55 protein-coding genes, 2 tRNA genes and 2 pseudogenes (2 of these 59 cut by a window edge) are annotated in these 55,558 nt (G+C 71.2%); 35 read left to right on the forward strand and 24 right to left on the reverse strand.

Translation table 11 applies throughout. From position 1 onward, the window contains the following. The 3 genes in view from LL946_RS14970 to LL946_RS14980 are tightly spaced (at most 18 nt apart) and all read right to left on the reverse strand, a layout consistent with a single transcriptional unit that may run on beyond the window. Window positions 1-260, reverse strand: the 5' portion of a protein-coding gene (locus LL946_RS14970; protein WP_404382009.1) for an NUDIX hydrolase. The gene continues 304 nt to the left of window position 1, outside the view; only the first 260 of its 564 coding nucleotides appear in the window; the start codon lies at window positions 258-260; the stop codon falls past the left edge of the window. Then, entirely contained in the window at window positions 257-1,057 is an 801-nt protein-coding gene (locus tag LL946_RS14975) for a tyrosine-protein phosphatase (protein ID WP_404382011.1), read from the reverse strand. The genes LL946_RS14970 and LL946_RS14975 overlap by 4 nt, the downstream gene beginning before the upstream one ends. Before the next feature lie 18 nt (window positions 1,058-1,075). Next, complete coding sequence (locus LL946_RS14980; protein WP_404382013.1) at window positions 1,076-2,014, reverse strand: ornithine cyclodeaminase family protein; 939 nt, start codon at window positions 2,012-2,014, stop codon at window positions 1,076-1,078. 318 nt (window positions 2,015-2,332) lie between these two features. Here LL946_RS14980 and hemW point away from each other — a divergent pair, with 318 nt between their 5' ends. Continuing rightward, on the forward strand, window positions 2,333-3,550 hold the full coding sequence (gene hemW, locus LL946_RS14985; RefSeq protein WP_404382015.1) for a radical SAM family heme chaperone HemW: 1,218 nt from the start codon (window positions 2,333-2,335) through the stop codon (window positions 3,548-3,550). A 30-nt stretch (window positions 3,551-3,580) separates the two neighbouring features. Next, a complete protein-coding gene (locus LL946_RS14990; RefSeq protein ID WP_404382017.1) occupies window positions 3,581-4,348 on the forward strand; it encodes an SDR family oxidoreductase in 768 nt (255 codons plus the stop codon). Window positions 4,349-4,428: 80 nt separating this feature from the next. Here the strand turns inward: LL946_RS14990 and LL946_RS14995 are convergent, their stop codons facing one another. After that, window positions 4,429-5,016, reverse strand: coding sequence for a DUF4870 domain-containing protein (locus LL946_RS14995; RefSeq protein WP_404382019.1), 588 nt, complete (start codon window positions 5,014-5,016; stop codon window positions 4,429-4,431). 184 nt (window positions 5,017-5,200) lie between these two features. Further along, complete coding sequence (locus LL946_RS15000) at window positions 5,201-6,076, reverse strand: DUF3097 domain-containing protein (protein WP_404382021.1); 876 nt, start codon at window positions 6,074-6,076, stop codon at window positions 5,201-5,203. Between the two features lie 69 nt (window positions 6,077-6,145). Between LL946_RS15000 and hrcA the strand changes: the two genes are divergently transcribed. The 3 genes from hrcA (at window position 6,146) to LL946_RS15015 (ending at window position 9,255) form a co-directional block, all read left to right on the forward strand. Continuing rightward, window positions 6,146-7,177, forward strand: coding sequence for a heat-inducible transcriptional repressor HrcA (hrcA, locus tag LL946_RS15005; RefSeq protein ID WP_404382023.1), 1,032 nt, complete (start codon window positions 6,146-6,148; stop codon window positions 7,175-7,177). An 89-nt stretch (window positions 7,178-7,266) separates the two neighbouring features. After that, complete coding sequence (gene dnaJ, locus LL946_RS15010; RefSeq protein ID WP_404382024.1) at window positions 7,267-8,400, forward strand: molecular chaperone DnaJ; 1,134 nt, start codon at window positions 7,267-7,269, stop codon at window positions 8,398-8,400. A gap of 111 nt (window positions 8,401-8,511) precedes the next feature. After that, window positions 8,512-9,255 carry a 16S rRNA (uracil(1498)-N(3))-methyltransferase gene (locus LL946_RS15015; protein WP_404382026.1) on the forward strand — a complete coding sequence of 248 codons (744 nt, stop codon included), beginning with the start codon at window positions 8,512-8,514 and terminating at the stop codon, window positions 9,253-9,255. Here LL946_RS15015 and LL946_RS15020 read toward each other — a convergent pair whose 3' ends face one another. Both LL946_RS15020 and LL946_RS15025 read right to left on the reverse strand, forming a co-directional pair. After that, window positions 9,256-10,341: a Gmad2 immunoglobulin-like domain-containing protein gene (locus LL946_RS15020; protein ID WP_404382028.1), complete on the reverse strand. Its 1,086-nt coding sequence runs from the start codon at window positions 10,339-10,341 to the stop codon at window positions 9,256-9,258. Next, window positions 10,338-10,871 carry a SigE family RNA polymerase sigma factor gene (locus LL946_RS15025; RefSeq protein ID WP_404382030.1) on the reverse strand — a complete coding sequence of 178 codons (534 nt, stop codon included), beginning with the start codon at window positions 10,869-10,871 and terminating at the stop codon, window positions 10,338-10,340. Before LL946_RS15025 ends, LL946_RS15020 begins: the two co-directional genes overlap by 4 nt. 59 nt (window positions 10,872-10,930) lie before the next feature. Here LL946_RS15025 and LL946_RS15030 point away from each other — a divergent pair, with 59 nt between their 5' ends. The 8 genes from LL946_RS15030 (at window position 10,931) to LL946_RS15065 (ending at window position 19,097) form a co-directional block, all read left to right on the forward strand. Further along, on the forward strand, window positions 10,931-11,290 hold the full coding sequence (locus LL946_RS15030; RefSeq protein ID WP_404382032.1) for a histidine triad nucleotide-binding protein: 360 nt from the start codon (window positions 10,931-10,933) through the stop codon (window positions 11,288-11,290). 24 nt (window positions 11,291-11,314) lie between these two features. Continuing rightward, on the forward strand, window positions 11,315-12,433 hold the full coding sequence (locus LL946_RS15035) for a PhoH family protein (RefSeq protein WP_404382034.1): 1,119 nt from the start codon (window positions 11,315-11,317) through the stop codon (window positions 12,431-12,433). Further along, window positions 12,430-12,897, forward strand: coding sequence for an rRNA maturation RNase YbeY (gene ybeY, locus LL946_RS15040; RefSeq protein ID WP_404382036.1), 468 nt, complete (start codon window positions 12,430-12,432; stop codon window positions 12,895-12,897). Before LL946_RS15035 ends, ybeY begins: the two co-directional genes overlap by 4 nt. Window positions 12,898-12,948: 51 nt before the next feature. Continuing rightward, a complete protein-coding gene (locus tag LL946_RS15045) occupies window positions 12,949-14,250 on the forward strand; it encodes a hemolysin family protein (RefSeq protein WP_404382038.1) in 1,302 nt (433 codons plus the stop codon). After that, window positions 14,243-15,196 carry a GTPase Era gene (gene era / locus LL946_RS15050; RefSeq protein WP_404382040.1) on the forward strand — a complete coding sequence of 318 codons (954 nt, stop codon included), beginning with the start codon at window positions 14,243-14,245 and terminating at the stop codon, window positions 15,194-15,196. Before LL946_RS15045 ends, era begins: the two co-directional genes overlap by 8 nt. 172 nt (window positions 15,197-15,368) lie before the next feature. Continuing rightward, the gene (locus LL946_RS15055; RefSeq protein WP_404386921.1) at window positions 15,369-17,198 is read left to right on the forward strand and encodes a BCCT family transporter; all 1,830 of its coding nucleotides are present in this window, start codon (window positions 15,369-15,371) and stop codon (window positions 17,196-17,198) included. A gap of 43 nt (window positions 17,199-17,241) precedes the next feature. Beyond that, on the forward strand, window positions 17,242-18,276 hold the full coding sequence (locus tag LL946_RS15060; RefSeq protein ID WP_404382042.1) for an aspartate-semialdehyde dehydrogenase: 1,035 nt from the start codon (window positions 17,242-17,244) through the stop codon (window positions 18,274-18,276). Continuing rightward, window positions 18,273-19,097: a hypothetical protein gene (locus LL946_RS15065; protein ID WP_404382044.1), complete on the forward strand. Its 825-nt coding sequence runs from the start codon at window positions 18,273-18,275 to the stop codon at window positions 19,095-19,097. Before LL946_RS15060 ends, LL946_RS15065 begins: the two co-directional genes overlap by 4 nt. Before the next feature lie 13 nt (window positions 19,098-19,110). Here the strand turns inward: LL946_RS15065 and LL946_RS15070 are convergent, their stop codons facing one another. Beyond that, window positions 19,111-20,007 (reverse strand): GNAT family N-acetyltransferase, encoded by an 897-nt coding sequence (locus LL946_RS15070; RefSeq protein ID WP_404382046.1) that lies wholly within the window; start codon window positions 20,005-20,007, stop codon window positions 19,111-19,113. A gap of 159 nt (window positions 20,008-20,166) precedes the next feature. Here LL946_RS15070 and LL946_RS15075 point away from each other — a divergent pair, with 159 nt between their 5' ends. The 4 genes from LL946_RS15075 to leuA all read left to right on the forward strand — a co-directional run bounded on the left by LL946_RS15075 (window position 20,167) and on the right by leuA (window position 24,817). Then, window positions 20,167-20,763, forward strand: a complete 597-nt coding sequence (locus LL946_RS15075) for an ArsR/SmtB family transcription factor (protein ID WP_404382048.1) — start codon at window positions 20,167-20,169, stop codon at window positions 20,761-20,763. Then, entirely contained in the window at window positions 20,760-22,037 is a 1,278-nt protein-coding gene (locus LL946_RS15080; protein WP_404382050.1) for an MFS transporter, read from the forward strand. The genes LL946_RS15075 and LL946_RS15080 overlap by 4 nt, the downstream gene beginning before the upstream one ends. Before the next feature lie 19 nt (window positions 22,038-22,056). Further along, complete coding sequence (ddaH, locus tag LL946_RS15085) at window positions 22,057-22,824, forward strand: dimethylargininase (RefSeq protein ID WP_404382052.1); 768 nt, start codon at window positions 22,057-22,059, stop codon at window positions 22,822-22,824. Window positions 22,825-23,074: 250 nt separating this feature from the next. Next, window positions 23,075-24,817, forward strand: a complete 1,743-nt coding sequence (leuA, locus tag LL946_RS15090) for a 2-isopropylmalate synthase (RefSeq protein WP_404382054.1) — start codon at window positions 23,075-23,077, stop codon at window positions 24,815-24,817. A gap of 91 nt (window positions 24,818-24,908) precedes the next feature. Here leuA and LL946_RS15095 read toward each other — a convergent pair whose 3' ends face one another. From LL946_RS15095 to LL946_RS15105, 3 genes are all read right to left on the reverse strand, one after another. Then, the gene (locus tag LL946_RS15095; RefSeq protein ID WP_404382056.1) at window positions 24,909-28,358 is read right to left on the reverse strand and encodes a phosphodiester glycosidase family protein; all 3,450 of its coding nucleotides are present in this window, start codon (window positions 28,356-28,358) and stop codon (window positions 24,909-24,911) included. A gap of 123 nt (window positions 28,359-28,481) precedes the next feature. Then, window positions 28,482-29,105, reverse strand: a complete 624-nt coding sequence (locus LL946_RS15100; protein WP_404382058.1) for an alpha-ketoglutarate-dependent dioxygenase AlkB — start codon at window positions 29,103-29,105, stop codon at window positions 28,482-28,484. Window positions 29,106-29,218: 113 nt separating this feature from the next. Beyond that, window positions 29,219-29,947 carry a hypothetical protein gene (locus tag LL946_RS15105; RefSeq protein ID WP_404382060.1) on the reverse strand — a complete coding sequence of 243 codons (729 nt, stop codon included), beginning with the start codon at window positions 29,945-29,947 and terminating at the stop codon, window positions 29,219-29,221. A gap of 111 nt (window positions 29,948-30,058) precedes the next feature. Here LL946_RS15105 and recO point away from each other — a divergent pair, with 111 nt between their 5' ends. Together recO and LL946_RS15115 are read left to right on the forward strand one after the other, a co-directional pair. Beyond that, window positions 30,059-30,784 carry a DNA repair protein RecO gene (recO, locus tag LL946_RS15110; RefSeq protein WP_404382062.1) on the forward strand — a complete coding sequence of 242 codons (726 nt, stop codon included), beginning with the start codon at window positions 30,059-30,061 and terminating at the stop codon, window positions 30,782-30,784. Further along, window positions 30,781-31,575, forward strand: coding sequence for an isoprenyl transferase (locus LL946_RS15115; protein WP_404382064.1), 795 nt, complete (start codon window positions 30,781-30,783; stop codon window positions 31,573-31,575). The genes recO and LL946_RS15115 overlap by 4 nt, the downstream gene beginning before the upstream one ends. Window positions 31,576-31,682: 107 nt before the next feature. Here LL946_RS15115 and LL946_RS15120 read toward each other — a convergent pair whose 3' ends face one another. From LL946_RS15120 to LL946_RS15140, 5 genes are all read right to left on the reverse strand, one after another. Next, window positions 31,683-32,108 carry a Fur family transcriptional regulator gene (locus LL946_RS15120; RefSeq protein WP_404382066.1) on the reverse strand — a complete coding sequence of 142 codons (426 nt, stop codon included), beginning with the start codon at window positions 32,106-32,108 and terminating at the stop codon, window positions 31,683-31,685. Next, window positions 32,105-33,136 carry a metal ABC transporter permease gene (locus tag LL946_RS15125; RefSeq protein WP_404382068.1) on the reverse strand — a complete coding sequence of 344 codons (1,032 nt, stop codon included), beginning with the start codon at window positions 33,134-33,136 and terminating at the stop codon, window positions 32,105-32,107. The genes LL946_RS15120 and LL946_RS15125 overlap by 4 nt, the downstream gene beginning before the upstream one ends. After that, the gene (locus LL946_RS15130; protein WP_404382070.1) at window positions 33,129-33,944 is read right to left on the reverse strand and encodes a metal ABC transporter ATP-binding protein; all 816 of its coding nucleotides are present in this window, start codon (window positions 33,942-33,944) and stop codon (window positions 33,129-33,131) included. The genes LL946_RS15125 and LL946_RS15130 overlap by 8 nt, the downstream gene beginning before the upstream one ends. Further along, window positions 33,941-34,882, reverse strand: a complete 942-nt coding sequence (locus LL946_RS15135; protein ID WP_404382072.1) for a metal ABC transporter substrate-binding protein — start codon at window positions 34,880-34,882, stop codon at window positions 33,941-33,943. The genes LL946_RS15130 and LL946_RS15135 overlap by 4 nt, the downstream gene beginning before the upstream one ends. A gap of 73 nt (window positions 34,883-34,955) precedes the next feature. Continuing rightward, window positions 34,956-35,237 carry a DUF6703 family protein gene (locus tag LL946_RS15140; RefSeq protein WP_404382074.1) on the reverse strand — a complete coding sequence of 94 codons (282 nt, stop codon included), beginning with the start codon at window positions 35,235-35,237 and terminating at the stop codon, window positions 34,956-34,958. A 109-nt stretch (window positions 35,238-35,346) separates the two neighbouring features. On the opposite strand from LL946_RS15140, the gene LL946_RS15145 reads away from it, so the two are divergent. From LL946_RS15145 to LL946_RS15175, 7 genes are all read left to right on the forward strand, one after another. After that, complete coding sequence (locus tag LL946_RS15145; RefSeq protein WP_404382076.1) at window positions 35,347-36,762, forward strand: glycine--tRNA ligase; 1,416 nt, start codon at window positions 35,347-35,349, stop codon at window positions 36,760-36,762. An 18-nt stretch (window positions 36,763-36,780) separates the two neighbouring features. Further along, window positions 36,781-37,698: a hypothetical protein gene (locus tag LL946_RS15150; RefSeq protein WP_404382078.1), complete on the forward strand. Its 918-nt coding sequence runs from the start codon at window positions 36,781-36,783 to the stop codon at window positions 37,696-37,698. A 102-nt stretch (window positions 37,699-37,800) separates the two neighbouring features. After that, window positions 37,801-39,243, forward strand: coding sequence for a hemolysin family protein (locus tag LL946_RS15155; RefSeq protein WP_404382080.1), 1,443 nt, complete (start codon window positions 37,801-37,803; stop codon window positions 39,241-39,243). Window positions 39,244-39,329: 86 nt separating this feature from the next. Continuing rightward, window positions 39,330-40,427 carry an LLM class flavin-dependent oxidoreductase gene (locus tag LL946_RS15160; RefSeq protein WP_404382082.1) on the forward strand — a complete coding sequence of 366 codons (1,098 nt, stop codon included), beginning with the start codon at window positions 39,330-39,332 and terminating at the stop codon, window positions 40,425-40,427. 1 nt (window position 40,428) lies between these two features. After that, window positions 40,429-41,088 carry an FMN reductase gene (locus LL946_RS15165; RefSeq protein WP_404382084.1) on the forward strand — a complete coding sequence of 220 codons (660 nt, stop codon included), beginning with the start codon at window positions 40,429-40,431 and terminating at the stop codon, window positions 41,086-41,088. A gap of 253 nt (window positions 41,089-41,341) precedes the next feature. After that, window positions 41,342-41,545: a cold-shock protein gene (locus LL946_RS15170; protein WP_035910714.1), complete on the forward strand. Its 204-nt coding sequence runs from the start codon at window positions 41,342-41,344 to the stop codon at window positions 41,543-41,545. A gap of 123 nt (window positions 41,546-41,668) precedes the next feature. Further along, window positions 41,669-43,366: a hypothetical protein gene (locus tag LL946_RS15175; RefSeq protein WP_404382086.1), complete on the forward strand. Its 1,698-nt coding sequence runs from the start codon at window positions 41,669-41,671 to the stop codon at window positions 43,364-43,366. Here the strand turns inward: LL946_RS15175 and LL946_RS15180 are convergent. Beyond that, complete coding sequence (locus LL946_RS15180; RefSeq protein WP_404382088.1) at window positions 43,346-44,191, reverse strand: sulfurtransferase; 846 nt, start codon at window positions 44,189-44,191, stop codon at window positions 43,346-43,348. The two genes, LL946_RS15175 and LL946_RS15180, sit on opposite strands and share 21 nt — an antisense overlap. A gap of 34 nt (window positions 44,192-44,225) precedes the next feature. Between LL946_RS15180 and dusB the strand changes: the two genes are divergently transcribed. Continuing rightward, window positions 44,226-45,440, forward strand: a complete 1,215-nt coding sequence (dusB, locus tag LL946_RS15185) for a tRNA dihydrouridine synthase DusB (RefSeq protein WP_404382090.1) — start codon at window positions 44,226-44,228, stop codon at window positions 45,438-45,440. Between the two features lie 13 nt (window positions 45,441-45,453). Beyond that, a complete protein-coding gene (locus LL946_RS15190; protein WP_404382092.1) occupies window positions 45,454-46,107 on the forward strand; it encodes a YdeI family protein in 654 nt (217 codons plus the stop codon). Here the strand turns inward: LL946_RS15190 and LL946_RS15195 are convergent. Then, window positions 46,104-46,799 (reverse strand): hypothetical protein, encoded by a 696-nt coding sequence (locus tag LL946_RS15195; RefSeq protein WP_404382094.1) that lies wholly within the window; start codon window positions 46,797-46,799, stop codon window positions 46,104-46,106. The two genes, LL946_RS15190 and LL946_RS15195, sit on opposite strands and share 4 nt — an antisense overlap. A gap of 125 nt (window positions 46,800-46,924) precedes the next feature. Here LL946_RS15195 and LL946_RS15200 point away from each other — a divergent pair, with 125 nt between their 5' ends. Then, complete coding sequence (locus tag LL946_RS15200; protein ID WP_404382096.1) at window positions 46,925-48,151, forward strand: deoxyguanosinetriphosphate triphosphohydrolase; 1,227 nt, start codon at window positions 46,925-46,927, stop codon at window positions 48,149-48,151. Window positions 48,152-48,172: 21 nt separating this feature from the next. On the opposite strand, the gene LL946_RS15205 is transcribed toward LL946_RS15200, so the two are convergent. Then, window positions 48,173-48,730, reverse strand: coding sequence for a dihydrofolate reductase family protein (locus LL946_RS15205; RefSeq protein ID WP_404382098.1), 558 nt, complete (start codon window positions 48,728-48,730; stop codon window positions 48,173-48,175). A 337-nt stretch (window positions 48,731-49,067) separates the two neighbouring features. Between LL946_RS15205 and dnaG the strand changes: the two are divergent. Further along, window positions 49,068-50,243: pseudogene (dnaG, locus tag LL946_RS15210) on the forward strand (DNA primase); the annotation flags it as partial. Here the strand turns inward: dnaG and LL946_RS15215 are convergent. Further along, window positions 50,227-50,289: pseudogene (locus LL946_RS15215) on the reverse strand (hypothetical protein); the annotation flags it as partial. The pseudogenes dnaG and LL946_RS15215 sit on opposite strands and share 17 nt — an antisense overlap. Window positions 50,290-50,477: 188 nt before the next feature. Here LL946_RS15215 and LL946_RS15220 point away from each other — a divergent pair. From LL946_RS15220 to LL946_RS15230, 3 genes are all read left to right on the forward strand, one after another. Beyond that, on the forward strand, window positions 50,478-50,951 hold the full coding sequence (locus tag LL946_RS15220; RefSeq protein ID WP_404386923.1) for a hypothetical protein: 474 nt from the start codon (window positions 50,478-50,480) through the stop codon (window positions 50,949-50,951). After that, window positions 50,948-51,466 (forward strand): hypothetical protein, encoded by a 519-nt coding sequence (locus LL946_RS15225; RefSeq protein WP_404382100.1) that lies wholly within the window; start codon window positions 50,948-50,950, stop codon window positions 51,464-51,466. Before LL946_RS15220 ends, LL946_RS15225 begins: the two co-directional genes overlap by 4 nt. A gap of 132 nt (window positions 51,467-51,598) precedes the next feature. Continuing rightward, window positions 51,599-51,674: transfer RNA gene (locus tag LL946_RS15230), tRNA-Asn, on the forward strand. A gap of 65 nt (window positions 51,675-51,739) precedes the next feature. Here LL946_RS15230 and LL946_RS15235 read toward each other — a convergent pair. The 4 genes from LL946_RS15235 to LL946_RS15250 form a co-directional block, all read right to left on the reverse strand. Next, a complete protein-coding gene (locus LL946_RS15235) occupies window positions 51,740-52,642 on the reverse strand; it encodes an amino acid ABC transporter permease (protein ID WP_404382102.1) in 903 nt (300 codons plus the stop codon). After that, window positions 52,639-53,304, reverse strand: coding sequence for an amino acid ABC transporter permease (locus tag LL946_RS15240; RefSeq protein ID WP_404382104.1), 666 nt, complete (start codon window positions 53,302-53,304; stop codon window positions 52,639-52,641). Before LL946_RS15240 ends, LL946_RS15235 begins: the two co-directional genes overlap by 4 nt. A 90-nt stretch (window positions 53,305-53,394) precedes the next feature. Further along, window positions 53,395-54,246, reverse strand: a complete 852-nt coding sequence (locus LL946_RS15245) for a glutamate ABC transporter substrate-binding protein (RefSeq protein WP_404382106.1) — start codon at window positions 54,244-54,246, stop codon at window positions 53,395-53,397. 24 nt (window positions 54,247-54,270) lie between these two features. Continuing rightward, window positions 54,271-55,011, reverse strand: coding sequence for an amino acid ABC transporter ATP-binding protein (locus LL946_RS15250; RefSeq protein ID WP_404382108.1), 741 nt, complete (start codon window positions 55,009-55,011; stop codon window positions 54,271-54,273). 139 nt (window positions 55,012-55,150) lie between these two features. Here LL946_RS15250 and LL946_RS15255 point away from each other — a divergent pair. Continuing rightward, window positions 55,151-55,227: transfer RNA gene (locus tag LL946_RS15255), tRNA-Ile, on the forward strand. Window positions 55,228-55,355: 128 nt separating this feature from the next. Continuing rightward, a protein-coding gene (locus LL946_RS15260) for a hypothetical protein (RefSeq protein ID WP_404382110.1) crosses the window boundary here: on the forward strand, window positions 55,356-55,558 show its beginning. 685 nt of this gene lie beyond the right edge of the window; only the first 203 of its 888 coding nucleotides appear in the window; its start codon is at window positions 55,356-55,358; the stop codon falls past the right edge of the window.

Genomic DNA, 55,558 nt, shown 5'->3' on the forward strand with positions numbered 1-55,558 from the left:
ACGAGCGTGTCCGGGGCGACCTGCAACCCGGTCTCCTCCTCGACCTCTCGCACCGCGGCCTCGAGGTCGGTCTCGCCGGGGTCGACGCCGCCACCGGGCGTGATCCAGAAGACGGGGACGGGGGTGAGCCCCGGGTCGCTGTCGCGGAAGAGCAGGAGGCGGTCCTCGGTGTCGACGAGGAGGACGCGCATCGCCCGACGCCGGTTGCGCGGACGGGTGTCCGGCTGAGGTGCTGCCAGGACCGGCAGGGAGGTCCTCACGTGGTGAGCCGCCCGCGCAGCCGGTCGATGTCGGCGTCCGTCCATCCCTGCCGGGCCAGCCACCCCGTCGCGCCACCGAACTCGCTCTGCACGGTCTCGAGGATCGTCTGCATCGTCTCGGGTCGCGGGCGCTGGTCGTCCACGCTCTGCTGGCGCAGCGCGGTGCCGTAGAGGTCGCGCGGCATGAGCCGGGCGATGATCCGCTCGATGCGCTCGCCGGTGAGGGCGTAGTCCTCGACGATGACGTCGTGGGGGACGCCGGCGGCGTCGAGGGCGAGGGCGACGACGGTTCCGGTGCGGTCCTTGCCCGCGGCGCAGTGGACCACCGTCGCCCCGTGGCTGCGGGAGACGACGTCCAGCGCAGCCGAGATCGAGTCGGGACGCTTCGACAGGTAGCCGAGGTAGTGCTCGGACCAGAACGCCGCGTCACGGACCGGACGCGTGGAGTGCTGCGGCACGGCAAGGGCCTGCTCGGCGGTGACGCCCCGGCCGTCCCCGAAGAGCGAGTGGTGGTGGTGGGTCAGGGACTCGACGTGCCAGAGCGGGCCGGGGCCCTCGGTGCTCACCTCGGTGTCGCTGCGCAGGTCGACGATGTCGCTCACGCCGAGGACCTCGACGACGTGGCGGACGTCGGACGTGCTGAGGTCCTGGAGGTTGTCGGAGCGCAGCAGACGACGAGGCTGGATGGAGCCGCCGTCGCGGGTGGGCAGCCCGCCCGAGTCACGCATGTTGACGACGCCCTCGAGCTCGATCCAGCGCTCGGCGGCGGACACGTCAGGCCTCGGGTCGTCGCTCACGACGCCATCGTAGGTCCCTCAGATGTCGACGACCTGTCCGGTGGCGGTCGCCTCGGCGTTCGCCGCGACCGCGCTCGCGACGACGAGGTCGGTGATGCCGGTGCCGAGGTTCGAGACGACGAGGCGGCCCTCGGGACGCGGCGCGTGGAGTAGGTGGCCCGTCCACGCCGTCGCCGAGGGGTAGCCGTCGAGCTTGCCCCTGACCGAGCGCATCGCCGCGAACTGCACCGGGTCGTCCGAGGCGAGCACGGCGGTCTCGGCCAGCGCGGCGTCGACCGAGCTCGCGTAGTCGATGGGTAGGAGGAGGGCGTCGTCGGCGGGCCACGTCAGCGGGATGGCCATGTCCGTGAGGCCGATCGAGAGCCCGGTGATGACGACGTCCTTGTCGCGGACCGCGGCCTCGCGTGACGGGGAGGGGATGACCCGTATGCCGGGTGCCGCCCTCTCGGTCTGGCGCACCAGGGCGTCGACGGCCTCGCGACGGCGGGCCCAGACATGGACCTCGGGGTGGCCCAGGGCCTCGAGGACCCGCAGGTGCGAGGCGGCTTGGACCCCGGCGCCGAGGTACGAGATCGAGGCGTCCGGCTCGGCGAGGGCGCGGATGCACGCGCCGGTGACGGCGGCGGTGCGCACCGCGGTGAGCTCGGCCGCGGGCATGAGGGCGGACGGCACACCGGTCGTCCCGTCGTTGACCACCATGAGGCCCGTGGCGGTCGGCAGGTCGCGGACCGGGTTGTCGGGGACGACGCTGATCCACTTGCAGCCCAACAGGTTGCGCTCCGGATAGGCCGCTGGCATGGCGTTGGCGAACATGCCGGGTGAGGTGCGCACCGTCGGCTTGGGTGGGACGTCGGCGCGACCCTCGGCCAGCGCCGTGAGTGCGTCGGCGACGAGGTCGACCACCTCGACCAGAGGTGGGAGGCAGGCCTGGACGTCGGCGTCGGTGAGTATGCGCACGGGCGCCAACCTAGCGGGGGCGACGCCCTGCCACCGGGTGCACAGGTGAGGGCCTCGGAAAGTATGAGTTTCCGAGGCCCTCGACGAATCAAGAACCGAAGTTCCTGTTTCGACGCTCTCACCGAAGTGAGTGCGTACTGGTATTTCTAGTCCTGCGGCCCCCGGGTGCGCAAGACCTTGCGCCGAAATCGACCGAACTTTCTCGGGCCTCGCGGCGTGTCACGCTGGACACGCCGACTCGCATGCGGCGCCCCGACAGGGGGGCGTCTCGGGCGCCCGCGGGGAGGGGGTGGCGGCCGGGGTGGGAGGATGCCCCTCATGCCCCGACTGCCCGACGGCGACCCCGCTCCAGCCTCCGGCGAGCTGCCTCCCGGGTGCCTCACGGGCATGGGGAGCCGGCCGTTCGGGATCTATCTGCACGTGCCCTTCTGCCGGGTGCGGTGCGGCTACTGCGACTTCAACACCTACACGCTGACCGAGCTCGGTCCGGGTGCCAGCACGTCCAGCTTCGCCGACACCGCTCTGGCCGAGCTCGACCTCGCACATGAGGTTCTGGGCTCCGCGGCGCCCCGGGTGGACACCGTCTTCGTCGGTGGTGGCACACCCACGATGCTCCCGGCGGCCGACCTCGTGAAGGTCGTGGACGGCATACGGGAGCGGTTCGGGTTCGCCGACGACGTCGAGGTGACGACCGAGGCCAACCCCGACTCGGTGACACCGCAGTCGCTGCGCGAGCTCGCGGACGGTGGTTTCACACGCATCTCTCTCGGCATGCAGTCGGCGGTGCCGCACGTCCTCGCGACCCTCGACCGGACCCACGACCCCGCAGGCGTCGGTCGGGCCGTCGCAGCCGCCCGCGATGCGGGACTGGTGACGAGCGTCGACCTCATCTACGGCACGCCGGGGGAGTCGCTCGACGACTGGCGCCGAAGCCTCGATGCTGCGGTTTCCCTTGAGCCGGAACACATCTCGGCGTACGCCCTCGTCGTCGAGGAGGGCACCAAGCTGGCTGCCCAGGTGCGACGCGGAGAGGTGGAGCGCCCGGACGACGATGACGAGGCGACGAAGTACGAGCTCGCCGAGGAGGTGCTGTCCGCTGCCGGCTTCGGCTGGTACGAGGTGAGCAACTGGACGCACACCCCTGCCGGACGGTGCCGCCACAACGACGGCTACTGGACCGGCGCGGACTGGTGGGGTGTCGGCCCCGGTGCGCACAGCCACGTGGGCGGCGTGCGCTGGTGGAACGTCAAGCACCCGAGGGCGTATGCCGGCCGGCTGGCCGAGCGCGTCTCTCCCGCCGCAGGGCGCGAGACCCTGACGGCCGAGCAGGTGCGCGACGAGCAGGTGTTGCTCGGGGTGCGGGTGCGCGACGGGCTCGCGATCGACGACCTCGACGAGGTGGGGAGGCGGGCGGTCGCCGGTCTCGTCGCCGACGGGCTCGTGGACGGGGTGGCGGCGGTCCGCGACCGACGAGTGGTCCTCACGCTGCGCGGACGGCTCCTCGCCGACACCGTCGTCCGCCGTCTCCTCGGCTGAGCATCGGCCGGCGCCCCTAGTGTGGCGCGCATGACTGCCACGCACAGCCGACGGCTCGAGGGCCGCACCGCCATCGTCACCGGGTCGAGCAGGGGGATCGGTCTTGCGATCGCCGAGCGCCTTGTCTCCGAGGGCGCCCGCGTCTGCCTCACCGCGCGCAAGCAGGACGCCCTCGACGCCGCCGTCGAGTCACTCGGCGGCCCGGACGTCGCCATGGCCGTCGCCGGCCGCGCCGACGACCCGGCACACCAGGACGAGGTGCTGGCCACGGTGGCCGAGAGGTTCGGGCCGGTCGACCTGCTCGTCAACAACACCGGGATCAACCCTGCATACGGGAGGCTGGTCGACCTCGACCTCGACGCCGCGCGCAAGATCGTCGAGGTCAACTGCATCGCGGCACTGTCGTGGATCCAGAAGGCGGTGGCCGCCGGACTCGAGGAGCGGGGCGGTGCGATCGTCAACGTCTCGTCGGTGGCGGGTGTCCGCCCGGCGCCGGGCATCGGCTTCTACGGCGCGAGCAAGGCGATGCTCACGCACCTCACCGAGGAGCTCGCCGTCGAGCTCGGGCCCACCGTGCGCGTCAACGCCGTTGCACCGGCCGTGGTCAAGACCCAGTTCGCAACGGCCCTCTACGAGGGGCGCGAGGAGAAGGTCGCGGCGGGCTACCCGCTCGGGCGGCTCGGTGTGCCCGAGGACATCGCCGGGGTCGTGGCGTTCCTGCTCTCCGAGGACGCCGCGTGGATGACCGGCCAGCTCGTGGTCGTCGACGGCGGACTGCTCCTCAAGGGCGGCGTCTGACCGACCCCTCCCCCAACTGATTGCCCCACGGCGCGCGCCGTGGAGCAATCAGTCGGTGATGGGGTCTCAGCGAGCGTGGCTCACTTGACGAAGGAGGGCGTCAGCGGCGGGTTCCACTGCTGGCCCTCGTTGGCGCGCAGGGCGCCGATGATGTGCAGGACGAACGCGATCGCCAGGGCGATGAAGTACGTCACGAAGCCCACGAGGACAAGCATGAGCGGGAACGAGATGAGCAGCACGATGCCCGTCATGATCTGGATGTTGAGCGAGTTGGCGGCGTGCTGCCGGACGAAGGCACCGCGGTCCTTGTACATCACGTAGATGATGAGCGACCCGACGAAGCCGAGCAGCCCTGCGCTCAGCACCATAGCGATGAGCGGGATGAGGTGGGAGAGCATGCCCCACTGGCGCTGCTGGGCCGGGTCGAGAACCTGCTGCCCGTATGCCGTGGCCTGGGCCGGGTACGCCGGTCCCGGCTGCTGGTAGGACGGCTGCTGGTACCCGGCCTGCTGGTACGCCGGCTGCTCGGAGGCGGGCGGCGGCGGGGGCACCTGCTCGTGCGACTGCGGGGCAGCGGAAGGCTCGTGCGGGGCGGCCAGCGGGTCGGGCCGGTCCACCGGGTCCTGCGGGGTCTGTCCCTGGAACTCCGGCTGCGGAGTGGTGGTCATGGTGTCCTCCTTCAGGGGACGGGGTGCTGTCACCCAGTCAAACCCATCCGGAGGGTGTTTCATCCCCGCTTCGGGGTGAGATCAGGGTGCAGTCAGGGCCGACACTGCCGCGGAAGGTGGGCGCGGGTCCCACGCTCTGCGTGGGCCGGCATACCGGCCTCGTCTCGGCGCGCGAGGAGTGCCGTCAGGGGGCCGCCGTGACGAAGTCGATGAGCTCCTCGACCCGGCCGAGCAGCGACGGCTCGAGGTCGGCGTAGGTGCGCACGGTGCCGAGGATCTGCTTCCAGGCGCGGGCGATGTCGGCCTGGTCGTCGTGGGCCCAGCCGAGGTGCGCGCAGATGCCGTGCTTCCACGACGTGCCGCGGGGGATGACCGGCCACTGGTCCATCCCCAGCCGTGAGGGGCGGACCGACTGCCAGACGTCGACGTAGGGGTGGCCGACGATGAGGACGTGCGGGGCGTAGGGCTGGAGGCGGGATGCCGCCTCGACCACGCGGGTCTCCTTGGTGCCGGGCACGAGGTGGTCCACGAGCACGCCCATCCGCTTGCCCGGACCGGGTCGGAAGTCTCGGATCGCGCCCTCGAGGTCGTCGACGCCGTCGAGCATCTCGACGACGACGCCCTCGACCCGCAGGTCGTGGCCCCAGACCTTCTCGACGAGCTCGGCGTCGTGGCGGCCCTCGACGAAGATTCGCGAGGCGCTCGCGACCTTGGCCGGCGCGCCCGCGACGGCGCGGGAGCCGCTCGCGGTGCGCGACGCAGCCTGGCGGGCCGCGGCGAGCTGGGCCGAGCTCGCTGCAGTGGGCTTGGTGAGCGTGACCGGACGGCCGTCGACGTGGAAGCCGGGACCGAGCGGGAACGCCTTGGTCCGGCCGCGCCGGTCCTCGAGGTGGACGACGTGGATGCCCCCGGCCTTCTCGACCCGGACGACGGCTCCGACCCAGCCGGTCTCCACGTCCTCGACGACGACACCGAGCTCGGCCGGGAGGGGGGTGGAGCGGCCGCCACGGGGCGCCTTCCAGTCACCCGAGAGCACGTCCTGGCCGTAGCGATCCGTCACCTGCGTGAGGGTAGACGTAGAATTGGCACTCACCAAGCATGAGTGCCAGCACGGAGGGAGGTGTCGCACATGAGTGAGGATCGTCGGCTCGCAGTGTTGCGGGCGATCGTCCAGGACTACGTCGAGACGTCCGAGCCGGTGGGTTCCAAGGCCCTGCTGGAGCGGCACTCGCTCGGCGTCTCCGCGGCGACGGTGCGCAACGACATGGCCGTCCTCGAGGAGGAGGGCCTCATCGCCGCGCCGCACACGAGCGCCGGCCGCATCCCCACGGACGCCGGCTACCGGCTGTTCGTCGACCGGCTCAGCACCGTCAAGCCGCTGAGCGGCGCGGAGAAGCGGGCGATCAGCCAGCTGCTCGACGGCGCCATGGACCTCGACGACGTCGTCGACCGCACGGTGCGCCTGCTGGCGTCGTTGACCCGGCAGGTCGCCGTCGTCCAGTACCCCTCGCTCACCCGGTCCTCGGTCCGCCACATCGAGCTCGTGCCGCTCGGCGGCTCGCGCCTCCTCGTCGTGCTCATCACGACGACGGGCCGGGTCGAGCAGCGGGTCCTCGAGACCGGCATGGACCTCGCCGACCCCGCGAACGAGCGGATGCTCGCCTCGCTGCGGTCCGACGTCAACGGCGCCACCGTGGGCAAGACGCTCGCCGACGCGGCCGGCGGGCTCGGCGAGCTGCCGACCCAGGTCGACCCCGGCGCCCGCGGACTGCTCGCGGCCATCGCCGCCGAGCTCACCGAGGTGCTCGTCGAGCAGCGTGAGGAGCGGGTCGTCATGGCCGGAACCTCCAACCTCGTGCGCTCGGGCGAGGACTTCCCGAGCTCGATCGGGCCCGTCCTCGAGGCCCTCGAGGAGCACGTGGTGCTGCTCAAGCTCCTCGGGACCGTGACCGAGCAGGGCTCTGCCGTCGCCGTCCGGATCGGCTCCGAGAACCCGTATGCCGGCCTGCGGACGACGTCGCTCGTCACCTCCGGCTACGGCACCGGCTCCGACCTCGTGGCCGGCCTCGGTGTCGTCGGCCCGACCCGCATGGACTACCCGACGACGATGGCCGCGGTGCGTGCCGTCGCGACCTACGTCAGCCGGATCCTCGCGGAATGACCGGGTGACTCCCGGCCTTTGCACTTCCAGCCGCTCTCCCTCAACCGAACCCTGAACCGAACAGCCCCCAGCGAAGGACGTCCACCGAAGTGAACGACTACTACGCCGACCTCGGCGTGGCCCGTGACGCGACTGCCGACGACATCAAGAAGGCCTATCGCCGCGCGGCCCGCAAGCTCCACCCAGACGTGAACTCCGGCCCGGAGGCGGAGGAGCAGTTCAAGAAGGTCTCCCAGGCCTACGACGTGCTCTCGGACCCCGAGAAGAAGCGCAGCTACGACATGGGCGCCGACCCCTACGCCGGCGCCGGTGCGTCCGGCTTCGGGCAGGGCTTCTCGTTCAGCGACGTCATGGACGCGTTCTTCGGAGCCGGGGCAGGGCAGGCCCAGGGCCGCGGTCCGCGCTCGCGCCAGTCGCGCGGCCAGGACGCGCTCGTTCGCCTCGACCTCGACCTCGTCGACGCCGTCTTCGGGGCCGAGAACGAGCTGACGATCGACACCGCCGAGGGGTGCTCGACCTGTCACGGCGCCGGCACCCAGCCGGGCACGGGCACCCGCACCTGTGACGTGTGCCAGGGGCAGGGCCAGGTCCAGCAGATCCAGCGCAGCTTCCTCGGCCAGGTCATGACCTCGCGCCCCTGCGTCAACTGCCAGGCGACCGGCCAGGTCATCGAGGCACCCTGCTACGAGTGCTCCGGCGACGGCCGGGTCCGCACCCGTCGCACCCTGACCATCCGGGTTCCCGCCGGCGTCGACACGGGCACCCGCATCCAGCTCGCCGGCGAGGGTGAGGTCGGCCCGGGCGCGGGTCCGGCCGGCGACCTCTACGTGGAGGTGGCCGTCCGGCGCGACCAGCGCTTCCAGCGCCAGGGCGACGACCTGCACGCCACCCTCGAGCTGCCCATGACGGCGGCCGCCCTCGGCGCGTCGGTGCCGTTCGACACCTTCGACGGCGAGCAGGAGCTCGACATCCGGGCGGGCATCCAGTCCGGCGAGCAGATCCTGCTGCGCGGGCTCGGCGTGACGCACCTGCGCGGATCCGGCCGCGGCGACATCATCGTCCACGCGATGGTGGCGACCCCGACCAAGCTGAGCAACGAGCAGGAGGAGCTGCTCCGGCGCCTCGCCACCCTGCGCGGCGAGGAGAAGCCGACGGGGCGGGTGGCCAACCCCGCCGACGGCTCGATCTTCGGCAAGCTGCGCGACGCCTTCAAGACCCGCTGATCCCATGCCCGACAGCGCGACGAGTGGCAGCTGGCAGAGCTCGCTCAGCTGCTCCTTCGTCGCACACGCGTGCCGTGCCACGTGCCACTCGTCGGTCGATGGGGTGACGATGTGAGCCTCGCCCTGTACCTCGTTGCTCCCGGGGCGCTCGACTCGTCGGGCCCCGGTGACGTCGTCGTCCTCGACGGGCCGGAGGGGCGGCACGCCGCCACGGTGCGCAGGACCGGGGTGGGTGAGCAGCTGCGGCTCGCCGACGGTCGCGGGCGGGTCGTCACCGGAGTGGTGGAGTCGGTGGGGCGGGCCGAGCTGACGCTGCGGGTCGAGTCGGTCCTCGACGAGCCCGTGCCGTCACCGAGGTTCGTCCTCGTCCAGGCCCTGGCCAAGGGTGACCGCGACGACCAGGCCATCGAGGCGGCGACCGAGCTCGGTGTCGACGAGGTCGTCCCGTGGCAGGCCGGCCGAAGCATCGTGCAGTGGCGCGGCGAGCGGGGCGAGAAGGCGTGGCGCAAGTGGGACGCCGTCCTCGTCGCGGCCACCAAGCAGTCGCGGCGGGCCCGCCGCCCCGACCTCTCTCCGGTCGTGACCACCGCGGCGCTGGCCGCGCGGATCGCGACGGCCGGTGCGGCATACGTCCTCCACGAGGACGCCGACGTGCCCCTCGCGAGCCTGGACGTCCCGGCCGACGGGGACGTGCTGCTCGTCGTCGGGCCGGAGGGCGGGATCTCACCCGAGGAGCTCGAGGCGTTCCGGGACGCCGGCGCCCACGTCGTGCGGCTCGGTGACACGGTGCTGCGGTCGTCCAGCGCCGGGCCGGCCGCCCTGGCCGTCCTCAGCGCCGCGGCGCGCTGGCGCTGATCAGCGCACCGAGAACGTCACGACGCGCTCTGCCACCGTGGAGCCGTCCTCGGCCGACGACGTGAACGCCCGGAACGTCCAGGTCCCGGCCTCGAGCCGTCCGAGGTCGACGGTGAAGGTGCCACGGCTCGGCGCGCCGACCGAGGCCGTCGTGAACCCGTCGCGCACCACGGTCGCGCCCTGACGGAGCTCCCACTCGACGTTCGCCTCGAACGCCACCGCCTGTCCGCGCGCCACCACCGGTCGGGAGGCGCTGACCGAGGCACCCGGTGCCGGGGCGTCGAGCCAGATGTCGCAGAGGGCGTCGGGCGGGGTGCTCGCGCGCGTGAAGGTGCGTGACGGCTCGAGGTGGCCGAGGAGCAGGCCGGGCGTGGCGCTCCGGACCTCGACCGGGAGGTCCCCGCGACCCACGGCGGCCTGGGCCGTCCACACGAGGGACGCCACGCCGAGGGTGGCCTGCTCCGCGTCCGGTGCCTCCCGGCCGGGTCCACTGAGCGTGAGCGTGATGTCGTCGCGCGTCACCGCGAGCCGGTCCGGCTCGACGCCGGACCACAGGTCGGAGCGGCGCATCGCCTCGGCGACCGCCAGGCGGGCTCGATCCGACTCCAGGGTGCCGACGCCCGCCGGGGTGGGCCAGAACTCGCGGACGAGGCCCGGGCGGTCCTGTGTGCCGCCGTTCGTGCCGACGCGGTAGACGCCGAGCGACGACGGCGGGCTGCTCGTGGGACCGGCGGGACCGGAGGTCGTGGGCGCGTCGGACGGCGAGGGGGTGGCCGAGGTCGAGGGGCTCGCCGACGGCGCCGGAGAGGAGGTCGACGACGGGGTCGAGCTCGTCGAGGGCGGCCCGCCGGGCAGGGTCGGTCCGGGGTCGGGGCGCGAGGCCCACACCGTCCCGGCGACCACCGCGGCCGCGGCGGCGACCCCGACGCCGACCATCCAGCGGGAGCGCGACGAGGGGGCCTCGGGCTCGGACGCCTCCCGCAGGATCGCGTCGAGCCGGGACGACGGCCGGACCTCGCGTGCGCGCTCGGACAGGGCTTCGCGCAGCTCGCGCTCGGTCTGCGACTCGTCGAAGTGCGTGGTCATGGCCGTGCCTCCATCTCGGTCCGCAGGGCCGCGAGTCCGCGGTGGGCGTGGGCCTTGACCGAACCGGGGGCGATGCCGAGCGTGTCGGCGATCTGCGCCTCGCTGAGGTCGAGGTAGTAGCGAAGCACGAGCACCTCTCGTTGTCGCGCCGGGAGCCGTTGCAGGCGCCGGAACAGGTCTGCCGAGCCGGTCGAGGAGATCGCCTCGTCCTCGGCGCTCGCCACGCTCAGCCGGCGCTGGACCGGGTGGAGCGAGTCGAGGTAGCGCTGCTCGACCTTGTGGTGACGCAGCGCCGAACGTGCCCCGTTGACGACGCACTGACGCAGGTATGCCGCACCGCTGCCTTCGCGGACGTCGTTCCACTTGCGGTGGAGCGAGACGAACGCGTCCTGGGCGATCTCCTCGGCGAGCAGGTCGTCGTGGACGAAGAGCCAGGCGAGGCGGACCATGGGAGCCCAGTGGACGGCATACAGGTTCGACACGCCGTCGTCGGCGGCTGCGCGCGCGGCTGCGTCACGTCGAGAGCCCACGGGTGTCATTGTCACGTCGTGGAGACGCGCAGGAGGGCAGATCGGTTTACTGTCGCTCCATGAGCCCCGAGCCCACGGACACCGGCTGCCTGTTCTGCTCGATCGTGGCCGCAGACATCCCGGCCGACGTGGTGGGAGAGACCGAGCACAGCCTCGCGTTCCGCGACGTCAACCCGCAGGCCCCCACGCACGTCCTGGTCGTGCCGAGGCGGCACGTCGCGAACGCGGGGGAGCTGGCCGAGTCCGCTGCCGACGAGCTGGGCGACGTCGTGCTGCTCGCGCGCACGGTTGCGGACCAGGACGGGCTCGGCGGCGACTACCGGCTGGTGTTCAACACCGGTGAGGGGGCGGGGCAGAGCGTCTTCCACGCACACCTGCACCTCTTGGGCGGCCGGGCCATGAAATGGCCCCCGGGCTGAGCCGAACCGTAGACTCGTGGTGACATGACAGACGCACCGCACACGCCCACGTCCGACACACCGACGGCCCACACGCCGGTCCACACCGTCACGATCCCCGGGGACGTGTCGATGGTGAGCCTCCTCGGCCCTCGCGACGAGCTGCTCCGCACGATGGAGCGCCAGTTCCCGCTCACGGTCATCCACGTGCGCGGCAACGAGTTCCACATCTCCGGCCCCAGCGCCGAGGTCGCCCTCGTCGAGCGCGTCATCGACGAGCTGCTCGCCGTCATCGACGGTGGACAGGCCCTCAACCGGGACTCGGTGGAGCGGTCCATCGGCATGCTGCGCGCCCAGACGACCGAGCGGCCCGCCGACGTGCTGACGATGAACATCGTCTCCTCGCGGGGCCGCACGATCCGGCCCAAGACGCTGGGCCAGAAGCGCTACGTCGACGCGATCGACGAGCACACGATCACCTTCGGCATCGGTCCCGCGGGCACGGGCAAGACCTACCTCGCGATGGCCAAGGCCGTCGCGGCCCTCCAGGCCAAGCAGGTCAACCGGATCATCCTCACGCGGCCGGCCGTCGAGGCGGGGGAGCGGCTGGGCTTCCTCCCGGGCACCCTCAACGACAAGATCGACCCCTACCTGCGGCCCCTCTACGACGCCCTGCACGACATGGTCGACCCGGACTCCATCCCGCGGCTCATGGCCGCCGGGACGATCGAGGTGGCACCGCTGGCGTTCATGCGCGGGCGGTCGATCAACGACTCGTTCGTCATCCTCGACGAGGCGCAGAACACCACTCCCGAGCAGATGAAGATGTTCCTCACCCGGCTCGGTTTCGGTTCTCGGATGGTCGTCACCGGCGACGTCACGCAGGTCGACCTCCCCGGCGGGACCCAGAGCGGGCTGCGGGTCGTCCGCGAGATCCTCCAGAGCCTCGAGGACGTCCACTTCGCAGAGCTCACCGCCCAGGACGTCGTGCGCCACCGCCTCGTCGGCGAGATCGTCGACGCCTACGGCCGCTGGGACGCCCGCCACCAACCGCGCTCCGCGGGGACCCCGAAGCGACCGGCCCGCCGCCCCGCCAAGGCGACCCACGACGCCGGTGACATCGCGCCCGTCGCGCCGACCGCGACCACGGACGGTGACGCGTGAGCATCGACGTCCTCAACGAGACCGAGTTCGAGCTCGACGAGCTCGAGCTCGTCGCCTGCGCCCGCTACGTCATGGGCGAGATGAAGGTCCACCCGCAGGCCGACCTCTGCCTCCGCCTCGTCGACGAGGCCGCGATGGAGACCCTCCACGTGCAGTGGATGGACCTCCCCGGCCCGACCGACGTCATGAGCTTCCCCATGGACGAGCTGCGCCCGGGCAGGGACGGCGAGGACCTCGAGGAGGGCGTGCTCGGCGACATCGTGCTCTGCCCCAGCGTCGCCGAGAAGCAGGCCGTGACGGCCGGCCACGCGACCGAGGAGGAGCTGCTGCTCCTCACCACCCACGGCATCCTCCACCTGCTCGGCTACGACCACGCCGAGCCCGAGGAGGAGACGGAGATGTTCGAGCTGCAGCGCCAGCTCCTCCTGACCTTCCTCGCGACGAGGGGCCGGCACGGTGCCTGACCCAGCCAGACCCGGCGCCCTCACGGTGTCGGGGCCCGGGACGGGGCGGTCATGACACGCCTCGTCGTCCTCACCCTCGTCGGACTCGTCCTCTCGTTCGTCCTCTCGGCAGCCGAGGCCGCGCTGCACCGCATGTCGCGGGTACGCGCCCAGGAGCTCCTCGAGGAGGGGCGAGCAGGGGCGCAGGCGCTCGTCACCGTCGTCGGCGACAGTGCGGCATACCTGTCGGTCCTCTCCTTCGTGCGCGTCATCGCCGAGATGACCACGGCGGTCCTCGTGACCACCGCGGTCTACCGCGCGGTCGACGGCACCTGGAAGCCGTTGCTCATCGCCATCGCGATCCTCGCCGTCGTGTCGTTCGCCCTCGTGGGGGTCTCGCCGCGCACGCTCGGCGGCCAGCACGCCTCACGGGTCTCCCTCGTGGCGGCGCCGGTCGCGATCTGGCTGCGACGCCTTCTCGGGCCGCTGGCGCGCCTGCTCGTGCTGCTCGCCAACGCGATGACCCCGGGTCGTGGCTACCGTGACGGCCCGTTCGACAGCGAGTCCGAGCTGCGCGACCTCGTCGACCTGGCGGGTGAGTCCTCGCTCATCGAGGCGGGGGAGCGGCAGATGATCCACTCGGTCTTCGAGCTCGGCGACACCCTCGCCCGCGAGGTCATGGTCCCGCGCACCGACATGGTGACCATCGGCAGTGACCGCGTGGCCCGTCAGGCGATGAATCTCTTTCTCCGCAGCGGCTACTCACGCATCCCGGTGACGGGCGAGGACTCCGACGACGTGCTCGGGCTCCTCTACTTCAAGGACGTCGTGCGCCGGGTCACCGCCGACCCGGCGAGCGCCACGATCTCGGTCGCCGACCTCATGCGACCGATGCCGTTCATCCCGGAGTCCAAGCCGGTGGACGCCCTCCTGCGCGAGATGCAGCGCGACCAGACGCACTTCGCCCTCGTCGTCGACGAGTGGGGCGGCACCGCCGGTCTCGTGACGATCGAGGACATCATCGAGGAGATCGTCGGTGAGATCGCCGACGAGTACGACCGCGAGACCCCGGACCTCGAGGACCTCGGTGACGGTCGCTGGCGGGTCGACGCGACGATGGACATCGACGACCTCGCCGAGGAGCTCGGGGTGAACATCGACGAGGACGAGGTCGACACCGTCGGTGGCCTCATCGGCAAGACGATCGGCCGCGTGCCGATCCTCGGCTCCACCTGCGAGGTCGCGGGACTGCGGCTCACCGCCGAACGCATGGCGGGGCGCCGTCACCGCATCGCCACCGTGATCGTCGAGCGCGTCGCTCCGACGGGTCACGCCATGATGGAGCCAGCCGAGACCGGGAGCACCCATGACTGACGACGCCGTCGTCGAGCCCAGCACGACGAGCGAGAAGCCGTATGCCGCGGGCTTCGCCTGCCTGATCGGCCGGCCCAACGCGGGCAAGTCGACCCTGACGAACGCGCTCGTGGGCGAGAAGGTCGCCATCACGTCGAGCAAGCCACAGACGACGCGTCACACGATCCGGGGGATCGTCACCTCGCCCGCGAGCCAGCTCGTGCTCGTCGACACCCCGGGCCTGCACAAGCCGCGGACCCTGCTGGGGGAGCGGCTCAACGACCTCGTGCGCGAGACGCTGCTCGACGTCGACGTCGTCGGGTTCTGCCTCCCCTCCGACCAGCGCATCGGGCCAGGTGACCAGTACATCGCCCGCGAGCTGGTCGAGCTCCGCCAGGCGAAGCGCACGCCGGTCATCGCCATCGCGACGAAGTCGGACAAGGTCGACCGCAAACGGCTGGCCGAGCACCTCATCGCCATCGACCAGCTCGGCGAGTGGGCCGAGATCGTGCCCTGCTCGGCCACGAGGGGTGACCAGGTCGACACGGTCGCGTCCGTCCTGGCGAAGTACCTCCCGCCCTCCCCGGGGCCGCTCTATCCCGACGACGTCCTCACCGACGAGCCCGAGGTCATCATGATCGCCGAGCTCGTCCGCGAGGCCGCGCTCGAGGGCGTGCGCGACGAGCTGCCGCACTCGATCGCCGTGGTGGTCGAGGAGATGGTGCCCCGCCCGGACCGGCCCGAGGGCAAGCCGCTCATGGACGTGCGGGTCAACGTCTTCGTCGAGCGGTCCTCGCAGAAGGCGATCATCATCGGGCGAGGCGGTTCACGCCTTCGCGACGTCGGGGCCACCGCCCGCGAGGGGATCGAGAAGCTCCTAGGCCAGCGCATCCACCTCGACCTCCACGTCAAGATCGCCAAGGACTGGCAACGCGACCCCAAACAGCTACAGCGACTGGGGTTCTGAGTTCTTCGTCACGTCGTGGCCTCGCGTCCCGGTTTGCTCCTCGGCCGTCACTTCGGCATGGTGGTGCGGTTGCATTTTGACCTGAAGCAGACGGCATACGCGCCGCACACGTGACTGACAAGAACAACGAAGGAGCGGCGTTCGCGCCGAATCACCCGTGACAACCAAACTCATGAAGACCGGCCCGACCGCGCCGGGGGACGCCGCCGGAGAGCGCGACATCCTCGACGGCCCACTCCTCGAGGAGACCCCCCACCCCGCACTCGACCACGAGGTCGAGGAGCACGCGGCGGAGGACCCCCAGAAGCTCGACACCGTCGTGTTCGGCGTCACCGCCGCCATCGCGATCGGCTTCGTCCTGTGGGGCTTCGTCAGCACCGAGACCCTCGGCTCCGCCTCGGCCTCCGGCCTGGACTGGGTGGTGCACAACATGGGGTGGCTCTTCTCGCTCGTCGCATCTGGCTTCGTCGTGTTCGTCATCTGGCTCGCCGCCGGCAAGTTCGGCCGCATCCCGCTGGGGCGCGACGACGAGCAGCCCGAGTTCCGCACCATCTCGTGGATCGCGATGATGTTCTCCGCCGGCATGGGCATCGGCCTCATGTTCTACGGCGTCTCCGAGCCGGTCTCGCACTTCGTCACCCCGCCTCCGGGCACCGGCGCCGAGGGCAACCCCGAGGCCGTGCAGACCGCGATGGCCACGACGCTGTTCCACTGGACCCTGCACCCGTGGGCGATCTATGCCGTCGTCGGGCTCGCCGTCGCCTACGGCGTCTTCCGCCGGGGGCGCTCGCTGCTCATCAGCTCGGCCTTCGCGCCGCTGCTCGGTGAGCGCAGGACCGCAGGACCCGCCGGCCGCATCATCGACATCCTCGCGATCTTCGCGACGCTCTTCGGCTCGGCCGCCTCCCTCGGCCTCGGTGCCCTGCAGATCGGCTCCGGCCTCGAGATCGTCGCCGGGCTGGACCGCACCGGCAACGGCGTCCTCGTCGCGATCATCACGGTGCTCACGCTGTGCTTCATCCTGTCCGCCGTCTCGGGTGTCTCCAAGGGCATCCAGTGGCTGTCGAACACCAACATGGTGCTGGCCGTCGTGCTCGCCGTGTTCGTCTTCGTCGTCGGACCGACCGTCTTCATCCTCAACCTCGTCCCGACCGCCGTCGGCAGCTACTTCCAGGACCTCGCGATGATGTCCGCGCGCACCGACGCCGCCGGCGGAGACGCGATGCAGACCTGGCTGTCCGGCTGGACGATCTTCTACTGGGCCTGGTGGGTCTCGTGGACCCCGTTCGTCGGCATGTTCATCGCCCGAATCTCGCGTGGGCGCACCATCCGCCAGTTCGTCACCGGCGTCCTGCTCGTCCCGAGCCTCGTGTCGCTCGTGTGGTTCGCGATCTTCGGTGGCGCAGGCATCTTCACCCAGCGCAACGGGACCGACCTCGCCGGCGCGGAGACGCCCGAGGCCACGCTGTTCAGCATGCTCGAGACGATGCCGCTGTCCACGGTGACCTCGATCCTCGTCATGCTGCTCGTCGCGATCTTCTTCATCTCCGGTGCCGACGCGGCGTCGATCGTCATGGGCACGCTGTCCGAGCGCGGCACCCTCGTGCCGAGCCGGCCGACGGTGATCTTCTGGGGCGCCGCCACCGGTGCGGTCGCCGCCGTGATGCTCGTCGTCGGAGGTGCGGACGCGCTGTCCGGCCTGCAGAACATCACGATCGTCGCCGCCTTGCCGTTCGTCCTCGTCATGGTGGGCCTCGCGGTCTCGCTCGTGAAGGACCTGTCGAACGACCCGCTCGTCGTCCGGCGCGCGTATGCCGTGGCCGCGGTCGAGCAGGCCGTCGTCGCCGGCGTGACCGAGCACGGTGACGACTTCACGCTGGCGTTCGAGGAGGCGGCTCCGGGCGAAGGGGTCGGCGAACTCGTCACCCTGCCCGGCTCGACCAACGGCAAGACCCAGGCCGACGCCGAGGGGCTCGCGACGACGGCACCGCCCACGTCCTGAGCGCCTGACGCACCCGACTCGCATGGCTCCTAGACTGGGGGCCATGCGAGTCGGTGTCTTCGGAGCGACCGGTCAGGTCGGCAATGTCATGCGCGCTCTCCTCGAGGAGCGCGACTTCCCGGTCGAGCAGATGCGCTACTTCGCATCGGCCCGGTCCGCCGGGACCACCCTGCCGTGGAAGGACACGCAGGTGACGGTCGAGGACACCGCCACAGCGGACTTCAGTGGCCTCGACATCGCGCTCTTCTCCAACGGCGGCTCGACCTCCAAGGAGTGGGCGCCGCGGGTGGCCGCAGCAGGCGCCACCGTCGTCGACAACTCCTCCGCCTGGCGTCGCGACCCCGACGTGCCGCTCGTCGTGGCCGAGGTCAACCCCGAGGACCTCGACTCGATCCCCAAGGGGATCGTCGCCAACCCCAACTGCACGACGATGGCCGCGATGCCGGTCCTCAAGCCGCTCCACGACGTCGCCGGCCTCGTCCGGCTCACCGTCGCGTCCTACCAGGCCGTGTCCGGCTCGGGCGGCAAGGGCGTCCAGGAGCTCGACGGTCAGCTCCGCGGTGCGTATGCCGCAGGCTCACCTGCCGACCTCGCGCTCGACGGCCGAGCCGTCGAGGTGCCGGAGCCCAACGTGTATGCCGTGCCCGTCGGCTTCAACGTCATCCCGCTCGCCGGGTCGATCGTCGACGACGGGTCGCTGGAGACCGACGAGGAGCAGAAGCTCCGCAACGAGTCCCGCAAGATTTTGCACGTGCCCGACCTCCGGGTGTCCGGCACCTGCGTGCGGGTCCCGGTCTTCACCGGTCACTCGCTCGCGATCCACGCCGAGTTCGCCGACGACATCTCGCCCGAGCGGGCTCTCGAGCTGCTCGGCAAGGCGCCCGGTGTCGTCGTCACCGACGTGCCCAACCCGCTCGAGGCCGCCGGCCGCGACGAGGTCTATGTCGGCCGCGTCCGCGCCGACCAGTCGGCACCGGAGGGCAAGGGTCTGGTCCTCTTCGTCGTCGGCGACAACCTGCGCAAGGGGGCAGCCCTCAACGCGGTGCAGGTCGCCGAGGAGCTCCTCAAGCGTCGGTGACCGTCCAGGACACTCATGGCCGCGACCGCGGGCTGAGCCACCAGCGCCTGCGACGGGCCGCTGCAGTGCTCTCGCTGGTCGCCCTCGCCTCGGCCTGCTCGTCACCGACCGGGTCCGGCGACGACGTCGACGCGTCGCCGACGTCCCCGAGCACCGCGGCACCAGACGGGCCCACGAGTGGTGCGCGGACGGCATACAGGGTTCCGGCTTCGTGTGGTCGGCTCGCCCTCGAGCAGGGCGTCACCCTCCCCGGTGCGACGGTCGCGACCTGTTGGGGCGATGCGCTCCGGGCGCACGGCTCGGTGCGGGCCTGGACCAACGGACCGCCGGCCATGGAGGCCGAGGTCGAGCTGGAGCCGGGATCCCGGTTGCGGACGGAGGCGTCCGACGGACGGGTCGTCGTTCTCGTGGACGGCGCGTCGTACGGACTCCTCGACGGGCGCTGGGTGCGCGGCGTCCTCAACTCGGAGGTCGAGGACGAGGCGATCGTCGCGGCGACGGGGGAGTTCGCTGCGGTGACGTTCTCCCCGCAGGGGCTGGCTCAGGGCGTCGGGGAGTGCCCCGCATGGAGGGTCGCGCCGGACCGGTCAGCGCTCGCGTTGCACGACGGGACGCCAGCCTCGCGTCTGGTCCGGCTGGACTGCACCGCCGCGTTCGACACCCTCGGAGCGACGACGACCGGTGCGTCGCTGTGGGTGCAGGAGGACTGGACGCCGGTCCGACACGCCGCCACCCTCTCGGTCGGCGGGGCCAGCGCCGAGTCCGTCAAGGACCTCGCCGACCACGGCGCGACCTTCGACATCCCGACGCCGACGCCCTGACGCCGTCGACCCCTCAGAGGTCGGTCATCCAGTGCCGCCAGGTCCCCGTGACGTGCATCCCCACGTGTTCGTAGAGGCCCAGCGCGCCCGTGCGTGAGTCGGTGGACAGCTCGCTGACACTCGCTCCGTGCTCGCGGGCGCGGGCGAACGCGTCGGCGAGAAGCGCGCGGGCGAGATCCAGCCCGCGCTGGTCGGCGCGCACCGCGATCGCGTCGACGTAGCCCGTGTCAGCGGCACAGATCGTGTAGCAGACCCCGACGTCGGTGCCGGAGGCATCGGTGACGAACCGGATCTGCCACGGCTGGAAGCCCGGTCGCAGCGGCCCCCGTGGCGCCCAGTCCTCATAGCTCGACGGCTCGCGCCCGGGCCACTCGTTGAAGGCGTCCTCGATGAGCTGGAAGGCGATCCGACCGTCCTCGCCGCCACCGAACTCGCGCAGCGAATAGCCCCGGGGGAGCGGCTGCGGTTCGATCGTCACGTCGGGCGGCAGCTGGAGCACCCAGGACGTCCACCCCTCCCGGTAGCCCCGGGCCCGGAAGAAGTCCTCGGCGTTGCTGCCCCCGGGCACGGTCTGGCCGACGAGGGTCGAGCCGGTCGCCCGGGCACAGTCCAGCACCCAGTCGGCGAGCCATGTGCCGATCCCTCGTCCGCGGTACTCCGGGTGGACGCCAGCATCAGCGCGGCGCCCCTTGAACACCTCACCCGCAGCGACGAGACGGTCGCCCTCCCAGACGCCGACGCTCTGGGACGCGAGGTCGAAGCTGCTGCGCGCCCAGTCGCCCTGGATGTCCTCGACCTCGATCGCGACCTGCCCGGCGTCGACGACCTCCGTCGCTGCGACGAGGTCGCGCACCGCCTGCGCGTCCTCGAAGCTGTGGGGGCGGGTGGTCAGTCCGTCGGGGAGGGCCATGAGGGCAGAGTGCCCGACCGGTGGTCTCCCTGTCGCGCGGATTGTCGGAACCGGTGGCACGACGGCTGGTGGGAGTACGGAGATTGTGAGAGAGTTCTATCGAGAGAACACTCTCATAAAATGAACGCAGGCCGGGATGACCGGAGAGGGCGGTGGACCATGAGCAACCCGTACGGCGACGTCGAGCTCTCGCCCAGGAGCATGCGGGCCCTGGCGCACCCGGTGCGCCTCGCGATCCTCAGCCGTCTGCAGGGGCACGGACCGAGCACGGCCACGGCTCTGGCGCCCCTCGTCGGCGCGACGCCGTCGGTGACGAGCTGGCACCTGCGCCACCTCGCCGAGCACGGTCTCGTGCGCGACGCGGACGTGGAGGGCGACGGGCGCCAGCGCTGGTGGGAGGCCGTCGGGAGCGGTTTCCGTTTCACCCCGGGCGAGGGTGACCCGGCCGATGCGGCGAGCGCCCTGTCGCGGCTCATGTTCGAGCAGGCGGGGCCGCTGCCGGGGGCGTGGGCGCGCGACACGGAGCCACTGCTCGAGCCTGAGTGGCGCCGGTCCGCCGGGCTGTCGAACACGACGATCCTCGCGACGGCCGACGAGCTCGCCGAGGTGGAGGCCGCCATCGAGTCGGTGCTCGCGCCCTTCGTGCTCCGCAAGGGCCGGCAGGCGCCGGGCGAGGGGCAACGACGGGTGCGGCTGCTGCGCTACGTCCTCCCGGCCGGACCGGAGTCCGAGGTCGACGAAGGGCCCGAGGCGTGAGGACACCGTCGACCCGATCTCCGTTGTGGCGGGACCGGCGGTTCGCGACCTACTGGGCCGGGCAGGGCATCTCGCAGCTCGGCGACCGCATCACCGAGCTCGCGCTGCCGTTCATCGCGGTGACGACGCTGCACGCGAGTGCGCCCACGGTCGGGCTGCTCACGGCGGCCGTCTGGGCGCCGAACATCCTCTCCCTCCTCGTGGGCACCTGGGTCGACCACCGTCCGCGCAAGCGCCGCCTGCTCGTCCTCGCCGACCTGCTCCGGGCTGCCGTCCTGCTCAGCCTGCCCGTCGCGCACTGGGTCGGTGCGGTCACGCTCGGCCAGCTCTTCGTCGTCGCGCTGCTCGCGGGCTTGGGGCAGGTGCTCTACCAGACGGCATACCCAAGCTTCTTCGTCTCGCTCGTGCGCCGTGACCAGTACGTCGAGGCCAACGGACTGCTCAGCTCCACGCGGTCGATCTCGTTCGTCGGCGGTCCCGCCCTCGCGGGCGGGCTCATCCAGGTGCTCACCGCGCCGCTCGCCCTGCTCGTCGACGTGGTGTCGTTCCTTGTCTCGGCGGTGCTCATCGGCCGGGTCGCGGTCGAGGAGCGACCGGTCGAGAAGAGCGCCGACCCGGTGCTGCGCCGCGCCCGTGAGGGGATGAGGCTGGTGCTGCGTCACCGCTACCTCCGGGCGTCGCTGGCGTGCGTCTCGACGATCAACTTCTTCAACTTCGTCGTGGCCGCGCTGCTCATCCTCTTCGCGAGCCGGGAGCTGGGGCTGTCGGCCGCGGCCATCGGACTCGCGCTCGGCATCGGCGCCACCGGCGGCCTGCTCGGGGCAGTGCTCGCCGGTCGCGTCACCCGACGCCTGGGCGTCGGACGGACGATCTGCGTCGGGGCCGTGCTCTTCACCGCGCCGTTCGCGCTGCTGCCGCTGGCCGCGGGGCCGCTGTGGCTGCGGATGGGGGTCCTCGGCCTGGTCGAGTTCATCTCGGGGTTCGGGGTGATGCTCCTCGACGTGCCGCTCAACGCCCTGCAGACGGCGGTGACGCCCGATGCCCTCCGGAGCAGGGTGGTCGGCGCGTTCTCGACCATCAACTACGGGATCCGGCCGGTGGGCGCCGTCCTCGGGGGCCTGCTCGGCGAGTGGATCGGCATCGGCCCGACCATGGTCGTCGCCGCCGTCGGCGGGACGCTGTCGGTCCTGTGGCTCTTGGGGTCTCCGATCCCGGGTACGCGCACCATCGAGGAGCTCGACCGTGTCCCGGACCTCTCGACGCGGGCTGCCTGACGAGTCGTAGGGTCGGCGGGTGACTCGCCGCACCGCCCTCGTCCGCCGTCCCGGTCCGCGCCTCGCCGACGGGCTCGTCACCCATCTCGAGAAGTCGGTCATCAACCTCGACCTCGCGATGCAGCAGTGGGAGGCGTATGCCGCCTGCCTGCGGTCCGCGGGCTGGGAGACCGTCGAGGTCCCTGCCGCCGACGACTGCCCCGACGCGGTGTTCATCGAGGACGCGGTCGTCGTGGCCGGCGACCTCGCCGTGCTCACCAATCCCGGTGCGGCAGAGCGCCAGCCGGAGGTCACCGACGTCGAGGGCATCGTGCGCGACCTCGGCTACCGCGTCGCGCGGATCACCGACCCGGGCACGCTCGACGGGGGAGACGTGCTCAAGGTGGGCGACACGGCATACGTCGGGCTGGGAGGGCGCACCAACGGCGCCGGCATCCAGCAGCTCGCCGACCACCTCGCGTCGGTGGGCCTGCGCACCCAGGCGGTCACCGTCGAGCGGGCCCTGCACCTCAAGTCCGCCGTCACGGCGCTTCCCGACGGGACGGTCATCGGCTGGGACCCGGTGGTCGACTGGCCCGGCGCCTTCCCGGCCTACGAGGGGATGCCCGAGGAGGGCGGCGCCCACGTCGTCCTGCTCGACGACACCACCCTGCTCATGGCGGCCAGCGCGCCGCGAACGGCCGAGCTGCTGCGGGGCCGGGGGCACGACGTCGTCACCGTCGACATCAGCGAGTTCGAGAAGCTCGAGGGCTGCGTCACCTGCCTGTCGGTCCGCTGCCGCGGCTGACGTCGTGGCCCTCCTTGCGTCCGGCACGATGACGCCCTGGCCACCACGGTGACGGACGTCAAGAAAGTGGCGGGTGACCAGAGTGCGGACCGGAGGGCGACGTGGAGGCGGGCGGACGGCATACTCGGTCTCGTGCGTTCCACGCGGCTCCTCCTTCTCTGCCGCGACGAGGCCTAGACTCGGCCCTCCTCGTCGCGGAGCTCGCTGTGCCCGGCTGAGCACACCGACGAGACATGAGTAGAGGCGCAAGATGATCCACCCCCAGCAGACCTCCGGGATGCCGGCGACGAAGTACGTCCCCTTCCAGAAGCAGATCGAGGTCGACCTCCCCGACCGGACCTGGCCCGACCAGGTCATGAGCAAGGCCCCGCGCTGGTGCGCGGTTGACCTGCGCGACGGGAACCAGGCGCTCATCGACCCGATGGACTCCGAACGCAAGATGCGGATGTTCAAGCTGCTCGTGCGGATGGGCTACAAGGAGATCGAGGTCGGCTTCCCGAGCGCGAGCCAGACCGACTTCGACTTCTGCCGCGAGCTCGTCGAGGGCGGCCACATCCCCGACGACGTGACGATCCAGGTGCTCACCCCGTGCCGCGACCACCTCGTGGAGCGGACTTTCGATGCCATCCGCGGCAGCAAGCAGGCCATCGTCCACTTCTACAACTCCACCTCGGTGCTGCAGCGTCGCGTCGTCTTCGACCTGCCCGAGGAGGGGATCATCGACATCGCCCTGCAGGGTGCGCGCCTGTGCAAGAAGCTCGAGGAGACGATCCCCGAGACGACGGTCTACTACGAGTACTCGCCGGAGTCCTACACCGGCACCGAGCTCGAGTTCGCCGTCCGGGTCTGCAACGAGGTCATCGCCGTCATCGACCCGACGCCGGACCACAAGATGATCGTCAACCTCCCGGCAACGGTGGAGATGGCCACGCCCAACGTCTACGCCGACTCGATCGAGTGGATGATCCGCCACCTCGACCGTCGTGAGTCCGTCGTCGTCAGCCTGCACCCGCACAACGACCGCGGTGAGGGCGTGGCGGCTGCCGAGCTCGGCTACCTCGCCGGCGCGGACCGGATCGAGGGGTGCCTGTTCGGCAACGGTGAGCGCACCGGCAACGTCTGCCTCGTCACCCTCGGGATGAACCTCTACAGCCAGGGCATCGACCCGCAGGTCGACTTCTCCGACATGGCCGAGATCCGGCGCACCGTCGAGTACTGCAACCAGCTGCCCGTGCACGAGCGGCACCCGTGGGGCGGCGACCTCGTCTACACGGCCTTCTCCGGCTCGCACCAGGACGCCATCAAGAAGGGCCTCGACGACATGGAGCGCCGGGCGAAGGCGGCAGGCAAGGACATTGACGGGATCGACTGGGGCGTGCCGTACCTGCCCATCGACCCGCACGACATCGGCCGGTCCTACGAGGCGGTCGTCCGCGTCAACAGCCAGTCCGGCAAGGGTGGTTCGGCCTACCTGCTCAAGTCCGAGCACGGCCTCGACCTGCCCCGCCGGCTCCAGGTGGAGTTCAGCCAGGTCGTCCAGCGTCGCGCTGACGAGCACGGCGGCGAGATCACGGCCAAGGAGCTGTGGAAGATCTTCCGCGACGAGTACCTCCCGGCCAAGCCGGGCAAGCGCAACGAGTGGGGCCGGTTCACCCCGGTGAGCCACACCCTCGTCAGCGCCGGTGACGGGCGCGACCACATCACGGCGGTCATGCTCGACCACGGCCAGGAGATCACCGTCGACGGCTTCGGCAACGGGCCGATCGCGGCGTTCATCGACGCGCTCGGGACGCTCGACGTGGACGTGCGGGTGCTCGACTACTCCGAGCACGCCCTGTCGTCCGGTGGGGACGCCAAGGCGGCGGCCTACGTCGAGTGCGCCGTCGGCGACCGCGTCCTGTGGGGCGTCGGCATGCACTCCTCGATCGTGCGTGCCTCGCTCACCGCCGTGCTCTCCGCGGTCAACCGCGCCGAGCGCGACGAAGCCGCCTGACTGCAGCCCCTGCGGCGCGGACGTCGTGGATCGTCCCGGTATGCAACCGGGACGATCCACGCTTTCCGCGTCGGGTAGCGCGCCAGTCGGGTCAGCTGACGGGCACTGTGACCGTGCGGCTGACTCCGTTCACGGTCACGGTGAGCGATCCGGTGCCGGGGCGCAGCCCGGTGAGCCTCCCCGTCGCAGGGTCGTAGGCCGCGACCGCGCTGCCGGGTGCGTTGCCGCCGGACCCGATGTGCACCGCTGACCCGCTCCACGTCGCGCTGACCGGGTAGGCGAGGGGGAAGGTCCTCGTGCCCTGGGTCAGGGAGGTCGATACCGACCCCGTCGAGCCGGCGGCGACCGGCGGGGCCGAGACCGAGAGCTCGTCGACGTGGGGCCGGATCTGGACCCGGGCCCACGGGTGGGGTCCGGGCCCGGCCGGGTCGGTGCGGAAGAGCTGGGGCGCCGGCGTGTGCGGCGCTTCGGGGTCGATGCGGACCGTCGTCCACCCGGAGAACCCGCCCTCGCCCGGTGAGGTCGACGGGGCCTTGCCCGAGTTGCCGTTGACGACGTAGGGGACCGAGTCGACCCGGCCCGCGGAGAACGCGCCCACGTGTCCGCCCACGAAGAGCGCTCCCTTGCCGGTGCGCATCCGGAAGTCGGAGAGCCACCGCTCGACCGTCTCGGCCTCGACGCGATCGGTCATCTGCGAGCCCTTGACCGGGCTCGGGTCGCGCGGCGGGTGGTGCCAGCCGACGACGACTCCGTGCACCGTGTCGTCACCCTCGGCGTCGTCGAGCGCGGACCGCAGCATCTGCCACTGGTCGAAGCCGCCGCCGCGCAGGGAGCCCGTCGACGAGTCGAGCAGGACGAACCGTGCGCCCTTGTGCACGAAGCTGTGGTGGGTCTGGCCGAACACGGCGCTGAAGTTACTCGTCGAGCCCGGGCCGTAGATCTCGTGGTTGCCGGGGAGGTAGTACCACCGCAAGCCCTTGGCCGTGAGCTCCTCGTCGATGACCTTCTTGGCCAGGGCGAAGTCGGCCGGATAGCCGGTGTCGACGAGGTCGCCCGTGATGACGACGAAGTCCGGTCGGCTCGCCACCACCTCACGCATCGTGCGGCGCACGGCGGGCACCAAGGACTGGTTGTCGGCGGTGAACTGGCCGTCGGACATCACGGCATAGGTGAACTGCTCGCCGGAGGTGCTCAGGGCCGTGTGCTGTTGGACGACGGGATCCCGGACGACCGGTGCCGCCGGGGGCACGACAGGCGGAGCCGTCTTGACGGTCAGGTCGTCGAACACGACGGCGCCGGTGTAGGAGCGGGCGGCGCCGGTCTCGATCGTCGCAACGAAGTTGAGGGTGATCGGCCCCGGCAGCGTCTGCGGGACCGGCACCTCCATGTACTTCCAGCCTGTCCACGTGATGTAGGGCCCGTAGAGCGAGGCGGCCTTGCCCGAGCCGTCGCTGATGCCGAACGAGGTCCAGGCGCCCTTGCCGTCGCCGAGCACCCAGACGCCGAGGGCGAGGGGCTGGCCCTGGGTGATGGTGATCGGTGTCGGCGGGCGCGCGTAGCCGACGCGGGTCGCGGTCGACTTCGTGAAGTCGTAGCTCATCCGCAGGCCCGTGCCGCCCTCACGTCCCGGCGCCGGCTCGACGGCCCCGGCCGCTCGGGCATGGGTGAAGCGCCACGAGGCGGCGTCGTCGAAGGTGCTGAGCACGGTGCTGACCGAGCCGATCGCGACCGGTACGTGGGTGACGACCCCGCGAGCGGTCGCCTTGACCACCAGCGCGCCCGAGGTGACGCCTGGCCTGGCCCGGACGGTGAAGTCGACACCGCTGCGCGTGATCTCCACGAGGGAGGTGTCGTGCTCGAGGGTCACGTCGGTGGCCTCGAGCGGGGTCTCGAAGCCGTGTGCGTCGGAACCGACGATCCGGAAGGCCCCGGGATCGGCAGCGTCGAGGATCGAGACCTTGTCGACGCTCGGGCGAAGCCGCTGGAGCGGGCCGAGCACGGTGAGGTCGAGGTCCTCCTTGACGCCACCGAGCTGGGCGGTCGCGACGACCGCGCCGGGAGCCGCGGCGCGCAGGAGTCCGCTGGGCGCCACGGTCGCCCCATTCGTCGCGCGGTATGCCGGCGTGGCATCCACCGGGGCGTAGGTCTCGTCGTGCCCCAGGCCGGCGAGCTGGCGGGTGAGCCCGGGAAAGACGCGGAGCAGGTGGGTGCTCTCCTCGTCGGACGCCGTGACGAGGCGAAGACCCCTGACCTCGCCGGTCCCGGCCTCGGCGAAGAGCCCGATGCCGTCGGGCACGGGTCGCAGACCCCCGTCGGACGGCTGGTTCTCGACGTCGAGGTCGGCCTCGCCGGCCTCTCGGGCCAGCATCGTCGAGGAGCCACCGCCGTCGAGGTTGATGGCGGTGTGCGCACCGACCTCCTTGAGGAAGGCGCCGGTCTCGGCGTAGGTCATGCCGCGCGAGTCCGCCATGCGCCCGTCGACGGTGAGCAGGAACATCGTCGAGCCGTCCTCGTCGAAGCCCACGGCGGTCCGTGGGTGGATGGCCTTGTCGCCCTGAGGCAGCACGGCGCCGTTCTCGAGCAGCATCGTGTTGCCGGAGATCGCCATGGCGAGGTTGGCGCCGTCGTTGCGCAGCGAGTAGTCGACCGAGACCGTGTCGCCCACGGCGAGCGAGGCGAGCCGGTCGGCCCCGGCACCGCGGCCGACGATGGCGAGCTGGGTGGTGTCGAGCTGGCCCTCTCCGGCAGAGGTTGCCACCGCCTCGACGACGCCGTCGCGCACGAGCACCTCGCGGACCTTGGTGGCCCCACCGGTGACGCGCGAGCGGCTGTAGGAGCCCCACAGCGGGGTGAAGGCGGTGACTCCATCGGCCGGGATCGCGGACTGGTTGAGGCCGTCGAGCTTCGTGTTCCCGGCAGCCCATGTGGCCGTGCCCTCGAGGAACATCGAGCTGATCCGGCCCAGGCCGTCGGCGCCGACGCCGACTGCGCGCTGGTGGCCGGGGTTCGGGCCCTTGACGACGGTGCCGTCGAGCTTCTTGGCCCCGCCCTGAGGTGCGTTGGAGTTGTTGATGTCGAAGTAGTCGCCGTTGACCGCGGCCACGGCGCGACGCGGGTCCACCTGCTCGGTGAGCGGCTTCGCCGACGCAACCTTGCCCGCGTTGACGTAGTCGGGCTTGACCGACCCGGCGGCGAGGTCGACCTTGAGCAGGTCTCCTCGCATGAAGCCGCCGGCGTCGAGCCACTCGAACGAGCGCAGCGACACGGCGGGCGCGACCGGCCTCGTGACGTCGCTGAGCCAGAGCCGGTCGTCGGTCTGGACTGCGGTCGGCGCCAGGACGCGTGGCTCCCGCAGGTCCGAGCTGCCGGCAGCGACTCGACCGGCGGCCGGGTCGAACCCGGTGATGACCGGTGCTGCGTCGTCGGTGTCGGGACCGACCGGGGCCGCCAGTGCCGTCGGCGACGCCATCAGCAAGGGCACCGCGAGCATGACACCGACGGCGGCGCGCCGACCGCGGGCGAGCAGCAAGGAGAAGGTCATGCCCCCGATCCCACACTGCCCCGATGTCGTGGTAACAATCTTTCGGTTAACCCCAAGAGAACGTGACTTGTTCACACGACGAGGATGGCACGACCCGGTCGGGTGCGCTCGTCGAACGACGGCTCAGCGGATGCCGCGTGGCCGGAACTGGATCGAGATCCGCGGGCCGACGGGCTTGCTCGTCTTGGGGATGGCGTGGTCCCACGTGCGCTGGCACGAGCCACCCATGACGACGAGGTCGCCGTGCCCGAGCGAGAATCCGATCGACGACCCGCCGCCTCGCGGTCGGAGCATGAGCGAACGCGCCGAGCCCACCGACAGGATCGCGACCATCGTGTCGATGTCGCGCGCCCTACCGATGCGGTCGCCGTGCCACGCGACCGAGTCGCGACCATCACGGTAGAGGCACATCCCGGCGGACACGAACGGCTCACCCAGCTCACCGGCATACCTGTGGGACAACGCTTCTCGTGCCTCGGCAAGGGCCGGATGGGGGAGAGGCTCGCCCTCCTCGTAGAACTTCAGGAGGCGCGGCACGTCGACGACGCGTTCGTACATCTCGCGTCGCTCGGCCTTCCACGGCACGTCGTGATGGAGGGCGTCGAAGAGCAGGTCGGCACCGGTCAGCCATGCCGGCTGGTAGTCGACCCAGGCGCCCCGCGACAGGTGCGTGCGCACCGGAGCCACGGCGCCGAGCTCGATGGCGTCGCCGGTGTCGAAGAGCGAGTGCTGCAGGACCGCGTCCATGCGACCGAGGCTAGCGCAGATCGAACACCTGTTCTAGTCCCGGTGGCCGGCGCGTGTCGACTCGGGAGTCAGCTCGTGCGATCCGTGGACCGTCCCTGACGGACACGGGAGGACTACCCGTCGTCTGGCGTGGCGCGCTCCCTCCGAGGCGTGTATGCCGTCCGCGCCCCGCTCCTCGCCGCAGCGTCGCCGCTGTCCCGCGTGCGGAGCAGACGGACGAAGAGGACCAGGAGGCACACCCAGAACGCCGCGTAGGGGAAGAACCACACCGACCCGGTCCAGAAGAACCTCGCCACGACGAACCCGGCCGCCACCGCCACGGCGAGCCAACCGGTCCAGCGCGGGAGGACGCCGGTCTCGAGCGTGACCCATCCGCACGCCAGCGCGAAGCTCGCGAGTGCCAGCCAGACGTTCGCGAAGGAGACGTTCCCGGAGTCGTAGGCGAAGTGCAGCAGACCCGGGTCGAGCTCACGGCCGTGCAGTCCGGCGACGGACCAGCCCACGTTGCCCACCATGGTCGCCGCAAAGACACCCACCGAGAGGACGGCGATCGTGGCCCGCCACGCAGGATCACCCTCGGCTCGCCGCACGATGAGGGCGACCCCGACGAGCGACCACGCCAGGGCGAGCGAGCCGATGACCGTGGTCGCCGCCGCGGCCTGGGCCCACGAGGCATCCGACACCTGACCGAAGAACTCGACGACCTCCCGTTCGGGCGCGTGGAGCGCAGGCTCTCCCAAGGTCGACAGGGCGATGATCGGCACGAAGAGCAGGACGGTGCCGACCAGCCCGGACGCGCCCGTCCAGCGCCCGAGACGCGACCAACGCTGCTCCGCGTTCATGCTCCGGAGCGTAGGGGCGCGACCCGGACCCGACCATGCCCCGACCGGGCCCGCCCGGGTGGTGACGGCACGGCATACGGGGAATGTCGGAGGGGCGGGGGACAATGGAGTGTGCCGCTCTACCGTGACCAGGGGATCGTGCTGCGCACCCACAAGCTGGGTGAGGCAGACCGCATCATCACCGTGCTCACGCGCAGCATGGGCAAGGTGCGCACCGTCGGCAAGGGCGTGCGGCGCACGAAGTCCCGCTTCGGGGCCCGGCTCGAGCCGGGGATGCTCGTCGACCTCCAGTGCTACGAGGGCCGCAACCTCGACACGGTCACCCAGGCCGAGACGCTCGAGTCGTGGGGCGACGTCTGCGCCCGTGACTACGACGCGTGGACCGCGGCCAACGCCGTGCTCGAGACGTGCGACCGGCTCACCGAGGAGCGCGAGCCGGCCCTCCAGCAGTTCCTCCTCGTCACCGGTGCCTTGCGCTCGCTCGCCGGCAAGGAGCACGACCCCAACCTCGTCCTCGACGCCTACCTCCTGCGGGCGCTCGCCGTCGCGGGCTGGGCGCCGAGCTTCCACGACTGCGCGAAGTGCGGGTCGGAGGGGCCGCACCGCGCCTTCCACGTCGTGTCCGGTGGTGCCGTCTGCTCCGTATGCCGTCCGCCCGGCTCGTCCGCGCCCGCGCCGGAGACGCTCCGCCTCCTCGCGGCGCTGCTCGCGGGCGACTGGATGATCGCCGATGCCTCCGACCGGCGTCACCGCCGTGAGGGCAGCGGCCTGACGACGGCGTTCCTCCAGTGGCACCTCGAACGCGGGGTGCGCTCGCTCCGTATGGTGGAGCGGTGACGAGCCGTCCCTTCCCGCACTCGAGCGGAGCCCAGCCTCCCGCAGTCCCGGCGCAGCAGGTCCCCGGTCACGTGGCCATCGTCATGGACGGCAACGGTCGGTGGGCCAACCAGCGCGGGCTGCCCCGGACCAAGGGCCACGAGGCCGGTGAGGGTGCGCTGCTCGACGTCGTCGCAGGCGCGGTCGAGGTGGGCGTGACCCACCTGTCCGCCTACGCGTTCTCGACCGAGAACTGGCGCCGCTCGCCCGAGGAGGTCCGCTTCCTCATGGGCTTCAACCGCGACGTCATCCGCCGGCGTCGCGACCAGCTGCACGAGTGGGGCGTGCGGATGCGGTGGGTCGGCCGACGGCCGCGCCTCTGGAGCTCGGTCATCAAGGAGCTCGAGGTCGCCCAGGAGCTCACCCAGCACAACACCGGTCTCACCCTCTACTTCTGCGTCAACTACGGCGGTCGGGCCGAGCTCGGCGACGCCGCCCGGGCGATGGCCGAGGACGTCGTGCGAGGGCGCCTCAAGCCCAAGAACGTCGACGACCGGACGCTGGCCCGCTACCTCCCGGAGCCCGACATGCCCGACGTCGACCTCTTCGTGAGGTCATCGGGGGAGCAGCGCACGAGCAACTTCCTGCTCTGGCAGAGCGCCTACGCCGAGATGGTCTTCCTCGACACGCTGTGGCCGGACTTCGACCGGCGCGACCTGTGGCGGGCGATCGAGATCTACGCCGACCGCGACCGTCGCTACGGCGGAGCCGTCGACCTCTCGGAGTCGCCCGCGCAGCCCTCGGCCGAGTAGCCGCGGGAGCCCCGTCGGGTCGAGGTAGCACGGCACGCCGCTCTCGGCGGATCTGTGCGGAGGGTCCCGCTACCTCGACGTCCCGCGCGGGTGTGAGGCTGCCAGCCTCAGTGGGACGTGCAGGTGCCGAAGAGCTCGATGGTGTGGGTGACGTCGCTGAAGCCGTGCTGGCGGGCGACCTCCGAGGCCCACTTCTCGACGGCCGGGCCCTCGACCTCGACGGTGCGACCGCACTCGCGGCAGACGATGTGGTGGTGGTGGGAGTCGGTGCCGCAGGAGCGGTAGACGCACTCGCCGTCGTCGGTGCGCAGGACGTCGACGTCGCCGTCCGAGGCCATCGCCTGGAGGTTGCGGTAGACCGTCGCCAGGCCGACGGAGTCGCCGCGCTCCTGGAGCTTCGCGTGCAGGTCCTGGGCCGAGAGGAACTCCGAGGTCGTCGACATGAGCTCGGCGAGAGCGGCTCGCTGGCGGGTCGGCCGCCGGGCCGTTCCGGAGGTGACGTGCTCGGTCGGGTGGGCGCTCTGTGCACTCATCGTGAGACCTCCTCGGCCCGCTGGTCGTCCTGCTCGTCGTGTGCTCCCTCGTCGTGTGCTCCGTGACCGTCGTGCTCGTCGTAGTGGTCGTGGTGCGGCGCGTGTCGGTGCCCGTCGTGGAGGTAGTCGACGTGGTCCTCGTGGGCGATCGCCGGGTGCCCGCAGGCGGGTCCGTGCTCGTGCTCGTGGCGCTCGGCCCGCTCGTGAGCAGCCCGTCGGGCCCGGCCCACCGCGGCGCCGATGACGCTGATGACGAGGAAGGCGGCGATGGCGAGCACGACGATCGTGCCGCCGGACGGGGTCTCGGCGTAGAACGAGACGACGACGCCACCGACGCTCGACAGCACGCCGATGAGCGAGGCCCAGAGCATGCTGCTCCGGAAGCTGCGCGAGACGATCTGGGCCGACGCGTTGGGGATGATCATGAGGGCGGTGATGAGGAGCAGCCCGACGACGCGCATCGAGACGACGACGGTCACGGCGGTGAGCACGGAGAGGGCGATGTTGTAGCCGCGCACCGGCATCCCGGCGGCGCGGGCGTACTCCTCGTCGTTGGCGACGGCGAAGAACCTGTGGCGGAGCAGCCAGGTCGTCGCGACGACGACGACGGCGAGCACGGCGAACACGACGATGTCGGTGCGGCTCGTCGTGAGGATCGCGCCGAAGAGGTAGCCGGTGAGGTTGGCGGGCGAGGTGGCACTCGACTTCGAGATGAGGACGACGCCGAGCGCGATCCCGCCGTAGAACATCACGGCGAGCGCGATGTCACCGCTGGTGCGCCCGGCTGCGCGGATGAGCTCGACCCCGATGGCCGCGGCGACCGCAGCGAGGAGTGCGGTGAGGACTGGCATCGATCCGGTGAGGATGCCGACGGCGACGCCGGCGAGGGCGACGTGCCCGATGCCGTCGCCGATGAGCGACATCCGTCGCTGGACGAGGAAGGTCCCGACGAGCGGGGCCGCCAGGCCGACGAGGACCGCGGCGACGAGCGCCTGTCGCATGAAGTCGAGGGCCAGCAGGTCACTCATGGCGGACTCCTCGCGGGGGCAGCGGCTGGGCCACGATGGCAGAGATGCCGGGGGAGTGCGCGTCGGCGACTGGCACCTCGTGGTGGTGCCCGCTGCCCGGCTCGTGCCCGCGGTGCGAGGCGACGTAGGCCGCAGGGGTGCCGTCGAAGTCGACGTGACCGCCGTCCATGCAGACGATGCGGGTGACGACGTCACGCAGGGCCGCGAGCTCGTGGGTGACGATGAGCATCGCCGTGCCCCGGCCCGCGAGCGAGCCGAGCACCTGCGCGAGGATGCGCTGGTTGGCCGCGTCGACCCCTGCGGTGGGCTCGTCCATGACGAGCAGGTCGGGACCGGCCGCAAGGGCCCGGGCGATGAGCACCCGTCGCTGCTGTCCACCGCTGAGCGAGGTGACGTCCTCGCGCTCGCGGTCGCGCAGGCCCACCGCGTCGAGCGCGTCGTCGACGGCTGCCGCGTCGGCGCGCGTCGACCCCCTCCACCACGGGCGCAGCGGCAGGCGACCGATCTCGACGACCTCGCGCACCGTCGCCCGCACCGACGCCGACAGCGAGTGGTGCTGGGGGACGTAGCCGATGCGCGGCTTGTCACGGAAGCGCCCCAGCGGGGTGCCGAAGAGGTCGACCTCGCCGCCGAGGTGCTCCGAGAGCCCGAGCAGTCCCTTGACCAGCGTCGTCTTGCCGGAGCCGTTGGGCCCCAGCAGGGCGACGACCTCGCCGGGTCCCTGCGTCAGGGTCACGCCGTCGACGACCCGCCGGTCGGCGTACCCGAACGACGCCGACGCGAGCGAGATGAGGGGCGCGCCGGTCATCGGCACCCCTGGCCCTTGACGAGCGTGGCGAGGTTGGAGCGCATGACCTCAAGGTAGTTCTTCCCCGCGGACGCGTCCGTGAGTCCCTCGATCGGGTCCAGCACAGCGACACTCGCGCCGGCCTCACGGGCGATCGTCTCGGTGAGGTCCTTGCTCACGAGGGTCTCGGCGTAGATCGTCGACACGTCGTACTCGCGCACGTGCTCGACGATCTCCTTCATGGCGGCGGCGTTGGGCTCGGTGTCGGGGGAGATCCCGGCGATGCCGACCTGGTGGAGGTCGTAGCGGTCGGCCAGGTAGGCGAAGGCGGCGTGGCCGGTGACGAGGTCGCGGGTGGTGCAGGTCCTGAGGGCCGCAGCGAACTCCGCGTCGAGCGCCGTGAGCTCGGCGACGAACGCCTGCGCGTTCTCCTTGTATGCCGTCGCGTCGTCGGGGTCGACCGCGGCCAGCCTCTCGGCGATCGCCTCCACGGCCTTGGCGTAGCGGGTGGGGTCGAGCCAGAAGTGCGGGTCGAGTGCCCCCTCGTCCTCGGCCTGCTCGCCGTGCTCGTGACCGTCATGGCTGGCCTCGAGGGTGAGGTCCACCGAGGTCGCCACGTCGAGGGCGGCGTCGGCGTCGACCTGGGTGACCGCCTCGTCGACAGCGGGCTGGAAGCCCTTGGTGTAGACGACGAGCTCGGACCGGCCGAGGGAGGCGACGTCCTTCGGCGTGAGCTCGACGTCGTGCGGCTCGCCGCCCGGCTTGGTCAGGCTCGACACCTCGACGAGGTCCCCGCCGACGCGCTCCACGGCATACGCGAGCGGGTAGAACGCGGCGGTCACGGCCACTCCCTCCCCGGCGCCCCCGGCACCGGCCGCTTCCGAGCCCGAGGTGCCCGACCCGCAGGCCGAGAGAGCCAGGGCGCCGGCGGTGGCGAGGGCGAGGAGGCTGCGCTTCATGACAACCATTCTCAACTCAGTTGAGAATGGTTGTCAAACGAGCCATGGGCCCCCAGGGGCGGGACCCTGGCGTTCAGCGGGGTACGGCCTGGGTGACCGTGATGGCGAGGGCGATCGCCACGACGGCGATCCGCATGAGGCGCTCCGTGGACGTGAGCCGCGGCCAGCCGAGGACGAGCAGCCACGTGAGGAACAGCGTCACGACGGCGAGCAGCACCCAGCCCCAACCGGGGATGAGGGCGCCGGCGACCATGAGGGCCAGGACGGCGAGGAAGGGGACGGCGCGGGGGAGCGAGGCGATCGTCCGCAGGGCGGGCGCGCTCGCGCGCTCGAGGGATTCGCGAAGGGGTGACACGAGCGTGCAGCCTACGTGAGCGGACGGCATACGCCGCGGGTCGCCGGCACCGCGGCGCTGGGCCAAACCGATGCGAGGACGGGCCCGCGTGGACAGTAACCTTGCGCGCATGGCCAAGGAGACCTCCACCGTCGATACCGTCGTCAACCTCTGCAAGCGCCGGGGTTTCGTCTTCCCGAGCGGTGAGATCTACGGCGGCACGCGCTCCGCGTGGGACTACGGACCCCTCGGTGTCGAGCTCAAGGAGAACATCCGCCGCCAGTGGTGGAAGTCGATGGTCATCGGCCGCGACGACGTCGTCGGCCTCGACTCCTCGATCATCCTTCCCCGCGAGACCTGGGTCGCCTCGGGCCACGTGGGCACCTTCACCGACCCGCTCACCGAGTGCCTCAGCTGCCACAAGCGCTTCCGGGTCGACCACATGCAGGAGGCGATCGCCGACAAGCAGAACAAGCGTGCGGCCGCCGACGCGCAGGTCGACCCCGACTCGATCCCACTCACCGAGATCGCCTGCCCCAACTGCGGCACCCGCGGCCAGTGGACCGAGGCGCGCGAGTTCAACATGATGCTCAAGACCAACCTCGGGGTCATCGACGACGAGTCCGGCCTGCACTACCTGCGCCCCGAGACCGCGCAGGGCATCTTCGTCAACTTCCTCAACGTCATGCAGACCTCGCGCAAGAAGCCGCCGTTCGGCATCGCCCAGACCGGCAAGAGCTTCCGCAACGAGATCACTCCGGGCAACTTCATCTTCCGCACCCGCGAGTTCGAGCAGATGGAGATGGAGTTCTTCGTCAAGCCCGGTGACGACGAGCAGTGGCACCAGTACTGGATCGACGAGCGCACCCGCTGGTACGTCGACCTCGGCATCGACGCCAACAACCTGCGCCACTTCGAGCACCCCAAGGAGAAGCTGAGCCACTACTCGACGCGCACCGTCGACATCGAGTACCGCTTCAACTTCACGGGCAGCGAGTGGGGTGAGCTCGAGGGCATCGCCAACCGCACCGACTTCGACCTCTCGACGCACAGCAAGCACTCGGGCACCGACCTCGTCTTCTTCGACCAGACCACCGGCGAGCGCTACACCCCCTACGTCATCGAGCCCGCGGCCGGCCTCTCGCGCAGCCTCATGACCTTCCTCGTCGACGCCTACGCCGAGGACGAGGCGCCCAACACCAAGGGCGGTGTCGACAAGCGCGTCGTGCTCCGCCTCGACCGTCGCCTCGCCCCCGTCAAGGCGGCCGTCCTGCCTCTGAGCCGCAACGCCGACCTCTCGCCCAAGGCCCGCGACCTCGCGGCCACCCTGCGCAAGAGCTGGAACGTCGACTTCGACGACGCCGGCGCCATCGGCAAGCGCTACCGCCGCCAGGACGAGATCGGCACGCCGTTCTGCATCACGGTCGACTTCGACACCCTCGAGGACCAGGCCGTGACGATCCGCGAGCGCGACACCATGGCGCAGGAGCGGGTCGCACTCGACCAGGTCGAGGGCTACCTCGCACAGCGGCTCATCGGCTGCTGAGACGAGGTCGGGGCGGCGATGGCGGACGAGGTCGAGGAGGCGGTCGCCGCTGCCGCGGCCGAGCTGTATGCCGTCCCGCTGGCCGAGTTCGTCGCCTCCCGCAAGGCGCTGGCAGCCAGCGCGAAGGCGTCGGCGGGTCCCTCGGCGGCCAAGGCCGTCCTCGCACTGCGCAAGCCGACGCTGACCGCGTGGGCGATGAACCTCGTCCCCCGAGGTGATGCGGGCGCCCTGGCCGAGCTCGTCGGGCTGGGGGCCCGGATGCGCGCCGCGCAGTCGCGGCTCGACACGGCGACGCTGACCTCGGTGAGGGGCGAGCGCGACGCGGCGCTCACGGCATACGTCGCCTCGGTGGTGGACGCCGCGGAGTCCGAAGGGGGGTCGCTCTCGCCGGCCGCTCGAGACGAGGTCCGCGCCAGCGCGATCGCGGCACTCGCCGACGAGACGGCGGCCGAGGCGCTCGCCTCGGGACAGCTGACCCGGGCGCTGAGCTACAGCGGGTTCGGCGAGGTCGACCTCTCGGGGGCCGTCGGGGTGACGAGCTCGGGCTCGATCATGTCGGTCCTCCAGGGTGGGGGACAGGGGTCACCGCCGGAGCCCGCGACGGGCGCCGAGCAGCCGGACGGCGGCGAGGGCGCCCGCGCCGCCGACGGCGCGGACGAGGTCGATGACGACGACGACGAGCTCACCGCCGAGGAGCTGGCGGAGGCCGTCGCGGCCGCCAAGGCGGCCAAGGCCGAAGCCAAGGCCCGCGCCGAGGAGCGCCGCCGCGCCGAGGCAGAGGTGGGTGCCGCCGAGGCACGGATGCGCAAGGCCCAGGTGGCTCTTGGCGAGGCCGAGCAGGCGGCTCGGACGGCGCGCCGGGGAGTCGTCGACGCCCAGGCCACGCTCGATGCCGCACGCACGGCGCTCGCCGCGCTCGCGGGTTCCGAGGGCTGACGGCGTCCCGGAGCGGTCCCTCCCGCTTCGTAGGATGTGGCGCATGGATCGCCCTCGAAGTCCCATCCGGAACCTGCCTGAAGGCCCCGTCAGGAGGTTCCGGTGAACCAGGACACCGCACTGGCCTTCGGCCTCGTGCTCGTCTTCGTCCTCGTCGGCGGCATCTTCGCCGCCACCGAGATGGCGCTGGTGTCGCTGCGCGAGACCCAGCTCGGGGCGATGGAGCGCAGCGGGGCGCGGGGGGCCAAGGTCGCGCGGCTCGCGCGTGACCCCAACACCTTCCTGGCAGCGGTCCAGATCGGCGTGACCGTCGCCGGGTTCCTCTCGGCGGCCTACGGTGCGACGACGATCGCCCCGGACGTGGCGCCGCTCCTCGAGCGGGCCGGTCTGCCGGAGGGGGCCGCAGGCACGGTCGCCCTCATCCTCATGACGTTCCTCATCGCCTACCTGTCCCTCGTCTTCGGTGAGCTCGTGCCCAAGCGGCTCGCCCTGCAGCGGTCCGCTCCGATCGCCTTGGCGGTGGCGCCCCCGCTGTCGCACTTCGCCACGCTCATGAAGCCGGTCATCTGGCTCCTGTCGCGGTCGACCAACGCGGTGGTCCGCCTCCTCGGAGCCAACCCGGACGCTGCCGGCGACGAGATGAGTGAGGAGGAGCTGCGCCACCTCGTCGGTCACCACAAGGACCTCGAGGCCGACGAGCGCCAGATCCTCCAGGACGTCTTCGCGGCGACCGACCGCAACCTCAAGGAGGTCATGCGCCCGCGCGGGGAGGTCGACTTCCTCGACGCGTCCTCGACGCTCGCCGAGGCGCGAGCGGTCATCAGGAGGACCCCGCACTCCCGCTTCCCGGTGACGCGCCGGCACTCGGTCGACGACGTCATCGGCTTCGTCCACGTCCGCGACATCCTGTCCGAGGGGGATGGCCGTGACGAGCCGGACGGCTCGCCGGCCACCATCGAGCCGCTGGTGCGCGACATCACGGTGATGCCCAGCAGCGGTCGCCTCCTGGCGGCGCTCACCCGCATGCGCGAGGGGGTCCACATGGCGCTGGTCGTCGACGAGTACGGCGGAACCGACGGCATCGTCACGCTCGAGGACATCGTCGAGGAACTCGTGGGCGACATCCGGGACGAGTACGACCCCGCCGAGGACGAGCATGCACGCGACGAGCGCGACGTCGGCGAGCTGCCGCTCGACGCGACGGCCGACATCGACGGCGGGATGCACCTCTCGGACTACGCCGAGCTGACCGGGACCGAGATCACGGTCGAGCGCTACTCGACCGTGGCCGGGCTCGTGCTCGAGCACCTGCAGGACATCCCCGTCGTGGGGGACAGCGTCACCGTCGACGGCCGCACCCTGACCGTCCTCGAGATGGACAGTCGCCGGGTCGCCCGGGTGCGGGTCAGCGGTGCGTCGGAGCCGGCCGAGACGGCCGAGGCGACGGGGGCGGTCGAGGCGACGGGGGCGGCCGAGGCGGCCGAGGCTGCCGAGACCCCGGCGAGGCCGGGCACCTCGCGGACGTCCGGCTCGTCGCCGGTCTGAGGGCAGCGCCGGACGGCGGGAATGTCCCGCCACCGCCTGCCGTTCAGATAGATGAATCGTCAACTACTTAGCAAGGAGTGGCCGTCATGGAGTTCGGCATCTTCACCGTCGGGGACATCACGATGGACCCGACCACCGGTCGCACGCCCTCGGAGAACGAGCGCATCAAGGCCACCGTCGCCATCGCGAAGAAGGCCGAGGAGGTGGGGCTCGACGTCTTCGCGACGGGTGAGCACCACAACCCGCCGTTCGCGGCGCCGGCCAACCCGCCCGTGCTCCTGGCGAGCATCGCCGCCCAGACCGAGCGCATCGTCCTGTCGACGTCGACGACGCTCATCACGACGAACGACCCGGTGCGCATCGCCGAGGACTACGCCTACCTCCAGCACCTCTCCGACGGTCGCATGGACCTCATGATGGGCCGCGGGAACACGGGCCCGGTCTACCCTTGGTTCGGCAAGGACATCCGCGACGGCCTCGACCTCGCCGTCGAGAACTACGCACTCCTGCACCGCCTCTGGCGCGAGGAGGCCGTGACCTGGCAGGGCAAGTACCGCACGCCTCTGCAGGGCTTCACCTCGACGCCTCGCCCGCTCGACGGCATACCGCCGTTCGTCTGGCACGGCTCGATCCGCAGCCCCGAGATCGCGGAGCAGGCCGCGTTCTACGGCGACGGGTTCTTCCACAACAACATCTTCTGGCCCCTGTCACACACCAAGCAGATGGTCAACCTCTACCGCCGCCGCTACCAGCACCACGGCCACGGCAAGCACGACCAGGCCATCGTCGGACTCGGTGGCCAGGTCTTCATGCGCGCCAACAGCCAGGACGCCGTGCGCGAGTTCCGCCCCTACTTCGACAACGCGCCGGTCTACGGGCACGGGCCGTCGATGGAGGACTTCACCCGGGAAACCCCGCTGACCGTCGGCTCACCGCAGCAGGTCATCGAGCGCTACGGCGCCATGGCCGACCACGTGGGCGACTACCAGCGCCAGCTCTTCCTCATGGACCACGCCGGCCTGCCGCTCAAGACCGTGCTCGAGCAGCTCGACATCCTGGGCGGCGAGGTCGTCCCCGAGCTGCGCAGGATCGCCGACGCCCGTCGGCCCGCCCACGTGCCGGCCACGGCACCCCGTCACGCCGAGCGCCTCGCCGCGCTCGACGGCACCCCTGTGGAGGTCTGACATGACCCGACGCATCGTCGCCGTCACCGCCGGGCTGTCCGAGCCCAGCTCGACCCGGCTGCTCACCGACCGCCTCACCGAGGCCGTCGACCGCCACGTCACCGCCCACGGCGAGGACGCGACCGTCGAGGTCGTCGAGCTGCGGCCGCTCGCGAAGCTCATCGCCGAGCAGATGCTCACCCGGTTCCCGAGCCGGGAGCTGACCGCGGCCATCGAGAAGGTCATCTCGGCCGACGCGCTCATCGCCGTCAGCCCCGTCTTCTCCGGGTCCTACAGCGGGCTGTTCAAGTCCTTCTTCGACAACCTCGACGTCGACGCGCTCGACGGCAAGCCGGTCCTCGTCGGCGCCACCGGAGGGTCGTCACGGCACTCGCTCATGCTCGACCACGCCATGCGCCCGCTGTTCTCCTACCTGCACGCGGCGGTCGTCCCGACCGGCGTGATGGCGGCGACGGACGACTTCGGCACGGCCGGCCTCGACCGGCGGATCGACCGGGCCGCCGCCGAGCTCGTCGCGGCGCTGCTCGGCGCCACGGCAGGCGCCTCGGCCGGACGGTCGGGGTTCCTGCCCGCCGAGGGCGAGCAGCGTGAGGCCGGGTTCACCGACCGCTTCGACGAGGTCACCGACTTCACCGAGCTCCTGCGACGCGCCTCGTCCTGAGGGCCGCGCGTCGTGCTCAAAGGCAGGGCTTGCGTCCTGAGGGCTGGACACGCGCACCGGCCGGGTCGTTCGAATGAGGGTCTGGGCTCCACAACTGATACCGTTGCCGTGTTGCCTTTCAGACCACGTTCTGCGTGGCCGACATGACCGACTTGCTCCCGCGAACAGTTCGCGGTGTGTGACCGGGTCGGGAATCGGCGGCAATGAGTACTCCACACGGGAGTTCTCGCAACACACAGAAGAGGCAACACCAGTGGCAACCGGCACCGTGAAGTGGTTCAACAGCGAAAAGGGCTTCGGCTTCATCGAGCAGGACGGCGGCGGCGCTGACGTCTTCGTTCACTACTCGGCGATCGAGAGCAGCGGCTACCGCGAGCTCACCGAGGGCCAGAAGGTCGAGTTCGACGTCACGCAGGGCCCCAAGGGCCCGCAGGCCGAGAAGGTCAAGGGTCTCTGACCTTTCGACCACCTTCGAGACTCAGTTCTCATCGAAACCCCCCGTCCGTGAGGCCGGGGGGTTTTCGTATGCCGTGCCACGCGACGCCTTCCGCGACCGGGTCCGCCGGGGGACAGTGGGAGGGTGACCAACCAGCGCGAGGTCGATGAGGACTTCGCCGAGTACGTCCACGCCCGGCAGCACCGCATGCTGCAGGCGGCCTTCCTCGTGTGCGGTGACGCCGCCCTGGCGGAGGAGGTCACCGAGTCCGCCCTCGGCGCACTCCTGCTCAGGTGGCCACGGGTCCGGGACGACGACCCCGACACCTTCGTCCGTCGGCTTCTCCACGGTGCGGCGCTCTCGCGTCGCGTCCGCCGTGGCGACACCACGAGGGGCGGCCCCGAGCTCCCGCCCGAGCTGGCCGAGCTCTCTGCCCGTCAGCGCGCCGCCGCCGTCCTCCTGCGGTTCGAGGAGCGGACCGAGGTCGAGGCGGCAGAGGCGCTCGGCGTCTCGATCGCGTCCCTGAGGCACCACCTCCCTCCGATCACCCGCGACCAGCTTCTCGACGCGGCGGCACCCGTGGCCGAGGTCGACTTCGTCGACCGCGCTCGGCATGGTGCCCACGATCGGCGCCGGCACCGCCGTCGGCGATGGCTCGGGTCCCTCGCGGGCGTCGCGGTCCTCGCGGGTGCCGTCGCGTTCGTCCCCCGGGGTCCGGGCGGGACGGCGGAGCCTCCACCGGCTCCCATGCCGACCTCCTCGGAGCCTCGGTCCGTGGTCGACGTCGACGCAGCCTGGGACCCCACGGCCTTCGAGCTGCTCGGGACCCTGGCGCAGGTGGGTCCGACACCGGAGCAGCTCGCCGTCCTGCCGAGGATCGACGACCTCACCCGCGGCCAGCTCGCCCTGCCCGACGTGCTGTCCTTCGGACCCCGCACCGCCATGCGCACCCTCAGTGAGGTCGGGGGGAGCAGCGCCCCGGTGCGCGCGGTCCTCCTTCGCAACACTCCCGACGGGCTGCGCGCCGTCCTCGTGCGCCCGACGCTGAGCGACCCGTTCGTGCTCGTGGACTCGATCCCGCTGGTGGCCAACGTCGACGAGGGCGGCAACGAGTCCGCCCCCTTGGAGGTCAAGGCCATCGCCGACGACCGGCGTCACGTGATGTTCATCCAGCCGGGCAGGGTCATCGTGCTCGACGCCTTCACCGCAGACGTGCGCACCATCCCGGTCCCCGACCGCTACCTCGAGCAGGGTGGCTGGGTCGGGGCGTCGGTCATCGCCTGGTCGGAGACGATCCGCTGGCGCATCGTCCCGGGGACCGGTGACGTGGACCGCCTCGCCCAGGCGGCCTACCCCGGGCGTCACCAGGTGTCGGTCCGGGGCGGAGAGGCGATGCGGATCCTCACCTTCGGACGGGACGGTGCCAACACCGGGACGCGGGGTGGACCCGGGGTGCTCATGGGGGTGTGGGGCGCGACCTTCACTGGTCCCGACGACCGGTTCGCCACCGGTGGCTTCCTCGGCCAGGCGGCCGCGCTCGCGGCCAACCAGCGACGGCCGGACGGTCTGTTCCAAGGGGTGTTCGCGGCGGCTGTCGCGGAGTCCGTGACACCCCGCCTGCTCATCGCCCCGGGGAGTGAGGGTGTCGCCGTCGGGTGCTGCGAGGTGCTGGGCTGGGTCTACCGCGACCAGGTGCTCGTGCGCTGGAACACCACGGACCTGCTCGCCTGGAACACCTCGACCGGCGCCCTGCTCAAGGTGGCGACCCTGCCGGGCGCACGCGGCAGGCAGGGCCCGCCGGTCCCGGGCAGCCCGGCCAACTCAGTCGCGATCGCGCCGTGAGCCCCCTGGTCCGGTCTCGACCGGCCGGTCCGGGTCGGTGATCCAGTGGCTCCACGAGCCGATGTACGGCGTCGCCTCGAACCCGGCCAGGTGCAGGGCGAGGGCGGTGTGGGCCGCGGTGACGCCGGACCCGCAGGTCGTCCCGAGCGCGATGCCGTCGCGCGCACCAAGGCCCGCGAAGTAGTCCTTGAGCTCGGCGGTCGACCGGAACCGGCCGTCGGCATCGAGCTGGTCGGCCATGGGGGCGTTGCGTGCGCTCGGGATGTGGCCGGCCACCGCGTCGATGGGCTCGGTCTCGCCCCAGAATCGCTCTCCCGCACGGGAGTCGAGGAGTATGCCGTCCTGCGCCACCCGCGCTGCTCCGTCGGCGTCGAGGACGGGCACCGAACCGGGGCGCACCGACACGTCGCCCGGCACGGGGGTGGGGACGTCCGTCGTCACCGGTCCGCCCTCGGACTGCCACGCTGCGAGCCCTCCGTCGAGGACCCGCACCTCGAGCCCGCCCGCCCAGCGCAGCACCCACCAGGCGCGCGCCGCCGCGAGGGAGGTCTGCTGGTCGTAGACGACGACGGTCTCGCCCTCGCAGAGTCCGACCGCACGTAGCCCGGCCTCCAGGACCGCCGGCTCCGGCAGCGGGTGACGCCCACCCGGCCCGGCCGGGCCGGCCAGCACGGCGTCGAGGTCGAGGTGAGGCGCGCCCGGGAGGTGCGCCACGGCATACAGGGCAGGTCCGTCTCCGGAGAGCGTGTACTGGACGTCGAGCACGCGGACCTCGCCGGTGTCGACGAGGGCTCGAAGCTCGGTGGGCGAGAGGAGCGTGGACATGGCGCCAGTCAACCAGTGGGACAATCGTGCGGTCATGACTGCCGCACCCTCGACCTCCGCACAGCCCGTCCTGCCCCCGCTGCAGATCGGGCGACACACCATCGAGTCGCCCGTCGTGCTCGCGCCGATGGCGGGCATCACGAACCGGGCGTTCCGTCGGCTCTGCCGCGAGTACGGCTCCGCCGGTTCCGCGGCCGGGGGCGCCAACGGTGCCACCAGCCTCTACGTCAACGAGATGGTCACCTCGCGCGCGCTCGTCGAGCGGAGCCCCGAGACGATGCGCCTCATCAGCCACGGTCCCGAGGAGCACCCGCGCTCGGTGCAGCTCTACTCGGTCGACCCCGCCACAGCCGGGCTGGCCGCGCGGATGCTCGTGACCGAGGACCTCGCCGACCACATCGACCTCAACTTCGGCTGCCCCGTCCCCAAGGTGACCCGCAAGGGCGGCGGAGCGGCGCTGCCGTGGAAGACCGAGCTCTTCCGCGGGATCGTCAGCAACGTCGTGCGTGAGGCGAGCCCCTACGGCGTGCCGGTGACGGTGAAGATGCGGATCGGCATCGACGCCGAGCACGTCACCTACCTCGACGCCGGGCGGATCGCCGAGGGCGAGGGTGCGGCGGCCGTCGCGCTGCACGGACGCACCGCGGCGCAGGCCTACTCCGGCCAGGCCGACTGGTCCGCCATCGCCCGGCTCAAGGAGGCCGTGACGAGCGTGCCGGTGCTCGGCAACGGCGACATCTGGTCGGCCGAGGACGCGCTCGAGATGGTGCGCCAGACCGGGTGCGACGGTGTCGTCGTCGGTCGCGGCTGCCTCGGTCGCCCGTGGCTCTTCACCGACCTGGCGGCGGCGTTCGCCGGGACGACCGAGCGCGTGCAGCCCGGTCTGCGCGAAGTCACCGACACGCTCCGACGCCACGCGGCCTACCTCGTCGACTTCTACGACGGCGACGAGCTGCGTGGCTGCCGCGACATCCGCAAGCACATCGCCTGGTACCTCAAGGGGTTCCCCGCCGGGTCCACGGTCCGCAACCAGCTCGCGCTCGTCGACAGCCTCCAGGCGCTCGACGACCTCATCGGCACGATGGACCTCGACGCGCCGTGGCCGGGCGACCCGGCCGAGGGGCAGCGTGGTCGGGCCGGCTCGCCCCGCGTCGTCGCGCTCCCCGAGAACTGGCTGCGCTCGCGCGACCTCGACGAGGCCCAGCGCGAGCAGATCTCGCACGCGGAGCTCTCTGTCTCAGGTGGCTGACAGACTTCCGTCCATGCACCAGATCGGTATGCCGGGTGGTTCCGCCGAGCGCCCGGCCCTCTTCTTCCGCGACGCGGCCGAGTTCCGGGCCTGGCTCGAGGCCAACCACGAGAGCGCGACCGAGCTCTGGATGGGGCTGCACAAGAAGCACGTCCCCGACCGCGGCCTCACCTGGGAGGACGCCGTCCCCGAGGCGCTCTGCTTCGGCTGGATCGACAGCGTCTCGCAGGGCATCGACGAGGACTCGCGCCGCCAGCGGTGGACGCCGCGCAAGGCGTCGAGCGTCTGGAGCGCCGTCAACATCGCGCACGTCGAGCGGCTCACCGCGGCGGGACTCATGCGACCCGCGGGCATTGCCGCCTACGAGCGCCGCAAGCCCGAGGACAGTGGCTACTCCTACGAGACACGTCTTCAGCTGGGCGACGACCAACGTGCCCGGCTGCTCGCCGACCCGGCCGCGGCGGCGTTCTGGGAGGTGGCCACCGCGTCCTACCGTCGGGTCGCCGAGAACTGGGTCGCCACCGCCAAGCGCGAGGAGACGCGCGAGAGCCGGCTCGTCCAGCTCATCGACGACTGTGCGCACGGCCGGCTCATCCCCAGCCAGCGCTACGGCACCACTCCCAAGTGGGTCGAGCGAGCCGCTGCCGCCGCTGCCTCGGCCCGCTAGTCCGCGTCGACGAGGTTCGGCGGTGGGGCCATCGCCTCCACGGCGACCCCCCACTGGGTGAACACCGACGTCGTCACGTCCGCATCTGCGATGACGAGGAGCTCGACCGGGCGCCGGTCGCCGTCGACGCACACGCGTGCCGACTGCGGCACGGGCCCCTCGTCGACGTCCGGGTCCGGTCGCAGGGTCAGGCTGTGGCAGGTCGCGGCGACGCCGCCGACGGTGGCCGGCTCTGTCTTCGTGATCGCCGACGCGTCGTCGAGGACGCCGAGGAGCCCGTCGAGAGTGACGTCCTCGAGCCGCTTCGTGGTCTCGGCCCCCGACAGCCTGGTCCAGCGGTTGGTGGACTTCTTCTCGGTCTGGTCCTTGAGGTAGCCGACCCCGGCCACGATGTCCAGGGTCCAGATCTCCTCACCGACGTGGAGGACCCGGCCCGACATGGGCTCGGTGAGCTCGACCTCGATCTCCTCCTGGGTGATGCCGCCCTCGGCGCCACCGGACCGGGTCGTGCGGCTGACGATCACCGAGCCCGCGGCCAGCGCGGCGTCCTTGATCGGGCCGGTCGTGTCGGACGGCTGTGCCTCACGGGGCTTCGTGGTCGAGGTGCTCGGGCCCGCGTCGGAGCCGTCGTCACCCGTGCCGTCGTTCGAGCACCCTGCCGCCACGAGGGTGAGGGCCACCGCACCGGTCACCACTCTCACCAGCTGTGCGCGCACCGCCACCTCAGTCCTGTCCTTCTCGTCCGTCGGCCCGGGACCGGTGTCCCGCGCTGGAGCAACCCTAAGCGGGCGGCACTGCACCCTCTAGTGTCGTGCGCGTGACGTACACAGCCCGCGACCAGGAGCGCTGGGTCGCCGAGGACCCGGCGCACAAGCGTGCCGACCGCGACGACTTCGCCCGCGACCGCGCCCGGCTGGTGCACTCGGCCTCGCTCCGCCGCCTGTCCGCCAAGACCCAGGTCCTCCAGCCCGGCAGCGACGACTTCATCCGCAACCGGCTCACGCACAGCCTCGAGGTCGCGCAGATCGGTCGCGAGTTCGGCGCCGCACTGGGCTGCGACGCCGACGTCGTCGACACGGCCTGCCTCGCGCACGACCTCGGTCACCCGCCGTTCGGGCACAACGGCGAGACCGCCCTCAACGAGGTCGCGGCGGGCATCGGTGGCTTCGAGGGCAACGCGCAGACCCTGCGCATCCTCACCCGGCTCGAGCCGAAGCGGTTCCACGCCGACGGCCGACCCGCCGGGCTCAACCTCACCCGGGCCTCGCTCGACGCGACGACGAAGTACCCGTGGTCGCGCGGGGAGTCCCCCTCACCGACGCCGAAGTTCGGTGTCTACGCCGACGACCTCGACGTCTTCGAGTGGTTCCGGCAGGGTGCTCCCAGCGGGCAGCGGGCGTTCGAGGCCGAGGTCATGGACTGGTCCGACGACGTCGCCTACTCCGTGCACGACGTCGAGGACGCCATCGCCTCGCGTCGGCTCGACCCGAGGTCGCTGCGCGACGGCTCCGACGTCGACGCCGTCCTCGACGTCGCGACGGCGTCCTATGCCGTGGACCTGCGCCGCGACGACCTCGGGTCCGCGCTGGAACGGATCCTGGCCACGGGAACGGTGCCGACGGCATACGAAGGCACGCGCAGCGACCTCGCGCACCTCAAGGACATGACGTCGCGGATCATCGGGCGCTTCGTGCACTCGGTGGAGACCGCCACCCGTGACCGGCACGGCACCGGCGCGCTCGTACGCCACGAGGCCGACCTCGTCGTCCCGGTCGCCACCCGTGCCGAGTGCGCTGTCCTCAAGGCGGTCGCGGCGCACTTCGTCATGAACGTCGCCGAACGCGTCGAGCTCATGGCGGGGGAGCGCGACGTCATCGCAGACCTGGTCGACGCCTACCTGCAGGACCCGACGCGACTCGACCCGGACCTGCTGGCCGACCACGAGTCCGCGCCCGACGAGGGGGCGGCGCTGCGGGTCGTCGTCGACCAGGTCGCGTCGCTCACGGACGTGCGGGCCCTGGAGCTGCACCGGCGTTGGTGCTGACGGCGCGCCCGCAGGGTCGCGTCAGCGGACGACGTCGAGGACGTTGAGCTGGACCCCGTTGCCGTATGCCGCGTGCTCGGTGAGCCTGACCTTCGCCTTGTCGGCCTCGGTCGAGAAGAGCCGCTTGCCGCTGCCCAGGAGGACGGGGAAGACGAGCAGGTGGTAGCGGTCGACGAGACCGGCCGCGGCCAGCCCCTGGGCGAGGGTGGCGCTGGCGTGGACGAGGATCGTCCCCGGCTCGTCGGACTCCCTGAGGGCGGCAACCTCGTCGAGGCCGCGCAGCACCGTGGTGTTGTTCCACTCGGGGTCGGTGAGCGTGCTCGAGACGACGTACTTGGGCATCGCGTTGTAGTCGGCGAACTCCTCCATCGTCGGCCAGACCGGCGCGAACTCGTCGTAGCTCTGCCGGCCGAGGAGGAGGCAGCCCGCCTCCTCCTGCTCGCGACCCTTGATCTCGTAGGCGGCCTCGTCGAACTCGACGTCCTTGAACGTCCAGCCGGCGTGCGGGTGCTCGCCCCCGCCGGGGGAGTCGATGACGCCGTCGAGGGAGATGAACTCGGAGACGATGAGAGTGCGCATGGTGCGGATCCTTCCAAGCTGGTGCGGTCCCGGTGAGGGTGGTCATCCCTTCCACGAACGGGATGTCGCCGATACGACAACCCGGCCGGAAGATCTCGCGGTCCGATGCCGCCGGCCACGACCGCCGCGCCGCCGGCGCTTGCGTCCGCAGTTCCGGGGGCCATGTCGTCGGGTCGCCGGACGCAGCGGGTGGGGACGGGGACCGACCCGAGGAAGTCTCGGGACGGCATACTGAAGCCTCACACCGGAGCACACGAGGACGGAGGCGCGAGTGGCAGGGCGGATCAACGCTGACGACGTGCAGTCCGTCAAGGAGCGCTCCTCGATCGAGGACGTCGTGCGTGACCACGTGACGCTCCGCCCGGCCGGTGTCGGCTCCCTCAAGGGACTGTGCCCCTTCCACGACGAGAAGACCCCGTCGTTCACCGTGCGCCCGGCCGTCGGCGCCTACCACTGCTTCGGCTGCGGCGAGGGCGGCGACGTCATCTCGTTCGTGCAGAAGGTCGAGCACCTGACGTTCTCCGAGTCCGTCGAGCGGCTCGCGGCCAAGATCGGCATGGAGCTGCGCTACGAGGAGGGCGGCGGGCCCCGCTCCGAGGGCGGGCTCGGCCGGCGCTCGCGGCTCATCGAGGCCCACCGGGTCGCCGAGGAGTTCTACGCCTCGATCCTCATCGGCCGACCCGATGCCCGGCCGGGACGCGACTTCATGCGCGACCGCGGCTTCGACGGCAAGGTCGCCGAGCGCTTCGGCATGGGCTTCGCACCCCGAGGAGGTGAGGAGCTGACGCGGCACCTGCGCGAGAAGGGCTTCACCGAGGACGAGATGGTCACAGCCGGGCTGTCCGGGCGGGGGAGCCGTGGCCTCTACGACCGCTTCCGCGGCCGACTCGTCTGGCCGATCCGCGACGTCACCGGTGACACGGTCGGCTTCGGCGCGCGGCGGCTGCTCGACGACGACCGGATCGCCGCGAAGTACCTCAACACCTCCGAGACCCCGATCTACAAGAAGTCGATGGTGCTCTACGGCCTCGACGTCGCGAAGAAGTCAATCGCCAGCGAGCGGCGCGCCGTCATCGTCGAGGGCTACACCGACGTCATGGCCGCCCAGCTCTCCGGCGTCGAGGGTGCGGTGGCCACCTGCGGCACGGCGTTCGGCGTCGACCACATCAAGATCCTGCGCCGCATCATGCGTGACGAGGCCGACGGCGCCCCTGCCAAGGTGATCTTCACGTTCGACGGCGACGCGGCCGGTCAGAAGGCGGCGATGAAGGCGTTCGGCGAGGACCAGCGATGGGCCTCGCAGTCGTTCGTCGCGGTCGCCCCGGACGGCATGGACCCGTGCGACCTGCGGCTGGCCAAGGGCGACGAGGCGGTCAAGGCGCTCGTCGAGGACGCCGTCCCGATGTTCGAGTTCGCGGTGCGCACCACGATCAAGCGCTTCGACCTCGAGACCGCCGAGGGCCGCGTCCAGGCGATGCAGGCGGTGGCGCCGATCATCAACTCGATCCGCGACTCGTCGCTGCGCCCCGAGTACATGCGGACCGTCGCCGGCATGCTCGGCGTCGAGGTCGAACAGGTGCGCAGCGAGGTGCAGCGGGCCGGGCGGATCAAGGCCCGAGAGGCCAACGAGAGCCCCTCCGGTCGACCGGGAGACCGCACCCCTGCCTCCACCGACGACGTGCCCGAGCCCAACGCCCAGGAGGGCGCGGCCGCCATGCCCGTCCCCAACCTGCGCGACCCGGTCGTCATGACCGAGCGCCAGCTGCTCCAGGCCCTGCTCCAGTACCCCACCCGCTTCAGCACCGAGACGATCGACGCGCTGCCGTCCGTGGCGTTCACGGCTCCGGCCCATGCGGCGATCTTCGACGGGGTCCGGTCGGTGGCCGGGCGCGCCTCCGCGCTCTCGACGGCCGGGTGGACCGCAGCGGTCGCCGAGGCCGGGCCGCTCGCCGTCCGCGGCCTGCTCGCCGAGCTCTCGGTCGCCCCCCTGCCGACCAAGGTCGACCCCACGACCGGGCTCCCGCCGCAGCGCTACCTCGACTCGCTCGTCATCGGCGTGCACGACGCCGGGCTGAGCCGCCAGATCGCCGACGAGACCGCAGCCATCCGCCGGCTGCAGAACTCACCCGAACCCGCACCGGAGGCCATCCGTGAACGTTCCCGCAAGCTCATCGAGCTCGAGATGAGCCGGGCCCGGCTGCGCGATCGGCTCACCTCGTGAAGCTCGGCCGCCTGGGCCGTCGCGGCCCCGACGTCCCCGACGAGGTCGCGTCCGTCCTCGGTGACCGCGCCCGCGTCGTGCTCAGCGTCGCTCGTGACGAGCGCACGACCGCGCACCTCGTCGCGACCACGACCCACGTGTATGCCGTCCTCGCCGGTGCCGTGGTCCTCGAACGCCCGTGGCACATGGTCGACACCGGCTCGTGGGACGACCAGAGCCGCCGGCTCACCGTGCAGTGGGTCGACCGGGCTCCGGCCTCGGTGTGGGAGATCGAGCTGCCCTCGACCTTCCCGCAGGTGCTGCGCGAGCGCGTCCAGGCCACGGTCGTCCTCTCCGACGAGGTCGACCTCGGGGCCAAACGGCGGGCCCGCGTCGTCGTGCGCAAGGACCTCGAGACGCAGGCGCTGCTCGGTCAGACGATCCTCGGTCGTGGCGTGCGCTCGACCGACCCGGGAGTGCGCGAGGAGACGCGTGCGGCCCTCGACCGGCTGCGTGAGCAGGTCGGGCTCGACTGACTGCGGCGCCCGCCGGCGAGCGCCGGGAGCCGTTTTCGTGACTGGCCCCACCCTTTGCTATCGTTGCGCAGCGCGCCGCCCGCGGCACGTCACGCAGCCGCACGACACAGAGTCAGCGTCGTGCGAATGCATTCCCCTGTAGCTCAATTGGCAGAGCAGCCGACTGTTAATCGGCAGGTTGTTGGTTCGAGTCCAACCGGGGGAGCCAACCGCGAAGGGCCCGGATCCGCACTGGATCCGGGCCCTTCGACGTGGTCTCCGTCGTGCCGTCCGTCAGGGGCGGCCGGGGACCCCGTCTGCGGCGGCGGAGGGTTCGGCGGCCGCGGGGTCGGGCCCGCCCGGAGCGTGCAGCGTGGTCCGGCCACGTCGCGAGAGCCGCTTCTCCACGGTGACCGCCAGTCGCGAGAGCAGGTAGTTCATCGTGATGAAGAGGATGGCCGCCACGATGTACGCGGGCACCGTGTTGGTGAATGCCGAGCCCAGCGTCTTGGACCACGTGAGCAGCTCGGTGTAGGTGATGGCCGTCCCGAGCGCCGAGTCCTTGAGCACCGTGACGAACTGGCCGATGAGCGCGGGCAGCATCGCCGTGAGGGCCTGGGGGAGCTGGATCGAGCGGAGCACCTGTCCGGTCGTCAGCCCGACCGACAGTCCGGCCTCGCCCTGGCCCTTGGGCAGGGAGTAGACGCCGGAGCGGACGAGCTCGGCGATGACGGCTCCGTTGTAGAGCGTCAGGGCGGTGACCACGGCCGCCAGCGGGTTGAGGTCGCTGGCGAAGATGCCGTTGCGGGTGTAGATGCCGAAGGCGAAGATCATCATGATGAGCACGGGCACCGCGCGGAAGAACTCCACGACGACGCCGCACACCCAGCGCACCGGCGCGACGGACGACAGGCGCCCGATGCCGAAGACCAGCCCGAACGCTCCGGCGAACACGATCGAGAGCAGCGCTGCCTTGATGGTGCCCCACAGGCCCTTGAGCAGGTAGTCGCGCCAGACCGAGCGGTCGGTGAAGAAGGGCTCCCACATGTAGCCCTGCAGCTGGTTCGCCGTCTGCATCTTGCGGAAGACGAAGTAGAGCGCAGCCAGGGCGAGCAGGGCGCCGACGCCCGCCAGCAGCGCGTGCCGACGGCGTGCCCTGGGACCCGGGGCGTCGAAGAGGACGGACTGGGCGCTCATCGCTTCACCGCCAGGCGACGGGACATGCTCGTGAAGAAGAGGCCGAGCGGCAACGTCAGGATGACGAAGCCGATGGCGAAGATGAGGAACACGCTGATCCGGCTGCCTTCGTTCTCGATGACGGTCGACATGAGGTTGGCTGCCTCCCCGGCGCCGATCACCGCCGCGACCGTGCTGTTCTTGACGAGGGCGATGATGGTCGACCCGATCGGGGCGATCGAGCCGCGGAACGCCTGGGGCAGGAGCACGTGCCGCATGCTCTGGCTGAAGGTCAGGCCGATCGCGCGGGCGGCCTCGGCCTGGCCGGCGGGCACGGTGTTGACCCCGGAGCGCAGCGCCTCGCAGATGAAGGCCCCGTGGTAGACCGACAGCATCACGGCGGCCCAGCGGAAGACGTTGCTGCTGATGTCCTCGGAGTTGAGCTGGATGCCCAGGATGAAGGTCAGCCCGAGGATGCTGAACACCATGAGCAGGGTGAGCGGGGTGTTGCGGAACGTGTTGACGTACCACGTCCCCATCCACTGGAAGACGCGGACCGGGGACAGCCGCAGGATGGCGACGATGGTCCCGAGCAGGAGAGCGCCCACGGTTCCGAGCGCCGACAGCTTGATGGTGCCCCAGAAGGCTGCCAACACGTCGTAGTCGGACAGGATCTCTTGCATGCAGGGACCTTTCCTTGAGTGGACGTCGTCAGGGCTCAGGTGTGCCGCCCGCCCGGGTGAGCGGGCGGCATACCCGAAGACCTCAGTGGGTCAGGAGCAGGCGTCCGGCTTCGGCGGGTTGGTGGCGGTGTCCACCTTGAACCCGGCCGGGCCGAGGTTGGCGTCGACGGCCTTCTGCCAGTCACCGGACTCGACCATCTTGGTGAGGGCGGTGTTGATCTTCTCGCAGAGGGCGGTGTCGCCCTTCTTGATGCCGACGCCGTAGCGCTCCTCGGAGAAGGTCTTGCCGACGACCTTGAGCTTGCCCTTGTACTGCTCCTGCGAGGCGTAGCCGGCGAGGATCGTGTTGTCCGTCGTCAGGGCGTCGACACCCTTGGACACGAGGGCCGCCACGCACTCGGAGTAGGTGCCGAACTCCTGGAGCTGGACGCCGGGGTACTTGTCCTTGACCTTCTGGGCGGACGTGGACCCGGTGACCGAGCACAGCTTCTTGCCGGCCAGGGTCTCGGGACCCGTGATCGAGCTGTCGTCACCGCGGACGAGGAGGTCCTGGCCGGCGATGAAGTACGGGCCGGCGAAGGAGACGGTTGCCTTGCGCTTGTCCGTGATCGAGTAGGTCGCGAAGATCATGTCGACCTGGCCGGTGGAGAGGAGCGTCTCGCGCTGGGCGGAGGGGGACTGGACCCAGGTGATGTCGCCCTCGGAGCTGCCGAGCTCCTTGGCGACGTACTTGGCGACGTCGACGTCGAGGCCGGCGTAGTCGCTGCCCTTCTTGAGGCCGAGGCCGGGCTGGTCGAACTTGATGCCGATCTTGACGGGCTTGCCGGCGGCGGTGCCGCCGGAGTCCGCGGTGTCACCGTCGTCGGCGCTGTCGCCGCAGGCAGCGAGACCGAGCGTGAGCACCGACGCGGCGAGAAGCCCGCTGAGCTGACGAATCTTCATGTGTTTCCTCCTGTTGGGACTGATTCAGTGCGTGAGGATCTTGCCGAGGAAGTCCTTGGCCCGGTCGCTCTTGGGGTGGGTGAAGAACTCCTCGGGGGTGTTCTCCTCGACGATCTGGCCGCCGTCCATGAAGACGACCCGGTTGGCTGCCTTGCGGGCGAAGCCCATCTCGTGGGTCACGACGACCATCGTCATGCCCTCCTTGGCGAGGCCGACCATGACGTCGAGGACCTCGTTGATCATCTCGGGGTCGAGGGCCGAGGTCGGCTCGTCGAAGAGCATGACCTTCGGGTTCATCGCGAGGGAGCGCGCGATCGCGACGCGCTGCTGCTGGCCGCCGGAGAGCTGGGCCGGGAACTTCTGGGCCTGCTGGGCGACGCCGACGCGCTCGAGGAGCTCCATGCCGCGCTTCTCGGCGTCGGCCTTCTTCTGGTTGCGGACCTTGATCGGGCCGAGGGTGACGTTGTCGAGGATCGTCTTGTGCGCGAAGAGGTTGAACGACTGGAAGACCATGCCGACGTCGGCGCGCAGCTCGGCGAGGGCCTTGCCCTCCTCGGGCAGCTTCTTGCCGTCGATCGTGATCGTGCCGGACTCGATCGTCTCGAGCCGGTTGATGGCGCGGCACAGCGTCGACTTGCCGGACCCGGACGGGCCGATGACGACGACCACCTCGCCCTTGCCGATCTCCATGTTGATCTCGCGCAGGACGTGGAGGTCGCCGAAGTGCTTGTTGACGTCCTGAAGGACGACCAGAGGCTCAGTCATGACCGGAAACCTACCGCCACGCAGCCTCCGCCACGCGTGACTGGCCCGATGCGACACCGATTCGCAACGTCGTCGCTTCGCTCCGAATGCGGCGTATGCCGGGTGCTCCCCTCCCGCAGGTAGGCTCGGCTCCGCTTCAGGGGCGGTAGCTCAGTCGGTCAGAGCAGCGGACTCATAATCCGTCGGTCCTCGGTTCAAGCCCGAGTCGCCCCACCACTGACGGTCCACCGCAGACGCCATCCGCGCGTGGAGGCCCTCGCGATCCTCATTATTCTCAATGGCCTGAGGGCGAGACGGCGCACGGCTAGGGTCGGCGCCATACTCCCACGGACAAAGGATCTCCCATGCTCGCTCCGAACCTGCGCCGCGCCTCGGTGGCCACTGCGACCATGACGCTCGCCGGTCTGGGCTTCCTGACCACCGCGCCCGTCCACGCCGCCAGCGCCGAGCTCGACTTCACCTGCACGCTGTTCGGTTTCCCCGAACTTCCCGAGGGGACGGAACTCGGCGCCGAGGAGCGCAGGATGCTGGACGCCGCCCGTGAGGG

The sequence above is a fragment of the Knoellia locipacati genome, assembly GCF_044791685.1.
In the GTDB taxonomy this organism is placed as follows: domain Bacteria; phylum Actinomycetota; class Actinomycetes; order Actinomycetales; family Dermatophilaceae; genus Knoellia; species Knoellia locipacati_A.

Bases quoted from the DNA above. Each gene is read 5' to 3' on its own strand.
- hemW (WP_404382015.1), top strand. From the start codon at position 2,333: ATGCCCCGACTGCCCGACGGCGACCCCGCTCCAGCCTCCGGCGAGCTG.
- LL946_RS14990 (WP_404382017.1), top strand. From the start codon at position 3,581: ATGACTGCCACGCACAGCCGACGGCTCGAGGGCCGCACCGCCATCGTC.
- LL946_RS14995 (WP_404382019.1), bottom strand. From the start codon at position 5,016: ATGACCACCACTCCGCAGCCGGAGTTCCAGGGACAGACCCCGCAGGAC.
- hrcA (WP_404382023.1), top strand. From the start codon at position 6,146: ATGAGTGAGGATCGTCGGCTCGCAGTGTTGCGGGCGATCGTCCAGGAC.
- LL946_RS15020 (WP_404382028.1), bottom strand. From the start codon at position 10,341: ATGACCACGCACTTCGACGAGTCGCAGACCGAGCGCGAGCTGCGCGAA.
- LL946_RS15030 (WP_404382032.1), top strand. From the start codon at position 10,931: ATGAGCCCCGAGCCCACGGACACCGGCTGCCTGTTCTGCTCGATCGTG.
- LL946_RS15035 (WP_404382034.1), top strand. From the start codon at position 11,315: ATGACAGACGCACCGCACACGCCCACGTCCGACACACCGACGGCCCAC.
- LL946_RS15045 (WP_404382038.1), top strand. From the start codon at position 12,949: ATGACACGCCTCGTCGTCCTCACCCTCGTCGGACTCGTCCTCTCGTTC.
- era (WP_404382040.1), top strand. From the start codon at position 14,243: ATGACTGACGACGCCGTCGTCGAGCCCAGCACGACGAGCGAGAAGCCG.
- LL946_RS15055 (WP_404386921.1), top strand. From the start codon at position 15,369: ATGAAGACCGGCCCGACCGCGCCGGGGGACGCCGCCGGAGAGCGCGAC.
- LL946_RS15060 (WP_404382042.1), top strand. From the start codon at position 17,242: ATGCGAGTCGGTGTCTTCGGAGCGACCGGTCAGGTCGGCAATGTCATG.
- LL946_RS15070 (WP_404382046.1), bottom strand. From the start codon at position 20,007: ATGGCCCTCCCCGACGGACTGACCACCCGCCCCCACAGCTTCGAGGAC.
- LL946_RS15075 (WP_404382048.1), top strand. From the start codon at position 20,167: ATGAGCAACCCGTACGGCGACGTCGAGCTCTCGCCCAGGAGCATGCGG.
- leuA (WP_404382054.1), top strand. From the start codon at position 23,075: ATGATCCACCCCCAGCAGACCTCCGGGATGCCGGCGACGAAGTACGTC.
- LL946_RS15095 (WP_404382056.1), bottom strand. From the start codon at position 28,358: ATGACCTTCTCCTTGCTGCTCGCCCGCGGTCGGCGCGCCGCCGTCGGT.
- LL946_RS15100 (WP_404382058.1), bottom strand. From the start codon at position 29,105: ATGGACGCGGTCCTGCAGCACTCGCTCTTCGACACCGGCGACGCCATC.
- LL946_RS15105 (WP_404382060.1), bottom strand. From the start codon at position 29,947: ATGAACGCGGAGCAGCGTTGGTCGCGTCTCGGGCGCTGGACGGGCGCG.
- LL946_RS15120 (WP_404382066.1), bottom strand. From the start codon at position 32,108: ATGAGTGCACAGAGCGCCCACCCGACCGAGCACGTCACCTCCGGAACG.
- LL946_RS15125 (WP_404382068.1), bottom strand. From the start codon at position 33,136: ATGAGTGACCTGCTGGCCCTCGACTTCATGCGACAGGCGCTCGTCGCC.
- LL946_RS15130 (WP_404382070.1), bottom strand. From the start codon at position 33,944: ATGACCGGCGCGCCCCTCATCTCGCTCGCGTCGGCGTCGTTCGGGTAC.
- LL946_RS15135 (WP_404382072.1), bottom strand. From the start codon at position 34,882: ATGAAGCGCAGCCTCCTCGCCCTCGCCACCGCCGGCGCCCTGGCTCTC.
- LL946_RS15145 (WP_404382076.1), top strand. From the start codon at position 35,347: ATGGCCAAGGAGACCTCCACCGTCGATACCGTCGTCAACCTCTGCAAG.
- LL946_RS15150 (WP_404382078.1), top strand. From the start codon at position 36,781: ATGGCGGACGAGGTCGAGGAGGCGGTCGCCGCTGCCGCGGCCGAGCTG.
- LL946_RS15160 (WP_404382082.1), top strand. From the start codon at position 39,330: ATGGAGTTCGGCATCTTCACCGTCGGGGACATCACGATGGACCCGACC.
- LL946_RS15165 (WP_404382084.1), top strand. From the start codon at position 40,429: ATGACCCGACGCATCGTCGCCGTCACCGCCGGGCTGTCCGAGCCCAGC.
- LL946_RS15180 (WP_404382088.1), bottom strand. From the start codon at position 44,191: ATGTCCACGCTCCTCTCGCCCACCGAGCTTCGAGCCCTCGTCGACACC.
- dusB (WP_404382090.1), top strand. From the start codon at position 44,226: ATGACTGCCGCACCCTCGACCTCCGCACAGCCCGTCCTGCCCCCGCTG.
- LL946_RS15190 (WP_404382092.1), top strand. From the start codon at position 45,454: ATGCACCAGATCGGTATGCCGGGTGGTTCCGCCGAGCGCCCGGCCCTC.
- LL946_RS15205 (WP_404382098.1), bottom strand. From the start codon at position 48,730: ATGCGCACTCTCATCGTCTCCGAGTTCATCTCCCTCGACGGCGTCATC.
- LL946_RS15220 (WP_404386923.1), top strand. From the start codon at position 50,478: ATGACCGAGCGCCAGCTGCTCCAGGCCCTGCTCCAGTACCCCACCCGC.
- LL946_RS15235 (WP_404382102.1), bottom strand. From the start codon at position 52,642: ATGAGCGCCCAGTCCGTCCTCTTCGACGCCCCGGGTCCCAGGGCACGC.
- LL946_RS15240 (WP_404382104.1), bottom strand. From the start codon at position 53,304: ATGCAAGAGATCCTGTCCGACTACGACGTGTTGGCAGCCTTCTGGGGC.
- LL946_RS15245 (WP_404382106.1), bottom strand. From the start codon at position 54,246: ATGAAGATTCGTCAGCTCAGCGGGCTTCTCGCCGCGTCGGTGCTCACG.
- LL946_RS15250 (WP_404382108.1), bottom strand. From the start codon at position 55,011: ATGACTGAGCCTCTGGTCGTCCTTCAGGACGTCAACAAGCACTTCGGC.